The sequence below is a fragment of the Algibacter ulvanivorans genome, from assembly GCF_048381495.1.
Lineage (GTDB): Bacteria > Bacteroidota > Bacteroidia > Flavobacteriales > Flavobacteriaceae > Algibacter_B > Algibacter_B ulvanivorans.
The window spans coordinates 1-57,671 of sequence record NZ_JBLWGD010000004.1 but is presented as its reverse complement, the minus strand read 5'-3'; the positions used below and the strand labels follow the sequence as shown (position 1 = coordinate 57,671).

Genomic DNA, 57,671 nt, shown 5'->3' with positions numbered 1-57,671 from the left:
TGGTTTTGGCGATGTAAATGGATGATGCATGGCGTGGTAGCGCTCTGTATCTTCGTCCCATTCTAATAGCGGGAAATCCATAACCCAAAGAGGAGCAAACTCGTTTGGTTTACGTAAGCCTAAACGTTCTGCTAACTCCATACGTAATGCACTTAATTGTGCGCGTACTTTGTTTTTTGGTCCTGAAAGTACACAGACTAAATCGCCTGGTTTTGCGCCTGTAACTTCTGCCCATTTTGCTAAATCGTCTTGATTGTAAAATTTATCGACTGATGATTTATAGCTTCCGTCTTCATTACAACGCGAGTAAACCATGCCTAAAGCTCCAACTTGTGGTCGTTTTACCCAATCAATTAATTTGTCGATTTCTTTTCTGGTATAACTATTGCCTCCAGGAACAGCAATACCAACGACTAATTCGGCATTGTTAAATACATTAAAATCTTTGTGTTGAGCAACGTGGTTTAACTCGCCAAACTCCATACCAAACCTAATATCTGGTTTGTCGTTTCCGTATAAGCGCATAGCATCGTCGTATAATATTCTTGGAAATTTTTCAACCTCAACACCATTTACTTCTTTTAATAAGTGTCGTGTTAATCCTTCAAAAGCATTAAGTATATCTTCTTGCTCTATAAAAGCCATTTCGCAATCAATTTGAGTGAATTCTGGCTGCCTATCGGCACGTAAATCTTCATCTCTAAAACATTTTACAATCTGGAAATATTTATCCATGCCTCCTACCATAAGCAGTTGTTTAAAGGTTTGTGGCGATTGCGGAAGTGCGTAAAATTGTCCTTCATTCATTCGAGAAGGCACAACAAAATCTCGAGCACCTTCGGGCGTAGATTTTATTAAATAAGGTGTTTCTACTTCAATAAAACCTTCTTTAGATAGATAGTTTCTAACCTCTTGAGTTACTTTGTGTCTAAAAATTAGGCTTTCTTTTACAGGGTTGCGTCGTATATCTAAGTATCGATATTTCATTCGTAAATCTTCGCCGCCATCGGTTTTATCTTCTATTGTAAACGGTGGTAGTTTAGCTTCGTTTAAAATAATTAGCTCAGAAACTAATATCTCGATATCTCCTGTTGGGATATTTGGGTTTTTTGATGCACGCTCAATGACAGTTCCTTTGACTTGAATAACAAACTCGCGACCTAAATTTTGAGCTTTTTCAATAAGTTCTTTCGATGTGCGTTCTTCATCAAATACCAATTGAGTAATGCCGTAGCGATCACGTAAATCTACCCAAACAATAAAACCTTTATCTCTAGATTTTTGTACCCAACCAGCTAGGGTAACTTCTGTATTAATATTTGTAGCTGTTAATTCGCCACAATTATGACTTCTGTACATATTAAAATTTTGATGTGCAAATTTAATGAAATACGTTAGAGAATAACTTTTTATAGTTGTTTTTTTAGTTAAAAAAGGATTTTAATTAGTAATGGGTATGCCTTTTTTAGGTTTATATTGTACTTAAAATTAATTATTAAAAAGAGGCGATTGCTTATGTTGTATTTGTTGTTTGTTTTTGTGAAAAATATAAAATTTAACCTTGAATTTTAAGAATAATTTATGTTTTTGGTGTTTTTTATGTATATATTAGCAATAACTAACTTAAAATATTAATATTATGATTAAATTTTTGCAATTAAAACAATTGATGTTCATGTTGTTTATTGGCGTATCAGGATCGTTAGTAGCACAAGAGGTTTCTGGTACTGTTAAAGATGATTCTGGGCCATTGCCTGGCGTATCTGTAATAATTCAAGGTACAACAACAGGAACAACTACCGATTTTGACGGAAATTATTTAATTAATGCAAGTAACGGAGACATTTTGGTGTTTTCTTATGTTGGTTACGAGACACAACAAAAAACAGTTTCAGGTAGTACAATTAATGTTACTTTACATTCTGGTGTGGCATTAGATCAGGTTGTATTAATAGGCTCCAGAAACCCAAGTAGAACAGCTGTAGATACACCTGTGCCTGTTGATGTTATAGATGTTGCCGAATTGGCTTCTGCAGGTCCGCAAGTAAATTTAAACCAAATTTTAAATTTTGTTGCGCCTTCATTTACATCGAACACACAAACTATTTCAGATGGTACAGATCACATCGATCCAGCTTCTTTACGAGGTTTAGGCCCAGATCAAGTATTGGTTTTAATTAATGGAAAAAGACGTCATAATTCGTCTTTAGTAAATGTAAACGGAACCTTTGGTAGAGGTAGTGTAGGAACCGATTTAAATGCTATTCCATCTGGAGCTATTAAACGCTTAGAAGTCTTACGAGATGGTGCAGCAGCGCAATATGGGTCTGATGCTATTGCTGGTGTAATTAATATTGTTTTAAACGATAATGTTAATGAGCTAACATTAAATATGACCACGGGAGCACATTTTTCTAAAAATGCAAACGACCAAACAGGTGGTGTTGATGGTGAAACCGTAAATATTAGTGCTAATTACGGATTAAATTTAGGTGATAAAGGCGGATATATAAACTTTACTGGAGATTTTGATTTTAGAGAGCATTACAGCAGAATGAAAGAATGGGAAGGTAATGTATTTAATTTATATAATACCGTTGAAAGATTTGCAGATAATGATGGCTATAACTTAGCTAATTTGTTAGATGATGATGTTGATGATGTTATTATGTATGGTAATCAAGCAGGTTTAGGCTTAAGCCCTACAGCAACCAAAGCAGAATTGCAAGCTATTTTAAGTGATGATAATACAGCTGCCGAATTAGCCGCAAGAGGTTTAAATAGAAGCGATTTTAACATGCGTGTAGGTCAATCAGAAGTTAGAGGAGGACGCTTTTTTGCCAACATGTCTTTACCTTTAGATGATGAAGGTACAGAATTATACTCGTTTGCAGGAATGAGTTCTCGAAAAGGAAACTCGGCAGGATTTTACCGATTACCAAACCAAAGCAGAACCTATACACCAGCTTATATAAATGGGTTTTTACCAGAAATAAATTCTACAATTTCAGATAAATCTTTTGCTGTTGGTATTAAAGGTGTAGTAAACGGTTGGAATATTGATTTAAGTAATACTTGGGGTAAAAATGCATTTTTATATACTATTGGTAATACTTTTAACGCTTCGTTACAAAACGCATCGCCAACAACATTTGATGCTGGAGGGTTTAATTTTGCGCAAAACACAGTAAATCTAGATATTAATCAGTTTTATGATGATGTATTAAATGGGTTAAACATTGCTTTTGGTGCAGAATACCGTTTAGAGAATTATGAAATTGTTGCGGGCGAAGAAGCCTCTTACGGGCAGTATACTCAAGCTGGCGAGTTAATTACATTGCCAACTCAAAACCCAGCAGTAGACTTTTTTGGAAACGGTAGGCCAGGAGGATCTCAAGTATTTCCAGGATTTAGTCCTGCTAACGAGCTCTCTAGAGACAGAAGTAGCATTGCTGGTTATTTTGATTTAGAAGCCGATTTTTCTGAAACCTTTTTAGCAAGTTTTGCTACACGATTCGAAAATTATTCAGATTTTGGTTCTACCATTAACTTTAAACTAGCAGCTAGATTAAAAGCAAGCGATAATGTTAATATAAGAGCTGCTTTAAACACAGGCTTTAGAGCGCCTTCTTTACATCAATTAAACTTTAACTCTACATCAACCATTTTTCAAGATGGTATTCCTGTTGAGGTTGGAACATTCTCAAACGATAGCCGTGCTGCAAAACTATTAGGTATTCCGCAGTTAAAAGAGGAAACCTCTAGAAGTTTAAGTTTAGGCTTTACAGCTAAAATGCCAGACGCTAATTTAACCTTAACTGTCGATGGGTATTTTGTAGGTATAGATGATAGAGTGGTTTATACAGGTCAATTTGCAGGCCCAGGAACAGGCACAGAACTAGATAACTTATTGTCGCAAGCAAATGCTTCAGCAGCATCGTTTTTTGCTAATGCTATCGATACAGAATCAAAAGGTTTAGATATTGTTTTAACTCATAAAACAGACTTAGGAGCAAATTCTAGATTAAAATCAGATTTATCAGGAACGTTTTCTAAAACAAAACAAGTAGGAGATATTAATGCTTCTAGAGTTTTAGAAGATGCTGGATTAGTAGGAACATATTTCCCTGAAGATAGTAGAATTTATCTAGAAGAAGCTGTGCCAAGAACAAAAGTAAATTTATCTAATAGCTTTACAACAGGAAAATGGAATGTGTTTTTAAGAAATGTATGGTTTGGAAAAGTATCTGAGGCTACTACAAATGTTGATAACCAGCAAGTTTTTGATTCGAAACTTGTAACAGACCTAACCTTTGGGTATCAAGCATCCGAAAGCTTAACATTTACAGTTGGTGCTAATAACTTATTAGATGTTTACCCAGATAGAGCTATTGAGGCTAACAGAAGTGGTGGTCGTTTCGACTGGTCTAGACGGTCGCAGCAATTTGGTATAGGAGGACGTTTTCTTTTTGCTAGAGTAAGCTTTAAACTTAAATAATTAATTAAAATATAAAAGAATGCCCTGTAAGTATTTTATTTACAGGGCATTCTTGTTGGTTAAAGTATAGATAAGTAACGAATGAAAACTTTCAATTTTTTCACTCAATACAGTACGAATAATTAAATTTTAATATTAAAAATATGGTAATATGATAAATTATATCGATATTTAGGCAGACTAATTTCAAAACTAAATATTATGATTAAAGTATTGCATTTAAAAATGTACTTGCTTATGCTGTTGCTTTTTCCTGCAATTTCCTTTTCGCAAGGAGCTATTACAGGAACTGTTACAGATGGTGCAACCAATTTACCTTTAGGAGGTACAAATGTTATTATTAAAGGAACTAGTACTGGAACAACCGCAGATTTTGATGGTAATTTCAGTTTAAACGTAAACAATTTTCCTGTTACAATAGTATTTTCTTCCTTAGGGTTTGAAACTATTGAAAAACAAGTAAATTCTGCAGGTGTTGTTAATGTAACATTACAAGAGTCTGCTACGGCTTTAGATGAGGTTGTTATCTCAGGTTTAGCATCTAGTATTAAAAGAAAAAATGCTGCAAATTCTGTCGCGTCTATTTCTGCTGAAGATTTAGCAGGAGTTACACCACCGCAAACCTTAGATGGCGCGTTGGCTGGTAAGTTTACAGGTGCTTTGGTGTCGTCTAACTCGGGTGCACCAGGAGGTGGTTTATCGGTAAAACTAAGAGGTGTTACATCTATTAATGGTAACTCGCAACCATTATATATTATTGATGGTGTATATATTGATAATAGTAGTATTTCTTCAGGAGGTTTAAATGCTGTATCAGGAGCTGCAAGTGGAGGAAACCCTTCATCTCAAGATAATGCTACAAATAGAATAGCAGATATAAACCCAGACGATATTGCTAATATTGAAATATTAAAAGGAGCATCTGCTTCTGCAATATATGGTTCTCGAGGAGCAGCAGGTGTTATTATTATTACTACTAAAAAAGGTAAAGCAGGTAAAACTAATTTAAACTTTTCTCAATCTATAGGGTTTAACGAAGTTATTAATTTGCAAGGTCAAAGAAATTGGACTGAAGAGTTAGCAGAAAGTGTATATGGAGAAGGCGCACTTTATACAGCTGCTAAAAATGCTGGAACTTTAAGAGATTACGAAAAAGAAATTTTTGGAGAAAAAGGTTTTATATCTAATACTAATATAAGTATGTCTGGCGGATCAGATAAAACTACATTTTATGGTGGTATTACTAGAAACCAAGAAGATGGTATTGTTAAACGTACAGGTTACGATAAAACATCATTTAGGTTAAATGTAGATCATAGATTTACAGATAATATAAAGTTATCTTTAGTAAGTAATTATATTAACTCATCTGCAGATAGAGGTTTCTTTAATAACGATAATACGGGAACAACCATTGGTGTTGCATTAACATCTACACGCCCTTGGGATTATTTATTACCAGATGCAAATGGAAACTATCCCGATCATCCAAATAACTCATCAAATCCATTACAAACCAGAGATTTGATGACAAATAATGAAACCACAAAAAGATTTATTACAGGTGGTACTTTAGATATTAATTTATATAGAGGAGATCGATCAGACTTACAATTTGTAGCAAAAGCAGGTTCAGATCACTATACTTTAACATCTACAGTAATTTTCCCTAAAGAGTTACAATTTATGAGGCCAGACCAAGGTGGTGTTAATGGTGTATCTGCAGTATCTAATACAACAAATACAAATGCAAATTACTCGGCGTTTTTAGTGCATAATTATACTACAGATAGCGATATTAATTTTACAACACAAGCTGGTGTAACTAACGAGCAATTTTCGCAGAACGTAGTTAGAGTTATAGCATCCGATTTAATTGCTTCAGAAACTAATGTAGATCAGGCAGCAAATCAAACCGTAAATCAATTTAGATTAGAACAAGAAGATTTTGGATTTTTTGTTCAAGAGTCTGTTAACTACCAAGATAAGTTAATAGCAACATTAGGTATTCGTGGTGATAAATCTACAAATAACGGAGATAATAATGAGTTGTTTTATTATCCAAAAGCTTCTTTAGCAGCAAACTTACATAATTTTGATTTTTGGGGAGGTAACGAAACTATAAATAGATTTAAGCCAAGAATTGCTTATGGTGAAGCAGGAACTTTTGCAGCATTTGGGTCGTTATTTACCATTTACGGTAGTGCAGGAATAGATGGTAATGTAGGTATAGCAGTACCAACTATTAGAGGTAACGAAGATATTACCCCTGAAAGACAAAGCGAACTAGAACTAGGTTTTGATGCCGGATTTTTAAATAATAAAATTTCTTTAGAGTTTACTTACTATAAGAAAAAAGTTGAAGATTTATTATTAAATGCCAATATAGAACCATCGTCTGGTTTTGTTACAGAGTGGACAAATGCTGGTACACTTGAAAATAGAGGTGTTGAAATAGGTGTTAATATAAACGCTTTTGATACCGATGATTTTACATGGGATACAGGAATTACTTGGTATAAAAATACTTCTGAAATGACTAAACTAAATGTACCTACTTTTAATTTAGGTGGATTTGGTAATAGTTTAGGGCAATTTCAAATTGAAGAAGGTAAAAGTGTAACGCAAATTGTAGGTACAACAGGGCCAGGAACTCCAGTATCTGTTTTAGGTGATGCCGAACCAGATTTTCAAATGTCATTTACTAATAATTTTTCGTATAAAGACTTTACATTATCATTTTTATGGCACTGGAAAAAAGGTGGAGATAATATAAACCTAACAAAATTATTATCTGATTTTGGAGGAACTAGTGCTGATTATGACGATTTTACTGTTGATCCTGATGGACTAATCCCTAATGGAGAGTATAGAACTACAAACGGAATTTTTGCAGGAAATGCAACACCTTTTGTTGAAGATGCTTCTTATTTAAGACTTAGAGAAATAGGTTTATATTATACTGTACCTAAAGAAAATTTAGACAAATGGTTTAGCGGTGTGGTATCTAATGTAAAAATTGGATTATCTGGTAATAACCTAATTAATATTTTTGATTATAATAGTTATGACCCTGAAGTATCTAACTTTGGTGGTAATGGATTATCAACAGGAGTTGAGGTTACACCTTTTCCATCGTCTAAAAGATATATGTTCCATTTATCAGCACAATTTTAAAAATTAAAAATTCAGAAAAATGAAGATAACAATAAAAATATACACATTAATTTTTGCCATTAGTGTTATGACGTTTACGTCGTGTACACTTGAAGGTGGCGAGAGTTTAAACGGAGCAAGTACATCATCAATATCCGATGATTTGTCAAGAGGAGAATTGCCACAAGCTATAGCTGGTGTGCTTTCTGATATGAGATCAAGATTAAATACCCAAATAGATGTACAAAGTATTTTTGGAAGAGAGTATTATTATTTTACAAGTTCAGACCCGCGTTTTGAAGGCGATGTAGTAACAGGACTTTTAGATAATAATACGTTTTACACAACAACACCTTGGTCTTCAAGATACGCTGCTATAAAAGACATCAATTTAGCATTAACAGGACTTGAAAATACAACTTCAGATTTTTCTACTCAAGAAATTGCATCAATTAGAGGCGTATTAAATACGTTAAAAGCCCACGAGTTGCTTTCTGTTGCTAACAATCAATATACAAATGGTATAAGAATTGATGTTGTAGACCCAGATAATTTAGGCGATTTTGTTACCCATGCAGATGCTTTAACAGAAATTAATAACCTTTTATCTTCAGCAGCAACAGATTTGGCAGCTGGAGGATCAAGTTTTCCATTTAATTTAACTTCTGGTTATACTGGTTTTGATACGCCTGCAGGTTTTTTACAATTTAACAAAGCCTTAAATGCAAGAGTTGAAGCTTATAGAGGAAATTATACAAATGTGTTATCATTATTAGGAGATTCTTTTATGGATATGTCTGGAGATTTAAATGAGGGAGTTTATCATACTTTCTCGTTATCAGGTGCAGATCAGCCTAATCCGCTTTTTATTGCCTTAAATCAAGAAGCTAATGTAAGGGTAGCTCACTCAAGCTTTATAGATGATGCTTTAGCTATGGATAGCAGAGTTGATAAAGTTGTTTTACGAGACGATCCTAGAGAAGCTTCAGGTTTAGTAGGTACACATGATGTTTGGTTGTATCAATCAAATGTAGATGCTATTCCATTAATGCGAAACGAAGAATTAATTCTTTTATATGCTGAAGCAAATATGGTATCTAGCCCAGCCGATGCTGTGATGGCTATAGATGTGGTTAGAAATGCAGCAGGCGTTGGACCATATTTAGGAGCTCAAACTCCAGCAGCTTTAGAAGATGAAATCCTTTTTCAAAGAAGATACTCGTTATTTGGAGAAGGGCATAGATGGGTAGATATGAGAAGGTTTGATAGACTTAGCGAATTACCTAACGATAGAGCTGGAGACAATGTGCCTGAAGCGGTACCAGTTCCTGCTAATGAGAATAAATAGAAAAATCCTAAAATATTTATAATCAAAAAGCCCCAACAATTGTTGGGGCTTTTCTTCGCTATTAACTAATCCTTTTAGTCTAAGAACAAAAAGGATTTTTTTAAAACAAACCTTTTAAGGTTGTTTTAAATCCTAATTGTTATTTTTTTAAATAACAATTTTAATTAAAACCTTGTTTTAAACACAAGGTAATTATTTTTAAATTAATTTAAACGTATCTAAATTTAAAATTTATTAAGAAACTACTGTTTCTTGATTTGATACCCTATCTTTATATAACCACATTTTAAATTTGGTAACAAGATAAAATAAAATTGGGACAACTATTAAGGTTAAAAATGTTGCTACAAAAAGACCGTAAATAACAGTCCAGGCAAGGGGACCCCAGAAAATAACATTATCACCTCCCATGTAAATATTTGCATCAAACTCGCTAAATAAAGTAAAAAAGTTAATATTTAAACCTGTTGCTAACGGAATTAAACCTAGAATTGTTGTAATTGCAGTAAGTAAAACAGGACGTAAACGTGCTTTTCCGCCTTTTACAATAGCTTCAATTAGTTCGTTTTTATCTAAGTATTGGTTGTCTTCTAAATTGTTTTTAACTTTTCGTCTATCAATTAAAAGTTGCGTATAATCTAAAAGTACAACGCCGTTATTTACAACAATCCCTGCAAGAGATATAATACCCATCATAGTCATCATAATAACAAAAGAACTTCCAGTAGCTACAATACCTCCAAATACGCCTATTAAACTTAAAAATATAGCTAGCATTATAATGCCTGGTTTAGAAACCGAGTTAAATTGAAATATTAAGATAAAGAATATTAGACCTAAACCTGTAAAGAAAGCTCCCATTAAAAAGGCCATTTGCTTATTTTGTTCTTCAATTTGCCCTGTGTAATCAATTTTAACACCTTCAGGTTGTTCTGTAAAGCTTTGCATTTCGTGTTGAATTTTTGATACAATGGCACCAGCATCGGTATATCCAGATGCTAAGGCAGAGTATAAAGTAACAACACGTTTAACGTCTTTATGTTTTATGGCACTAAAGCCAGAACTATTAGATTGTTTGGCAACTGTAGAAATAGGAATTTCTTTTATTTGGCCAGATGCCATATCTCTAAATGTAATTCTTTGATTAAAAATAGCGCTTGTGTTATATCTGTTTTCTTCATTAAAGCGTACGTAAATATCATAATCTTCTCCATCTTCTTTGTATATACCTGCTTTAGCTCCAAAAATAGAGTTACGAAGTTGTTGTCCTACTTGACCAGAGGTAACACCCAATTCGCCAGCCTTTTTTCTATCTACAACAACTTGCATGGAAGGTTTAGATTTGTTTACGTCTATTTTTAACTCATCAATACCTTGAATGTTTTTAGAGTTAATAAAATCGCGCATTTTTTCGGCTGTTGCAATTAATTCTCCGTAGTCTTCACCTTCTAATTCTACGTTAATTGGATAACCGGCAGGAGGTCCAACAGCATCCTTTTCAACAGAGATAGCAACTCCAGGGTATACATCTTTTAAATCTTCTTGTACTTTTTTAAGAAGTTCTTGACTATCTGCGCCTTCTCTAAACTTATATTCGCGCATGGTTGCTGTTATTTTTCCTCGATGCGGCATTTCGGCAGCAGAACCTCCGTCTGTTTGCGGGTTTCCTGCACCTTCGCCAACTTGAGATACGGCACTTTCTGTTAAGAAATTAAAATGGCCATGCATATAGGCTTCGTTATTTATAATTTTATAAACACGTTGCTCAATATCTTTAGTAATCGCATTCGTTTTTTTAATATCTGTTCCTTCGGGATATTCAATATAAACTATAATTTGATTTGGTGTGTTATCTGGAAAAAACTCTACTTTAGTACGTTGACTTCCAACCGAGGCACCAAAGCCCATAAAAGCAATAAATAATAAAATAATGGTTACAACTGTAATGATACCTGGTTTTTTCCCGCTTAAAGCAAAGCGTAACGATTTTTCGTATACACGTTCCCAGCGTGGTAAAATTTTATTTTGAAATCCGTTAGCCCAACTTCTTAAAAATAAACGGTAAACCCATAGTAAAACAACAGTTATAACCATAAGGGTTCCTAGACCTCTGTAAGCTCCGCCAAAAAATAAAATAAGCAATCCAATACCTCCAACAATTATAGATAGTTTTATAATGCTTTTTAAAGGCATGTTTTTGTCTTCTATGGTCATGTATTGAGATACTAAAACCGAGTTAAAAAAGATGGCAACAAATAATGATGAGCCTAATACAACCGATAGTGTAATGGGGAAATAAATCATGAATTGTCCCATAACACCTGGCCATAAACCTAAAGGAATAAAGGCGGCTACTGTAGTTGCTGTTGAAATAATAATAGGAAAGGCAATTTCTCCAATACCTTTTTTAGCAGCTTCAATACGGCTCATACCTTCTTCAGACATTAAACGGTAAACGTTTTCTACAACAACAATACCGTTATCTACTAGCATACCAAGTCCCATAATTAATCCGAAAAGAATCATCGTATTCATGGTGTAGCCTAAATAGTTTAATATCATGAGCGACATAAACATAGACATAGGTATGGCAAACCCAACAAAAAGGGCGTTTTTAAATCCTAAAAAGAACATTAAAACGGTTACAACTAAAATAATACCAAATATGATGTTGTTTACTAAATCGTCTACTTGTCCGATGGTTTTTGAAGACTGGTCGTTAGCTATAGTAACAGTTAAATCTGGCGGAAATTTATTGTCTAGAGCATCTTTAACTAAAACCTGAATTTGCTCGGCAGCAGCGACCATGTTTTTCCCAGCTCGTTTTTTAACATCTAGCATTACAACGGGTGTTCCAAACTCTCTTGCATATGTTGTTTTATCTTCGTCTTTAAAGGTTACTTTAGCAACATCTTTTAAGTAAATAGATTTGTTGTGTTCGGCTTTTATTACAAAGTTTTCTAGTTCGTTAGGGTTTTCAATTTCGCCTAAAATCCTGATGGTTCTACGTTGCCCGCTAGTAATTAAATTACCTGCAGACATGGTCATGTTTTCTCTACTAATGGTATTAATAATATCGTCGAAACTAACTTGGGCTGCCATCATTTTATAAATATCTACAGCAACTTCAACTTCTTTTTCTTGAGCTCCACGAATATCAACTTGCTTAATTTCTTGGAGTCCTTCAATTTCGTCTTCTAAATATTCTCCAAATTCTTTAAGTTTATCTACGGGGTAATCGCCAGAAATATTTATGTTTAGAATTGGGATTTCTTCAGACATGCTTAAGTCGAATACATTTGGTTCGACTTTAGCGCCGTTAAATGTTGGCCAATCTTCGCCGGAGGTTTCAGAGTCTACCTCGTCTTTTACTTTTTGCTTTGCGGCTTCAACCGATATGTTTTCGTCAAACTCTACAATTACTATGGAGTAATCTTCTTGAGATGTAGATGTTATTTCTACAACATTACTTACTGTTTTTAGTTTGTCTTCAATAGGGTCTGTAATAAGTTTTTCAATATCTTCTGCTGTGTTTCCTGGGTAAACAGAGCTAATGTATATTTTAGTTTCTTTAATTTCTGGGAAACTTTCTCGAGGCATACTAAAATAAGCGCCTGCGCCTAAAAAAAGTATCAACGCAATTAACACATACATTGTGGTTTTGTTGTTGATGGCCCAAGAGGATAAACCAAACTCTTTATTTACTTTTTTCTTTTTTTTATCTTTAGTCATTGGTTTTGGTCTTTAGTATTAGTTTGCGTTTTCAATAACAAGAATTTTTACTTCTTGCCCGTCTTTAACACTACGCGCCCCTTCGTCAATAATTTCTTCGCCATTTTCTATACCAGAAAGCACTTCAATATGGTCGCCTTGAGTTTTGCCTGTTTCAATAAATTCACGCTTTACTTTGGCTTTGTTTTCTGCCTTATCTGTTATAGTGTATACATATTGTTGTCCTTCGGCATTTTCTGAAATAATGCTTTGCGGAATTAAAATAGCTTTGTTATTGGTATAGTCGTTTATTTTAAGTTTTGCTGTTAGGTTAGGCTTTATTGCTAAGTCTTTGCTAGGAATAGCAACTTCAACTTTAAACGTTCTATTTGCAGGATTAATAAAGTTACCGGCTTGACGTACTTTGGCGTTAATGTTTTTACCTAAAACGGGGAAGTTTACTTTAACTTCTTTGCCTTTAACAATGTTTGATACATAACGTTCTGGTACATCGGTTTCAATATACATATCATTTAGGTTTACAATTCTAAAAAGCATAGATTGTCCTGGGGCAACAACGCTACCTTGGTCTGTAATAACATCGTCTATAGAACCAGAAAAAGGTGCGCGAACAACAGTTTTGCCTACTTGTTGCTCTAGTTGTTTAGTAGCTTCTAGTTGCGATTCGTAAGAGGCTTTTGCTTGTAGGTATTGAATTTCACTACCTATTTTTTGGTTCCATAAGCGTTTTTGGCGCTCGAAAGTTGTTTTAGCTAATTCTGTTTGAATTTTTAATTGCGATAGTTGTTGGCTTAGTCCACCATCGTCAATTTTAGCTAAAATTTGTCCTTTGCTTACTTTTTGCCCTTCTTTAACATACACACGAGATAATACTCCAGAAAATTCTGGATATATTACTATATTTTGTTTTGTGTTTACATTACCTTGAAGCTCTACAAAATGATTAAAAATGGTTTCTTTTGCAGTAAAAGTGGTGATTAATGGTACTTTTTCTTGCGGGTCTAAATTTTTTATGGTTTTTTCTAATTGTTTTAATTGATTAGAAATTTCTTGAGATGAAGCGTCTAATTCGGCCTTTTTTTGCCTAATAAGCTCTAAATTGTTTGTTGCTATTATATCTTCAACAGATTTTTTCTTGTCGCCTCCGCAAGAGGTTAAAAGAAAGCTTACTAATACGAGTGCATATATATATTTCATTTTTGATTGATTTTTAATTGTTAATAGTATTTAGTACAGTTTCTAGTTCGGCTTTTTTTGTTATAACGTCTAGCATGGCTTGAAGAAAATCTTGTTGCGAACTATATAATTGTGTTTGTGCTTGCCTTAAATCGAAACTAGAAGCAATGCCTTCAAAAAACTTGGTTTGGTTTTTTTGTTCGATACGTTGGGCAAGGTTTAGGTTTTTCTTTTTGTTTTCGTAATCTTCAATAGCGTATTGGTAATCGCTTTTAGCAGAAGCAATTTCAAGTTTTAAACGTTGTTCGGTTTCGGTAAAATCTTCTCTAGATTTTTCAAGGTTTATTTTAGCTCGTTGTGTGGCTGCTTTTTGTCCAAAGAAATTAAAAACAGGAATTTTTAAACTTACGCCAAAGGCTGCTGTTGGTACCCAAACTTGATTTTTATTTAAAAACCTAAACTTTTCGTTAAAGCCTAAATAGTTTGCGTTTATAAAGGTGCTTAGTTTTGGTAAAAATTCGCTTTTTTCTAGTTTTACTAGAAGTTCTTTTGATTTTATATCGTTTTCGGCAATTTTATAATCTATATTTTGTGTAATGTCGTAGCTATTATTTAAAACATTTAACGATATGTTTTTTACGGTTAAAAACTCTAAGCTATCACTTAAAGTTAAACCATCGTTTAGATCGCGACCTAATGTTATATTTAGCATTTGGTACGATAAATCTTTAAGTCGGTTAACATTGCTTAAATTGCTTTTAATTTCAGATAATGTAATTTGTAATTGTTCTACACTTTCTTCTTCTTCTAATCCGTTTTCGTAAATTTTTGTAAGCTCGTTTAAGTTTTTTGTTAAAATGGTTACATTACGTTCTAGTATTTCTGCGCTAGATTCTGCTAATAATACATTGCCGTAAGCGTTTATTACTGCTTTTCTAACTTCTAAATCTGTTTTTTCTTTGGCGTTTTTAGAGATTTCTAAAAATACTTTTGCAGATTGTAAACCTACTAAATAAGAGCCATCAAAAAGTAGTTGCGTTGCAGAAGCCGATGCGGTAACAGTTTGTTTTGCTCCAAACTCTGGTACGCCATCATTATCAAAATCTACGGCACCAAATTGGCGTTCAATATTGTTTTGGTAATCTATACCAGCACTTATTTGCGGAAACCCAATGGTAGTTGTTTCCCATTTTTGTTTTATTGCAGACTGTATGTCTAAAGCTGCATTTTTTGCAGTTCTGTTATGTTCTAAAGCATAATTTATAGCCTCTTGTAAAGAGAAGCTTTGGTTGTTTTCTTGCGAAAACATGGCAATAGAACTTATTAAACTAAATAATACAATTAGTTTGTTCTTCATTTTATGATTGATTTGATGTTATAAATTGATTTAATATTTGTAACCCTTTTTCTGTTATAATGGCTCTTAAATGATACTCTAAATAGCTTTCCATTAAATATTCCATAGAATAAACGTCTTGAGGGAAAATAGAAATATCCTTAATACCTGTCATGCCATTAAAGTACATTCTAGAAATAAAATCTACATTAATGTTTGGCCTAAACAATCCTGTATCAATCCCTTTTTGTAAACTGTCTTTTACAGAATCGTGCATTTTACCAAATTGTTTAAGCTTTAATGCATCGTATATTTTTGGGTAGTATTTTTTAAGTTGAAATTGTGGTGAAGCTTTCTCGCTTTTTAAATGCTGCATTACGTACATTTTTATTGAGTATAACTCCTCAATAGGGTTGTTTGATGCGTTACAAATACCATCAATACCGTCGCATATAGTTTCAAATAATTCAAAAGTAACAGCTTCAACAAGTTTTGTTTTATTAGCAAAATGTACATAAATGGTTTTTTTAGATATGCCCATTTCATGCGCTATATCGTCCATGGTAACACTTTTAAAACCAAGTGTTAAAAACATTTCTGCTGCTTTATGTGTAATTTTATCTCTCATAATTTTGTGCAAATATAAGTGCGGAAACTTTCAAAACAAAAAAAGTTTCCTGAGTTTTAATGTTTTTTTAACATATCCGTTACATTCCTGTTTTGAATTGTTACGAATTACCCTATTTTTGTTTAATGCTTTCAATAGAAAAATATCAAGACGAATTTTTACAGTTTTTAGAAAATTATACTGTAGTTAAAGAACCTAAAAACCTTTATACACCTATTGATTATATTTTAGGTTTAGGAGGAAAACGTTTACGCCCAGTTTTAACTTTAATGGCTGCCGATATTTTTAACGGCAATTATAAAAAAGCATTGTTTGCAGCTTTAAGCATTGAAGTATTTCATAATTTCTCGTTAGTTCATGACGATATTATGGATGCTGCACCATTACGTAGAGGTAAGCAAACAGTACACGAAAAATGGGATGTAAATACAGGTATTCTATCTGGCGATGCTATGTTAATTATGGCATATCAACTTTTTGAAAAGTACGATGCAAGTACATTTCAAGCTTTAGCAAAATTGTTTAGTAAAACGGCTCTAGAGGTTTGTGAGGGCCAACAATACGACGTTGATTTTGAAACTAGAAGCGATGTAACCATACCCGAATATTTAAAAATGATTGAGTATAAAACGGCAGTTTTAGTAGGTGCGGCTATGCAAATGGGTGCTATTGTAGCACAGGCATTACCTGAGGATCAAAAAAATATTTACGAGTTTGGAAGATATTTAGGTATTGCTTTTCAGTTACAAGACGATTATTTGGATGCGTTTGGAGACCCTAAAACATTTGGGAAACAGGTTGGAGGCGATATTATTGAAAACAAAAAAACCTATTTGTATTTAAAAGCTATAGAGTTTTCTAATGAAGCTGATAAAGAAGAGCTTCAACAATTATTTACATTAAACCCTAAAGATGTTAATAGTAAAATAGAAAGAGCAAAACAGTTTTTTATATCTACAGGATCGGCAAATGCTACTAAACTAGCTATTAAAGATTATACCAATAAAGCGTTTGCGGTTTTAAATGCTTTAAATATTTCTGAAGATAAAAAATTACTATTAAAAGCATTTGGTAATAATTTAATGAATAGAACGGTTTAATGCAATTACCTACAACTTTTGAAAGTTTAGTTGAAGAAGCAAATCGGTTAGATTTGTATAAAAAATTAATTATTCAGCTTAATAAAGATTTTCATTTGGCTAATATAGATTTAGATTTTCATGAAGATGTTTTACCTTCAAGTTTAAAGCTCTTATTACATGAAACGGTTTATAAGCTTATTCAAGAAAAATTTACCGAATATTTAAACTTACTTTATATTATTGATGTTTCTGAAAATCAGGTAAAAGCCTTACAAGGTGATGATACGATAAAACTATCGGAAGATGTTGCGTTTTTAATATTAAAACGCGAGTGGCAAAAAGTGTGGTTTAAACATAAATACTCGTAAAACCACACCTTTTTTATATGATTTTAGGCAAAACTTTTTTCTAATAAAATAGCTTTGGGGTGTAAAATATTGTTTTCTAGATGTATGTGTTGGTGTAAATCTTCTTCAAACTCATTAAGTTTAGAGTACAAAGCCTTAAAGGTATTACAAGCATTTTTTGGAGCTACGTAATTATTTGTAAGTTGGGCTATGGTTTTAAAAATATTACCAGCCAATTCATGTTCCGATTCCATCATATTAATAGGGTTATTTACTGTACCAAAATTAGGTTTTGTAAAAGTTGTATTTTCTTCTTTATGCTTAAGTAGTTTTTTTATGTAAGGAAAAAGAATGAGTTCTTCTTTTTTTAAATGCGTAGCTAACTCGTTAGCAACTTCGGTAAAAAGGGTGTTAATTTTAATAACTTCTGGGTAATGGTGCCCATGAACTTTAGCTACTTTGTTTGAGTATTGTAGTATTAGAGGTATAGATGCTTCTACATAGCTATGGTGTATGTTAATAATATGGTCTATTAAAAAATCGAGCTTCCAAGCATTGTAGTTGTGTGTTTTTGCAGCCTGATTAACAGCCAATAATTCGTTTTTAATTTCTGTATAATTAATGTTTTTGTTTTCGCAGGCTTTTTTAATACTAATGTTACCACCGCAACAAAAATCTATACCATGTTTTTTAAATATGTGCGCTGTTTTAATATTTTCTGTAACAGCTTCGGCTACTGTTTTATGCTCTATTGTATTCATGTTTATATATGTTTTTATAATTAGAAATCTTTCTTTTTACATTTGCTTACCATTTTTAAAACAGGTAAAATAACCCAGATTAGTAATGTTAATGATGATGCTATAAGCCCAAAGTTAGTACCGAAAAACTGTTTAAAAACAGCACCGGTATAACCAAGTAATGCCGATATGTCTAGTTTTAAAAGAATAAGTGTTCTTGATAAATCGATAGGATTTATTAAGGTTCCTATTAAGGAGAGTCTGTCTAGTGGGTAATCTTCAAATAAAATAAGGCTCATTAAAAAAACGCCATCGTAAATAATGGCAAGAAAGAGCCAAAGTAATATGGCGTAACCAAAACCTTTTATTTTGTTTTCGTTTAGTAGTGCTATATTAAAGGCTAAAGCCGTAAATATTAGTGTTAAAAAAGTACCAGTAATAAGTAATAAAGAAAAGTCCCAAATGGCATGACTTTTAAATAGTCCATAAAATACAAAGGGGATGCCTAAACCTAATATTAGGCTCATAGATAGTGATAGGGCAACACCTAAGTATTGACCTAAAAAAATGGACGAACGCTTTAAGGGTTGTGCTAATAAAAGTTCTGTAAACTCTTTGGAATTATAGTAATACATAACACCAAAAATGGTTCCTATTAAGGGTACTAATACTATAATAACATTCATTAAAGTAATAACTGCTTTTGATAGGTTGTTGTTTAAAAATAACAATACAACGCCAAGTAGAGAATAGAAAGCGAAGTATACATAACTCCACCGGCTTCGTATTAAATCGTAAAAACTATATTTTAATATTTTAAGCATGGTTTTTTGTGAATATAGATGCTATTGCATGTTCGAAATCTTGTTGTTTTGTTTTTAATTTTAATTCTGAAATAGAACCTTTGAAATATATTTTACCTTCTAATAAAAACACAATTTCATCTGAAACCTCTTCAACAAAACTCATTATATGAGAGGTTATTAATATGGTTTTGCCTTTAGCCTTTTCGTTTTGAATTAATTTTTTTAGTCTAATAAGTGAAATTGGGTCTAGCCCAGTTGTAGGTTCGTCTAGAATAATTAATGGGCTATTAAACATAAAAGTTAAAACAATATTTACTTTTTGTTTTGTTCCGCCAGAAAGGTTTCCTAGTTTTTTGTTTAAAAAAGGTTCTAGTTTAAAAAGTTTAATTAAGCGTATATCTTCATTAGTTTTGCCTCGTAAATCTTTAATCATTTTTATAAGTTCTTTAACCTTTAAGTTGCTTGGAAAGTTGGCTATTTGAGGTAAATAATCAATTTTATTACGATATTTTGAGTGTTTTTTAATATCCTTGTCTAGAATAGTTATTGTGCCTTTGTTAGGTATAACCATACCTAATATAGATTTTATTAATGTGGTTTTTCCAGATCCATTAGGGCCTAGTATTGCAAATATGCCACCTTCATTTATTTTAAGGTTTACACCACTTAAAACCATATTTTTATTAAATTTTTTATGTAAATTTTCTATGTTTACCATGTTGTTTTTTTTATTAATGGGTTGTGGTCTAGTAAATTATCTGGTGTAAAAACAGGCGATACTTTTTCAGAAAAATCAATAATATCTATGAACATGCTTCGTAGTAGAATAATGGTTTCTGGTGTTCTGTTTACTATATATGAAAATAGTTTTACAGGTCTGTATGGTATATCTCCAACACCATTTTTATCTAAATCGTAGCCTGTGTAATTGCTCCAATAATTTCTATCAAAAACATTGTCGTTTACATTGCTGTTGTAAGAAATATCGAAAGCGTTATACAAGAAATTGTTTTCTGTAAAACTATTGGAGTAGCATGCGCCACGTACCTTAATTGCCCAACCATTATTTGTAAAGTTGTTGTTTTTATACGTAATTCGGTTAGAGCCTTCTATATTAATACCTATGGTGTTTTTGTTAAATGTATTTCCTGTAATTTCGGCATCGTTTATTTCTTTTAAAAGCATACCGTATGATGCTGTGCCCCAATTTTCTTTAAACGTGTTGTTTATCATTTTAATTTTTTTTGAAAACATAACAGCTACACCAGCGCCGTTATTTTCGAAAATATTGTCTTGATAAATGTCGCGGTTAGAAAACATAAAATGTAATCCGTAGCGTAAATTTTGAGCACTAACGTTATTTTTTATTAAGCAATCATCAGAAAATTCTAAATAAATACCGTCTCTAACATGCTCTATATAATTGTGTTCTACTTCTACATGGTGGCTATACCATAGTTGTATACCATTACCAGAATTATATTCTTGAACGGCATTGCCAATTATTTTGTTATGGTATACTTTTCCGTAACTAGATTTTTCAAGGTAAATGCCAAAAAAAAGCTTTTCTAAAACTAGATTTTTAATTAAGAAATTTTTACTTTTTCTAACTCTTATAGCTGCAAAATCTTCGGTATAACTAGTGCCAACATTTATAATAAACAAACCATCAACAGTTACGTTATTAGATGTAATGGTAATTATTTCGCCTTTTAGCTCGCCATCAATAATCGGGTAGTTTTCGCCAATAATAGTTAATGGCTTGTCAATTAAAATACCATGTGTTTTATATGTACCTTTTTTTACAATTATGGTATCAAAATCTTTAGCAAAACTAATGGCGTCTTTTAAAGTAGAAATGTTGCAAGTTTTACACACCTTAATAGGTTGAGTAAATACAGGATAATACATAAGTATTAAAAAAAATAGGATGCTATGTTGTAAAAGTGTTTTCATTTATAACACATTGTACTTTAACCCAAAGTTAATTGTTAGGTTCTCGTTCATTTGGGTACCATTGTAGTTTTCGTATATTGGTGCACCAGCCTCAATACCTAGTCTAAATTTTTTAAAGCTAGAGGTTTGGGCAAACGAAATATTTACACCAAAGAACGATTTAATTTTACTGCTTCCGTAGTTGTTTGTGTTGGCTGTAGTAACCATCATTGGGTTTAAATCTGGATCATTACCTTTTAGCTTGCTTTCGCAAACACCTAATAGCCTTGCAGATATACTTATGTTACTATTTATCGTGTAAGCACCCCAAGTATTAAGTTTATAAACGTTGCCAAAACGATAGTTTTCGCTGTTTTTTCCAGTTCTAATAGTGCTTAAAAATTGTGTTCCTAAAGAAGTATTAGTATAGTTTTTTTTAAATGTGGCGCCAACTATAACATCAAAGGTGCCGCTGCCTAATTGCATGGCGTAAGGTAGTTTAGCATTATTATTCATAGGTGTTTTGTCGTGTTTGTTAATAGCTCCTACAGGAATACTTAAGCTTCCGTTTAAATGAAACGCTGTTTTATGGTTGTTAAATACACCATACAAAGCACCAATACTTAAGTCGCCAAAGCCAGAAGAATTTGTAGAAAAGTTGTTAAGCATTGGCATACCATTCATCATCATATTTGCGGTTAAATTCATATTGTTTTTTTTAACATTTTGCATGAGCATAAGTGTAATTTTGTTGGAAGGTGCATACATAATTCCTAGCATATACATGTTCATTTTCATTTCTTGAGGCGCTACCATATAGTTATTATATATGGTTGTATTACTTGTATTATTTGTGCCAGATTTATTACCTTCCATAGTCATGTTCATGTACCTAAAAGATAGCATTAAGCCACCTTTACTGTGCAGATGATCGCCCATAACACCAATAGGCGCATGTGCATCTGGGCGGTAATGGTTGTGATGATTGTGGTTAGTTGAACCAAATTTTGATTTTTTGAATAACGCTTTAACGTCGTTCCAGTTGTAAATAGTGCCGCCTTTTTTTGTTTGTAAGGTTGTTGCCTCATTTTTGTTTTTAAATGCCGATAAGTTTGCTCCCATAGGGCTTGGTATGGCTTTACTTATTAAGTATACAGCTGTATTGGCATCAATAAGATTTCCTGTTTTATAATTAGAAACTTTTGGTGAAATAATTTCTGTTTTATTTGTGCTTTGTAAATAATTTATTAAACATTCTATAGCATCAAAATGAATTGTTTTGTTATTAATTACGGCTGAAGCTTTATGAAAATTATCTTTAATAATCATATTACAATGTGCGCATTGATTGTTGTTTTGAGCGCATATTTGGTTTAAAAATAAATGCACAAACAAGACTGAAAGTAAATAAATACGTTTCATAGATATAGATTTTAGTAATAGAATTAATTTCTATTTGTTGTTTAAATGGCTTAAAAGTTCGTACCAGTTGTAAAGTGTACCACCTTTACTTTTTTGGATGTTTATAGCGTCTTCTTTGTTTTTAAAAGCCGATAAAAAAGCACCCATTGGACTTGGAATGTTTTTGCTAATTAAAAACGTTGCTTTTGTGGCATCTATTAAGCTTTCGGGTGCTGTGTAATTATTTGATAGGTAGTGTTTTACTTCATTAGGGTTAAAATCGTTCAAGAAATTAACCATGCACTCTGTAGCATCAAATTTATATGCTTTGCCTTTTTTAGTTACAATTTGGGCGGCATGAACCTTGTCTACAATTGTCATTTTACAATAATGGCAACCATCGTTTCCGTAGTCTATAGGTTGCGGAGATGTATTGCAGCTAAAAAGTATGAGTATGAATACAAATAATGAATAATGTTTTAGTGTTTGCATAGTTTTTAGTGTTTTAAATGCGTTTATTTTATTTAAATAAGCTTTTAGGTTGTGTTTGTTTTTGTGTTTTTCTTTCCTATTAAGAAAGCTACAAGGCTAGATGTAATGCCTAACCCTAAAAATAAAGCTCCTAAACGTGGGTAGGAATGTGCTTTAAAATTTAAAATGTCTTTACTGCCAAATAAAGGAGGCTGAAATCCCATTTGTGTGCCATCTGGGTTTGTAAATTTCATGATAGCCTTAGGGTCTAAGTTGTGTCCGTAATCGTGCTCCCAAATATAAAAGTCGTACAGACCAGCGCTACTTAATACAATCATTAAAACAAACCAAGCTAAGTACCATTTATAATTGCCTTTAAATGCAATAATTAAACCTATAACGGTTGTTATTATAATTCCAGCAGGGAAAATTTTAAATTCTGGAATAGCTTCAGGTATATATTTCATGCCAACATAATGATTCATTAAATTGATGTTTTTAATGTCGTGTGGGTTGGCATCAGAAAAATCATTGATGTGTATAAACATGCCCAAAGGAGTTGGGTATTGTGGTGCTTCTAAGGTGATTTTCCATAGCGGAAATAAGAATAGTCCTAATGGAAGCAAAGCGGCAATAAACATGATGATTTTAGATCTTTTCATGGCGTAATTTTTAAGGTTTTATAGTGTTTAAATGAAAGGCGAGAGCGAAAAACAACTCTCGCCTTTATTAGGAAAATAAACACTAAAACAAAATTCTCCTAAGTGTTGTTACTCAATATCTTCGCCAAGCGACCATTTTAATGGTGTGTTAGCATTTGCAGCAGATACTCGAACATAGCCTTGCATTTCTTGGTGTAACGCAGAACAGAAATCGGTGCAGTAAAACGGCCATACACCTTCTTGTTTAGGTTCCCAAGCAAATGTTTCGGTTTGTCCTGGCATTATTAATAGTTCTGAAGTATTGGCTCCAATCATGCTTACACCGTGAGGCACATCGTAATCTTGTTCTAAATTGGTTACATGGAAATAAACTTTATCGCCAACCTTTATGCCTTCAATATTATCTGGGGCAAAGTGGCTACGAATCATGGTCATATATACATGAACTGTTTTTCCATCTCTAACTACTTTTGTGTCCATTTCGTTTTTAGTAGCAAAGGGGTGTTTATTATCTGCTAAATTGAAAATCTTTTTAGAGCGCGGTTTTATTAAATCGGCAGGGCAACCAGCTGCGTAATGGGGTTCTCCAATAGTTGGGAAATCTAATAGCAACTCCATTTTGTCGCCAGATATATCATATAGTTGAGCAGATTGAGTTACTTCTGGGCCTGTTGGTAAATAGCGATCTTTTGTTATTTTATTCATGGCTACTACATATTTACCAAATGGTTTTTGCGAGTTTCCGCCAGGAATCATTAAGTGACCAACAGAATAGTAGCAAGGTTGTCTGTCTACAACTTCCCAAGTGCCTAATTTCCATTTTACAACTTCTGATGAAATAAAGAAAGTTGTATAGGCATTTCCTTTACCATCAAACTCTGTGTGTAAAGGCCCTAAGCCAGGTTGTTCTACAGAGCCAGCTAAAACATCTTCAAAATTTAAGATAGGAATACCGTAAGCATCGCCAGCAAATTTTTTGTTTTCAATGGCATTAAGCATTTTTGTAAAGGAGTGTACGGTTAAATTAGCTGATAGTTTTCCATTACCAACAATGTATTCCCCGGAAGGGTCAACATCACAACCATGAGGTGATTTAGGTGTAGGTAATAAAAATACAGCTCCAGGAACATCCATAGGGTTTACCGTTAGTACTTCTTTTTTCATGGTAGAGGTTGCCATGTGTGTGCTTTCATCATAAACATTATGTGCATAATTTGCAGGCATCATTGTACCGCCACCATTATTTACATATTCTTCAATTTTTTTCCAGTTAACGGCTGCAATAAAATCTTTATCGTTTTGTGATGCATTAACCTCTAGAAGTGTGCTTGCTTCTTCAGAGTTATATGTTGTAAAGAAGAACCATCCGTGAGATTTTCCTCGGCCAGGATGCGATAAATCATAATCAAAGCCAGGCATAATTAATTGAAATTTAATATCCATATGCCCATGTTCTGGTTCTACAGATATAAAAGTTAAAGAGCCTTTAAAATTTCCTTTATAATCTTTAATGGGCATGTCTTTTTGAGGAATTGGCACAGAAAAGCGTGTTCCAGCAACAACATACTCGGTGTTTTCAGTTACAAATGAAGAACTGTGGTTACCAGCGCTATTAGGAACTTCTATAATTTCGGTAGTTTCGAATGTCGTTAAGTCAATTTTTGCAATTCTAGGGGTGTTGTTTCCGTTTATAAAAACCCAACGGCCATCTATTTCTCCGCTAGTTTGCGAAATATCTGGGTGGTGGGCATCATCCCAAGGCACAAAACCGTGCGATGTATTTAGCATAGGTTTGGTTTCTTCATTGTAGCCATAAGCTTTTTCGGCATCTTGAGAAAACACAGGTATAACTTTAAATAATCTTCCTGAAGGCAAGCCGTAAACAGATAATTGACCGCTAAATCCACCAGATATAAAAGCGTAAAATTCATCATGTTCGCCAGGAGCAACATAAACTTTTTCGGCAACGTTACTAGCAAGAGCTCCAGACTTTTTACTAGATTTATTAGTGTTATTACAGCTAGTAAATGCAACAAGTACACTTAATATTGCAATGGTTGATTTTAATATTTTTTTCATTGTTTTGTGTATTTAGTTAATGTTTTATTAATTGGTTGGAGGTATTAAAACTTTATCAATAACATGTACAATACCGTTTCCAGCTTTTACACTTCCTAATATTTTGGCGCCACCTATTAATGGTTCGCCATTAACAACTTCTACTGTTACATAGTCATTATTGGCTTGTCCTAATTTTTTAAATTTCTTTAAAAAGTCTTTAGAGTAATTTCCTGGTGTAACATGGTACTTTAAAATATTAGCTAATGCGTTTTTGTTTTCTGGTTTAAGTAAGTTTTCTACAGTTCCTTCAGGCAAAGCTGCAAAAGCATCGTTTGTTGGAGCAAAAACCATTAAAGGCCCTGTGTTTACTAAAGCATTTTCTAATTGAGCAGCTTGTACAGCAGCTACTAAAGTGGTATGGTTTTTAGAGCCAATGGCTATGCTTAAAACAGTTGGTTTGCCTTCGTCTTCTGTAACAAAAGCTTGTCCGGTTCGTTCTTGAGCAACGTTTTGAGTTGTTTTTGGAGTAGCTGTAGAAGTGTTTTTGGTATTGTTATTACAAGAATAAATAAATGTTAGGCATACTAAGGCTAAAAGAAATTGTTTTAAAGGTTTCATGATTAACTTATTTTAATGTTCTAAAATATTCTAATACTGCTCTAGCATCTTCTTTTGTTAAGTTTTGGTTAGCCATAGGAGAACCATTAAACTCTACTAATAAAGCTTTTGCTAAAGGGTCTTTTTGTACCATTTCGTCTGGGTTTAAAATCATATTCATAACCCATTCTGGAGATCTGCGTTCTAGAATTTTAATTGGTGCTGGTCCAATAAATTTTTTGTTAGGTCTGTGACATGCCGTACACATTTTTTTAAACACATCGGCACCATGCAATGCCATAGTTTGGTCTATTTCTGCCGGTAAATTAAGTGAGGTTATTGGTCCAACGCCTTTGTTGCTTAAATCTATTTGCTTTGAGGCTGGGACAGTAGTTTGTTTTTTTACAGTTTGTTCTGTTGAGGTTTTTTTCTCATACGAAAAACCTTCTTTCTTTTTTTCTTCTTTACCACCGCAAGCTATTAGTAATATTGAAAATAGAATTGCAGTTAATTTTAGTGTTGTCTTCATATTAGTTGATTTTATGAAGCAAAACTATGTAGTATTAAGAGGAAATAATATGACAAAAATCATATTTAAGATAAAAATATCTTTTTTATATTTGCTTAAGCTTTTAACATTAAATCATGCTTTCTAACTCTTCAAAATATGCTATTAAAGCGGTTTTGTATTTGGCATTACATGCTAACGAAAACCATAAAATTATGGTAAAGGATATAGCTAAACCTGTAAATGTACCGCAAGCGTATATTGCAAAATTGCTTCAAGAATTAGCAAAAGAAAATTATATTTCTTCTACGCGCGGGCCAAAAGGTGGTTTTTATTTAACACCTAAAAACAAAAACCAACCTGTAATAAATATTTTAAAAATTATTGATGGAGAAAAAAGGCTTACTAGTTGTATGCTAAGTTTAAAAGCATGCAATAAAAATAAACCTTGCCCATTGCATGCTACATTAAGTTCGTCAAGAGAAAAAATAATAAAAGTATTAAGCCAAAAAACCATTAACGAGTTGGCACTAGATGTGGAGCGTGGAAACTCTTATTTACCGTTGTAGATATTAAAAATAAAACCTAACAAAAGGCGCCCAAGGATCTGCATAAATACTTTTCTCATCATCGTATAACACATCATATCTTACACCAAAGGTTACGTTGCCGTTACGATAACCTACTCCTAAATATAAAGCTGGAATCCAATAGTTATCATCTGGAATGTTAATATTCGCGTCATATCGTCTGTTTACATTAAGTTGCTCGAATTCCGATGAAATTTGAATGGCTTGTACAGGGTTAAAAAGCCCAATTATACTGCCTCCTAATATGGTAGATTTGTAAGTGTTTTTTTGGTTGTTAAAAGTTGCATTAAGCCCTAAACCTAGAGCAAAGTTTTTGTCAAACTCATAAATACCACTAGGTGCAATGGTTGTGCTAAAAAAGCCATCACCAAAATTTAAACCTAGACCGCCACCAAAACGAACTTTACTCCAAAAATCATGCTTCGAATTTTGAGCTGTAACATTTTGAAAACAAAAAGATAAAATTATTAAAGTAAATACAGTTTTTTTGTTGATAAAAGGAATTAAATTCATGATAATTATAAATTTTTGAAAAATTAACAAATATTTTAACAAATTTGTTAAAAGAATAATATTTGCTATAAATATAGCTAAAGAATCATCTAATTTTAGTAAAAGTTGTATTTTTGACGAATATTTTACTAAATCGATATAGTATAAAAACAATAATGGATAAATTTTCATTTTTAAACGCAGCACACACAGCATTTTTTGCTGATTTATATGAGCAATATCTACAAAGTCCTGATTCTGTAGAACCAAGTTGGAGAGCTTTTTTTCAAGGTTATGATTTTGGTAGTGAAAACTATGGTTTAGATGGCGAAATAATTGAAGGCGTTTCAACTCAAATTCCAGAACATGTACAGAAAGAATTTCAAGTTGTAAAACTAATAGATGGGTATAGAATGCGAGGTCATTTGTTTACAAAAACAAACCCTGTTAGAGCAAGACGTGCTTATTCGCCAACTTTAGATATTGAAAACTTTGGGCTTAATGCTAGCGACTTAGATACCGTTTTTAATGCAGGAGACATTTTAGGAATTGGTGTGAAATCTTTGCGCGAAATTATTGTTCATTTAGAAAAAATATATTGCGATTCTATAGGTATAGAGTACATGTATTTAAGAAACCCCGAGGTTATTGCTTGGTGGCAAGAACAATTAAATAAAAATAATAATCAACCCAATTTCTCGGTTGATACTAAAAAGTATATTCTCTCGAAACTAAACCAAGCAGTTACTTTCGAGAACTTTTTACAAACCAAATATGTTGGTCAAAAACGCTTTTCTTTAGAAGGTGGAGAGTCTTTAATACCAGCAATTAGTAACGTGCTTTTTTATGCCGTTGAAAAACATGGTGTAAAAGAATGTGTATTAGGAATGGCACACCGTGGGCGTTTAAGCACGCTTGTAAATATTTTTAGAAAACCGTTAAACGAACTATTTAGCGAGTTTGATGGTAAAGATTTTGAAGACGAAAATATTGATGGAGATGTTAAATACCATTTAGGTTTAACTCTTGATAAAACTTACCAAAACGGTAAAAATATTAAGATGAATTTGGTACCAAACCCTTCGCATTTAGAAACCGTAGCTCCAGTAGCCGAAGGTATTACCCGAGCTAAAATAGATACCGATTATAAAGGCGACGACTCTAAAATATTACCCATAGTTGTTCATGGCGATGCTGCAATAGCAGGCCAAGGTATTGCTTACGAGGTAGCACAAATGAGCCAATTAGCAGGATATAAAACCGGAGGTACTGTGCATATTGTGGTTAATAACCAAATAGGGTTTACAACCAATTATTTAGATGCAAGATCAAGTACCTATTGTACCGATGTTGCAAAAGTAACCCTGTCGCCAGTAATGCATGTAAATGCAGATGATGCCGAGGCCGTTGTACATGCCGTTGAAATGGCATTAGAGTATAGAATGCGTTATAAAAAGGATGTGTATATAGATTTATTGGGTTATAGAAAATATGGACATAATGAAGGAGATGAACCTCGATTTACGCAACCAAAACTATATAAAGAAATAGCAAAGCATGCTAACCCGTTTAAAATATATGCCGATAAATTAATAGCAGAAAATACTATTGATCAAGCATATGTAGACAAAATAACATCAGATTTTAAGGATACATTAGAGCGAGAATACACAAAAGCAAAAGAAGCCGAGTCATCAAAGGTACGCGAGTTCATGCAAGAACGATGGATCGATTTTAAACGCCAAGGTGTAGACTCTATGTTAGTTTCAGAAAACACGTCTTACCCAAAAGAGAAATTAGAAGGTATTTCAAAAATAGTATCTACAGTTCCAGAAGGTGTAAAATTTTTACGAAAAGCAGAGCGTATTCTTGCTGGTCGAGAAAAAATGGTTTTTGAAACCGATACTTTAGATTGGGGAATGGCAGAAACATTAGCCTATGGTAGTTTAATGGAGGAAGGCTTTAATGTGCGCATATCTGGCCAAGATGTAGAACGCGGAACATTTAGCCACCGTCATGCTATTTTAAGAGACGAAATTTCCGAAGAGCGTATAAATCTTTTAAATACAAACCCAGAAAATAAAGGTAAAATGGATATTTATAATTCATTTTTATCAGAGTATGGTGTACTTGGTTTTGATTATGGTTATGCCATGGCAAACCCAAATACATTAACCATTTGGGAAGCTCAATTTGGAGATTTTAGTAACGGAGCGCAAATTATTTTCGATCAGTACCTATCTGCTGCCGAAGATAAATGGAAAGCTCAAAATGGTATTGTAGTTTTATTACCACACGGATATGAAGGGCAAGGATCAGAACATTCATCAGCAAGAATTGAACGTTATTTACAATTATGTGGCGATGATAATATGATTGTAGCAGATTGTACAACACCAGCAAATATGTTTCATTTGTTGCGTCGTCAAATGAAACGCGATTACAGAAAACCATTAATAGTTTTTACACCTAAAAGTTTATTACGTCATCCAAAAGCTGTTTCTTCTATAAAAGAACTAGCTTCTGGTAAATTTGAAGAGGTTATTGACGATACAATAAACCCAAAAAATGTAAAGAAATTAGTGTTTTGTACAGGTAAGTTTTATTACGATTTATTAGAAGAAAGGGAAAACCTTGGCAGAGAAGATATTGCTTTAGTTAGAATAGAACAATTATTCCCACTTCATTTAGATAAGATACAACAAGCAATTAATAGATATCCAAATGTAGAAAACTATGTGTGGGCACAAGAAGAACCTAAAAATATGGGAGCATGGAGTTACATGTTACAACGCTTAGACATTGTTAAGTTACAAGTTTGTTCTAGGCCATATAGTTCGGTACCAGCTCCAGGATCAAGTACAAGAGATAAAAGAAGACAAAAACGAGTTATAGATTCAGTTTTTGATAAAGAATAGTAAAATAGAAATAAGACATTAAAATTATAAACAATGATTTTAGAAATGAAAGTGCCTTCTCCAGGCGAATCTATTACAGAAGTAGAAATAGCAACTTGGTTAGTTGAAGATGGTGATTATGTTGAAAAAGACCAAGCTATTGCAGAAGTAGATAGTGATAAAGCAACATTAGAATTGCCAGCAGAGGCTAGCGGAACCATTACACTAAAAGCAGAAGAAGGCGATGCTGTAGAAGTTGGAGCTGTAGTTTGTTTAATAGATACAAGTGCAGAAAAACCAGCCGGTGGCGAAACACCTAAAACCGAGGCAAAGGCAGAAGCACCAAAAACTGAAGCACCAAAAGCACCAGCTACAGAAACTAAAACGTATGCTACAGGAAGTGCAAGCCCAGCTGCAAAAAAGATTTTAGCAGAAAAAGGTATGGATGCAGGATCTATTGCCGGAACAGGAAAAGATGGAAGAGTTACTAAAGATGATGCTATAAATGCAGTACCATCTATGGGAACTCCAACAGGAGGATCTAGAGGCACATCAAGAAGTAAAATGTCTATGCTTCGTCGTAAAGTAGCAGAACGTTTAGTTGAAGCTAAAAATACAACAGCAATGTTAACTACGTTTAACGAAGTAGATATGTCTCCAATATTTGCATTACGTTCTGAATATAAAGAAACATTTAAAAATAAGCATGGCGTTAGTTTAGGGTTTATGAGCTTTTTTACACTTGCTGTTGTAAGAGCATTAAAAATGTACCCAGCCGTTAATTCTATGATTGATGGTAAAGAAATGTTAAGCTATGATTTTTGCGATATAAGTATTGCTGTATCAGGACCAAAAGGTTTAATGGTGCCAGTAATTAGAAATGCAGAAAATTTAAGCTTTAGAGGCGTAGAATCTGAAGTTAAACGTTTAGCACTACGTGCTAGAGATGGGCAAATTACTGTTGATGAAATGACAGGAGGAACATTTACAATTACAAATGGAGGCGTATTTGGTAGTATGCTATCTACACCTATAATTAACCCACCGCAAAGCGGAATTTTAGGTATGCATAATATTGTTGAACGCCCTGTAGCGGTTAATGGTAATGTGGAGATAAGACCAATTATGTATGTAGCATTATCTTACGATCATAGAATTATTGATGGTAAAGAAAGTGTTGGTTTTTTAGTAGCAGTAAAAGAAGCTTTAGAAAACCCAGTAGAAATATTGATGAACAACGATGTTAAAAAGGCTTTAGAGTTATAACATTGTAATAAAAAAAATAAAAAAAGGGTGTTACATAATTATGTAACACCCTTTTTTAGTTATGGGATTATGGGGATATATAAACTAACTAAAACACATAACTATATTTATAGAAATAACGATTACAACTAACACAATTAATCCAATAATGAAATATTTGTTTAGGGTATTATTTTCTTCTTCCATTCTAGCTTTAAGCATTTTTTATTTAGATTTTTAATTTGTTTAACTTTTATAAAACTCTGCACTAATTAATAGTACAGAGTTTGTAAAAAATTCTCATTCAAAAAAGAATTAATTAATAGCAATGTAAAATTACATTGCATTAAACAGATATGAAATACGCACTTCTACGTATTTTTTATATTAAAGCTTAAGTGTAAAAAAAGCGAAAGCTCTAAATCATTACAATTTAGAGCTTTCTATAATTCTCCCTAAGAACTAATTAATAGCACTGTAAAGATATGGTACTTTAGCGATATAAAAAATACGCACTTCTACGTATTTTTATTCAAATTAAGAAATCTTTGTTTATTGTGGCCCATATTGAAAGCGATGTAGGCTTGTTGTCTAAACCTAGTTTGTGTACAATATTACTCCTGTGTTTATCAACAGTTCTTACCGAAATAGATAATTTGTTAGCAATATCTTGACTGGTATTGTTTTCAGAAATAAGTTTTACAATTTTTAATTCGGACTTGGTTAGCGACTCTATATATTCTGGCTTTTTATCTATAGTGCTTGCTTCTAAATATGAAGCTATTTCTTCGCTAAAATAAGGCTTGCCATTAACAACTTTAGCAATACAGTTTTCAATTTCTTCAATAGCAAATTCTTTTAAGATATAGCCATATACACCAAATTCTACAGCTTTATCATAAAGTTCTTCTTCTTTATCAAAAGTTATAAGAACCACTTTGGTTAACAAATTGTTTTTTTTGCAGGCTTCTGCAATTTCTAACCCCGTTTTGTATGGCATCCTAATGTCAAGAATTGCTATTTCTGGTTTCAATTTTACTATAAGGTTGTATGCTGTATTGCCATCTTCAGCACTACCTATAATATTATAACCTTTAGAGGTTAAAAAATCTGTTAAACCACGCAGCATTAATGGGTGGTCATCAGCTATGACTATAGATGTATTCATTTAATCTTAGGAGGAAGTCTAGGTTAGCTATTAATTTATAACTTTAAATATAAATATTTCTTTTCATAATCTATTACAGCTTTTCCTTTTTTTAAAATATCTGCGCCAATAATTCCATCAACAGGCTTAGAGTTATGATTAATAAGCGCTGTATTTACATGAGTTAAGTTAAATAAAACCAACACCACCTTATTATTAATCCATTTTCCTATTTTAATTTTGTTTTTTATGGATGTTTTGGTGTCCATATCAATAGCTCCAGCCCCAGCAGCTTTTATTAAAGAGTCTTTTGCTTTTAGTTTAAAAGTATCAATAGCTTCAAAACCAACGCACGAGCTAGATGCTCCTGTGTCTAAAATAAATAAGCCTTTTTTTCCATTTAAAGTTGCTTTAATTTCAAAATGATTTGTTTTGGTAAGGTGTAATTTTGCCTTAGTATATCCTTTTTGCTCTAGAAATTGTTGCAACGTTTCCATAGTTATTAATTTAAAACAAATATAATCATGTAAAAACGATTATTTTTACACAAATTGTATAACTTAATTTTTTTATCATTTGATTATTACAGATACACATACACATTTATATAGTGAAGCTTTTAATGAAGATAGAGATGAAATGATTAATAGAGCTGTAAAACAAGGAGTGTCTAGGTTTTTTATTCCAGCAATAGATTCTACTTATACAGCAGCCATGCTTCAGTTAGAAAAAAATTATCCAGAAAATGTTTTTTTAATGATGGGTTTGCACCCTACACATGTTAAAGATAATTATATAGAAGAAATTAAACATGTAGAAAAAATGCTAGCGCAAAGGCATTTTTATGCCGTTGGAGAAATAGGGATAGATTTATATTGGGATAAATCAACCTTAGAGGTTCAAAAAAGAGCATTTAAGCATCAAATTAAATTAGCAAAACAGTACAATTTACCCATAGTAATTCATTGTAGAGAGGCTTTCGATGAAATTTTTGAGGTTTTAGAAACAGAAAAAGACAATAATTTATATGGTATTTTTCATTGTTTTACAGGAACCTTACAGCAAGCTCATCAAGCTATATCTTATAATATGAAATTAGGTATTGGTGGTGTTGCAACTTTTAAAAATGGTAAAATAGACCAGTTTTTAAATAATATAGATTTAAGTAATATTGTTTTAGAAACAGATGCACCGTATTTGGCGCCAGTTCCTTATAGAGGTAAACGAAATGAAAGTGTATATATATTAAAGGTTTTAGAAAAACTATCTAACATATATAATATGCCTCAAGAACATATAGCTAAAATAACTACGCAAAACTCTAAAGCTATTTTTAAAATTTAAATGAATGTCTAAATCTAAAATTAAAATTCTTCTTATTTATACCGGTGGCACCATAGGTATGGTTAAAGATTTTAAAACAGGAGCTTTAAAAGCGTTTAATTTTAAAAATCTGTTAGATAGAATACCAGAATTGCAATTGCTAGATTGTAATATAGAAACGGTATCCTTTAAAACACCAATAGATTCTAGCAATATGCACCCTAAATATTGGGTGCAAATAGCCGAGTTTATAGAAGATAATTACAATAGCTTTGATGGGTTTGTGGTGCTTCATGGAAGCGATACCATGAGTTATTCGGCATCGGCTTTAAGCTTTATGTTAGAAAATTTAGCAAAACCTGTAATTTTTACAGGCTCACAATTACCAATAGGCGATTTGCGAACCGATGCAAAAGAAAATTTAATAACATCTATTCAAGTAGCTTCAATGCAAAATAAAGATAAAGCCATAATAAAAGAGGTGTGCCTGTATTTTGAGTATAAGTTATACAGAGGAAATAGGACAACCAAACTTAATGCAGAGCATTTTCAAGCTTTTGCCTCGTTAAATTATCCAGATTTAGCAGAGTCTGGTGTACATTTAAAAATTAATGAGGAATTTTTGTTTAAACCCAATCTTAAAAAACAATTAAAAATTAATAAGAAGTTTAATGATAATGTAGCCATAATTAAAGTGTTTCCTGGAATAACAAAAACGGTGGTAGAAAGTATATTAAACGCGCCAAATATAAAGGCGGTTATAATAGAAACATATGGTGCAGGAAATTGCACCACAGAAATATGGTTTGTAAATTTATTAAAACAAGCCATATTAAAAGGTATACATATAATAAATGTAACACAATGTATAGGAGGAAGCGTTATTATGGGGCACTATGAAACTAGTAGTGATTTAAAAAAAATAGGCGTTATTTCAGGAAAAGATTTAACAACCGAAGCCGCTGTTACAAAATTAATGTATTTATTGGGTCAAGATATTTCTGCTAAAACATTCAAAACCAAATACGAAGCTTCTTTAAGAGGAGAAATGAATTAAAATTAACTCTAAAAATTTTAGTCTTCAAAGTTTTTTTTGTTATTTGAGCCCCGTAATTAATGAAAATATGTAAAGAGAGGTGGCCGAGTGGTCGAAGGCGCACGCCTGGAAAGTGTGTATACCTCAAAAGGGTATCGAGGGTTCGAATCCCTTCCTCTCTGCAGATATTTTTTATTTTAATTGCTTTTTTTTTATATCTTTAACACTTTAACTAATAAAATTAAGATCGAGAACATGAAAAGATTATTTTCTATCCTTGCCATAACTTTAATGGTGGCATTCGGAACTGTTAATGCAACTACAATTGCAAACACTAGTACAGCTGTAACCACAGTTACAACAATGACACAAGATGATGCGCCTGCTGAAGAGCTTACATTTCATCAAGAATTGAAAAAACGTTTTATAGAAGGAGGCCCTGGGTTTATGGGTATTGTATTGTTATGTTTAATTTTAGGTTTAGCAATTGCTATAGAAAGAATTATCTTTTTAAACTTATCTACAACAAACACTAAAAAATTAACTCAAAGCGTTGAAGATGCTTTAGCATCTGGAGGCGTTGAAGCTGCAAAAGAAGTTTGTAGAAATACAAAAGGACCTATTGCTTCTATTTTTTACCAAGGTTTAGATAGAACAGACGAAGGTATTGAAGCTGCAGAAAAAGCTGTTGTAGCTTACGGAGGAGTTCAAATGGGACAATTAGAGAAAAATGTATCTTGGATATCATTATTTATCGCATTAGCACCAATGCTTGGTTTCATGGGTACGGTAATTGGTATGATTCAAGCCTTCGATAAAATTGAAGCAGCTGGAGATATGCAACCATCGCTTGTAGCAGGTGGTATTAAAGTAGCACTTTTAACAACCGTATTTGGTTTAGTAGTAGCTATTATACTTCAAATTTTTTACAATTATATTATTGCTAAAATTGATAGCATTGTTAACAGTATGGAAGATGCTTCTATCACGTTAATGGATCTATTAATTAGACACAAAAAGTAATAATATAAAAATTTAAAATTATGAATTCACAAAAAATATTAACTATCATAATGGGGATAGTCGGAGTACTTTCGGCAGTATTTCTATTCATGATAATAAGTGCTGGAGATGAAGCCATTAAGGCTGGAGAGTCTGATGGTGCAGTAACAACATTTATGTACATTGCTTATGTGGTTTTATTTGTAACATTAGCAGCTGTTTTGTTATTTGTATTAAAAGGTCTTTTTTCTGGCGACATTAAAAAAACTTTAATGACAGTTGGAGCATTTGTAGCTATTATTGCAATATCTTATGCTTTATCATCTGGTACAGATTTAGATTTAAAACCTTTTACAGATAAAGGTTTAGATGTTACTGAAGCAAAATCAAAAAATGTTGGAGCTGGTTTATATGCCTTTTATATACTTGCCGCTTTAGCTATTGGGTCTATGCTTTATGGAGGAGCTAAAAAAATATTTAATAAATAATTATGTCAAAAAGAGCAGCACCAGAAGTTAATGCAGGCTCAATGGCCGACATTGCTTTCTTATTATTAATTTTCTTCTTAGTAACAACAACTATTGAAACAGATTCTGGAATTAACAGAAAGCTTCCTCCAATGGAAGAATCTGAAGAAGATGTTATCATCAAGCAGAAAAATATTTTTACTGTTTTATTAAACGGTAAAGATCAATTACTTGTTGAAGATGAAATTATGGAACTTAAGGATTTGCGAGCAGCAGCCAGAGAGTTTTTAGATAATGGTGGCGATAACTCATGTGATTACTGTAAAGGGAAAAAAGACCCAGCATCATCAGATAATCCAGATAAAGCCATTATTTCGCTAAAAAATGAAAGAGAAACATCATATAAAACCTATATAGCTGTACAAAACGAATTAGTAGCAGCTTATAATGAGTTAAGAGATGTTAGAGCCCAATCTTTATACGGTAAAAGTTTTGCCGAAATGGAGGCTAACTACAAAGATGTAAATTGGCCAGGGAATAAAGAAAAGCTAAAAGAGAAAATAGACCAAATTAAAGTCGATTACCCTCAAAAGCTTTCAGAAGTACAACAATAATTTAAAATTTAACATTAATAAATATGTCTAAATTTAAAAAGAAAAAAGACGGAGGAATTCCTGCGGTAAATACAGCAGCTTTACCTGATATTGTTTTTATGTTATTATTTTTCTTTATGGTAGCCACAGTAATGAGGCAAAATACTTTAATGATTGAAAATAATTTACCATTTGCAGATCAAGTAGAGAAGTTAGATAAAAAAGATTTGGTAATGTATATATATGCAGGTAAGCCAAGTTCTAACTATAAGCAATATGGTACAGAAGCAAAAATTCAATTAAATGATAAATTTGCCGATGTTAACGAAATTGCTGCTTTTATAGCTGCAGAGCGTGCTTCAAAACGTGAAGAATTAGTACCATTTTTAACTACTGCTTTAAAAGTAGATAGCGATGCTAATATGGGGCTAATTGGCGATATTAAGCAAGAACTACGTAAGGTTAATGCACTAAAAATTAATTACACTACTAAAAAAGGTAGTGTATTTGGAAGAGATTAACTTACATTCTTAATTTTATAGAAAAGGCGTTTTGATTTTATCAAAACGCCTTTTAATTTTTAATACTTTTACTAGCTTAAAAGCATATTTTTATGAGGTATACTTTATTTACTTTAATTTATTTGTTTGGTTTTACAATATGTAAAGCTCAAGAAAGTAATATTAAGACCGTAGATTCTCTTTACAAAGAAGACCATTTTTATGCTAGTGTAACCTATAATCTGTTAGGTAAAATACCAAGCAATTTAAATCAAAGTGGGTTTTCATTAGGGTTTCACTTAGGGTTTATTAAAGATATTCCTATTAATAAAAATAGAAATGTAGCTATAGGTATGGGTTTAGGTTATTCTGCAAACTCATTTAATCAAGACCTTCTTATAAATAAAGATGCTTCTGGAGCGTTTCAATATTCTATTATTGAAGATAGTGGTACATTTTCAAAAAACAAATTCACTAACCATTTAATAGAGTTACCTATAGAGTTTAGGTGGCGAACTTCTACACCAACAGATTACAATTTTTGGCGCATTTACACAGGGTTTAAGTTTGGTTATGTATTAACAAACTCTGCAAAATATAAAGGGGATTTAGGCGACTTTAAAATAACTAATATTGATGATTTTAACGATTTTCAGTATGGCTTAACTTTAAGTGTTGGGTATAATACCTGGAATTTCTTTTTGTATTATGCACTTAATCCATTGTTTTCAAACAACGCTAAGCTAAACAACGAGAATTTAGATATAAATGCTATTAAAATAGGACTTATATTCTATATCTTATAACCAATATGTTACCAAAATTAATTGAGGCATAAAACCAATAAATATGCCAGTTGCTAACTCTATAAAAGAATGCGCTTTTAAGTGCAATCTTGATGTGGCTACAGCACCAATAATAATAGCCATTAAAGCTAATGTCGTATTTATATTAATACTAAAATGAATGCTAAGGGCAATAAAAAACATAAATACGCCAGAAACAGCAATCATATGGATACTAACTTTAAATTTAACTAAAGCAAGTAGTAAGCATGCCATGGTAGATATAAGTATACCAACAAAGAAAAAATATAGTTCTACTGTTTGCGATGGTGTTAATATGCGTTGCAATATTATTAATGTAACAAGCCCATTAAGTATTAAAGGGTAAATACGTTCTTTTGGGGTTTCTAGATTAATGGAATTTACTAAGCCTAGGGTTTTTAATAAATAATAAAGTAAAATGGGAAGTATTATAGTTAATATAAAAAGAGAAATAATTTTTGCTTGAATTATTTCAAAGGGGATATAACGCGGCGATTTATAAAAATAAAAAATAACACCTAGTAATGGCATTATTATAGGATGAAAAATATATGAGATACTTTTTAATAACTTATCCATTATATTTTTTTACGTAACCGTGCCACAGGAATATCTAATTGTTCTCTATATTTTGCAACAGTACGCCTTGCTATTGGATATCCTTTTTCTTTTAGAATAGTGGCTAAGTTTTCGTCTGTTAAGGGTTTTTTCTTGTTTTCTTCTTCAATAACTGTTTCTAGTATTTTTTTTATTTCTCTTGTTGAAACATCTTCACCTTGGTCGTTTTTCATGGATTCAGAAAAGAATTCTTTTATTAATTTAGTGCCATAAGGTGTATCAACATATTTACTATTGGCAACTCTAGAAACTGTTGAAACATCCATGTTTATTTCGTCTGCAATGTCTTTAAGAATCATGGGTTTTAAGTTACGCTCGTCGCCTGTAAGAAAGTAGTCTTTTTGGTAGTGCATAATGGCGCTCATGGTAACAAAAAGTGTTTGTTGGCGTTGTTTAATGGCTTCTATAAACCACTTGGCCGCGTCTAGTTTTTGTTTAATAAAGATAACCGCATCTTTTTGAGATTTAGATTTGTCTTTAGAGTTTTTGTAACCTTTAAGCATATTGTTGTACTCACGAGATACATGAAGTTCTGGAGCGTTTCTGCCATTAAGTGTCAATTCTAATTCGCCATCAACAATTTTTATAGCAAAATCTGGTACAACATGCTCTACAATTCTGTTATTGCCGGCATAAGAACCTCCTGGTTTAGGGTTTAAGTGTTCTATTTCTGTTATAGCGTCTTTAAGTTGTATTTCGGTTATATCAAATTTACTAAGTAGTTTTTTGTAATGTTTTTTTGTAAATTGATCAAACGCATTATCGATAATATTAATAGCTAGCTCTGTATCTGCATTTTTTTCTTTTCGGTGTAATTGAATACTTAAACATTCTTGAAGATCTCTAGCGCCTACACCAGCTGGATCTAACTGATGAACAATTTTTAAAACTTTTGCTATTTGGTCTTCGGTTGTGTAAACACTTTGTGTGAACGCTAAATCGTCCATAATGTCGCTTAAATCGCGTCTTATATAACCACTTTCGTCTACACTTCCTACTAGAAATTCGGCAATATCACGTTCGTCATCATTGAGCCTATAGGTGTTTAATTGGTTTATTAAATGTTGAGTAAATGATGTTCCTGCAGCATAGGGCATTGATTTTTCATCGTCATCGCTACTATAGTTATTAGCATGGGTTCTATAATCTGGAATTTCATCATCGCTTAAATACTCATCAACATTAATATCTTCTGCATTTATAGATTCGTTGTCATTAAAATCATCTGTAGTATTGTCAAAATCTGCATCTAAGTCGTCTTTACTGTTTTCTTTTCCTCCTTCTAAAGCTGGGTTTTCTTCTAACTCTTGCTTTAAACGTTGCTCGAAAGCTTGTGTTGGCAACTGTATCAATTTCATTAATTGAATTTGCTGCGGCGACAGTTTTTGCGATAATTTAAATTGTAGATATTGTTTAAGCATGTGGTTTATTCAGGTTGTTACTCAAAGATATAAAAAGGTATTAGTATACCAAAGTCGTACCAAATTTCACTTTTTTTTTGAATTTTTTAAAATTCTGCATTTTGTGGTGTACGAGGAAAAGGAATAACATCTCTAATATTACTCATACCAGTTGCAAACATAACTAAACGCTCGAAACCTAGGCCGAAACCAGAGTGTACTGCAGTACCAAATTTACGTAAATCTAGATACCACCATAAATCTTCTTCTGGAATATTTATAGCAGCCATTCGTTCTTTTAAAATATCTAAACGTTCTTCGCGTTGTGCGCCTCCAACAATTTCTCCAATACCAGGAAATAGTATGTCCATAGCACGTACTGTTTTGCCATCGTCATTTAAGCGCATGTAAAATGCTTTAATATTTGCAGGATAATCAAATAATATTACGGGGCATTTAAAATGTTTTTCTACTAAATAGCGTTCGTGTTCACTTTGTAAATCTGTACCCCATTCGTTTATAGGGTATTTAAATTTCTTTTTCTTATTTGGTTTTGAGTTTCTTAATATATCTATGGCTTCGGTATAGCTAACACGTTTAAAATTGTTGTCTGTAACAAAGTTTAATTTTTCAATTAAAGACATGTCGCTTCGTTCTGCTTGAGGTTTTCTTTTTTCTTCATCTTGAAGGCGTTTGTCTAAAAACTCTAAGTCTTCTCGGTTATTGTCAAGTATGTGTTTTATAACCGATTTCATAAAATCTTCGGCCAAATCCATATTTCCTGCAAGATCCATAAATGCAACTTCTGGCTCTATCATCCAGAATTCTGCAAGATGACGTGATGTGTTTGAGTTTTCGGCTCTAAAGGTTGGCCCAAAGGTATATACTTTCCCTAGAGACATGGCATAGGTTTCGGCTTCTAACTGCCCAGAAACGGTTAGGTTGGTTTCTTTGCCAAAAAAATCTTTTGTATAATCAATTTTGCCATCCTCATGTAAAGGCGGGTTTTTAGCATCTAGGTTAGTGACCTTAAACATCTCTCCAGCACCTTCGGCATCGCTTCCGGTAATAATTGGGGTGTGTGTGTAGTAGAATCCGTTTTCGTTAAAATATTTGTGTATAGCAAATGATAACGAAGAACGTAATCGCATTACGGCACTAAAGGTACTGGTTCTGGTGCGTAAATGGGCATTTTCTCTTAAGAACTCAAAGGAATGTTTTTTGGGTTGTATAGGGTAGGTTTCTGGGTCTGAATCTCCTAAAATAGTTATTTCACTTACTTTTATTTCTACTTTTTGGCCTTTACCTTGGCTTTCAACTAGCTCGCCTTTTATATGAATGGCAGCTCCTGTAGTTATTCTTTTTAAAAGTGTTTCGTCTAAGTTTTCAAAATCGACTACACATTGTATGTTGTTTAGTGTTGAGCCATCATTTAAAGCTATAAAGCGATTTGCTCTAAATGTTCTTACCCAACCTTTAATATCTACTTCTGGTATAGTGATATCTTCTGATAATAATTCTGAAACAGTTTTTGATTGCATTTCTTTAAAATTTATAATGTAAATATAAAATTTTCAAATAGTAATCCCATTAGCAAATAGGACTAAATTATAAAAAAAGTGATGTTAAAATTTATACTTCAGGCTCGTCCTCTTCAGGAATAATATTTATTGATGGTTTTCTAAGAACCTGCTTATTTGCTATACTTCGCTCTAATGAAAGTAATAATGAAGGAAGTAAAAGCAGGTTTGATAACATGGCAAATAATAAGGTGGCAGATACTAAAGCGCCTAGTGCAACTGTACCACCAAAGCTTGAAATGGTAAATACCGAGAAACCGAAAAACAAAACTATAGAGGTATAGAACATACTTACGCCGGTTTCGCGTAATGCACCATAAACCGATACTTTAATTTTCCAGTTATTGGCTTGTAATTCTTGCCTGTATTTTGCTAAAAAGTGAATGGTATCATCAACCGAAATACCAAAAGCAATACTAAACACTAATATTGTTGATGGTTTTATTGGCACACCTAAATAGCCCATTAAGCCAGCTGTTACCAATAATGGTAATAAATTAGGGATGAGCGAAACAATAATCATTCGTCCAGAACGGAACATATATGCCATAAATAGGGCAATTAAAAGAATGGCTAGACTTAATGATATTACTAAGTTTTTAACCAAATATTTAGTGCCTTTTTGAAATAGCAATGCTTTTCCTGTTATAATTACATTATAGCGATCTTTTGGAAAAACTTTATCTATTTTTGTTTTAATATTTTCTTCAATACGTTCCATCTTGTCTGTGCCAACGTCTTTCATAAAGGTTGTAATACGAGCGTATTGTCCTGTACTATCTACAAAGTTATTTAATAAATTGACGTTTGACGACGAGTTTTTGGCGTACGATAAAATAAAACTATTTTCTTGCGATGTTGGTAGTTGGTAGTATTTAGATTTGCCATTGTAGTAGGCTTGTTTTGAATATTTAACTAACCCAACTACCGAAACTGGTTTTGATAGTTCTGGGGTTTCTATTATTAAATCTTCAAGCTCGTCCATGCGTTTAAGGGTAGACAATTTCATGACACCTTTTTTACGCTTAGTATCAATCATAATTTCTAATGGCATTATACCATTAAATTCGTTTTCAAAAAACCTAATATCGTTTACAAAACTAGATTCTTGGGGCATGTCTTCAATTAAACTTCCAGATATTTTTATTTGATAAATACCAATAATACTTACTACTAATAAAATTATAGAAGTGATATAAATAGCTATTCGTTGTTGCTTTACCATGCGTTCCATCCAGTTAACAAAACCACCTATCCATCTTTTATTTAGATGCTCTAAGTGGCGATCTTTTGGAAACGGCATAAAACTGTATATAATTGGAATGATAAGTAAACAAAGTATAAAAATGGCAAGAATACTTAATGAGGCCACTACACCAAACTCTTTTAAAAGCTTACTCTCGGTTAAAATAAAGGTTGCAAAACCCGAGGCTGTTGTAACGTTAGTCATTAATGTTGCATTACCAATTTTGGTAATAACACGTTGTAATGATTTTACTTTATTGCCATGTAGTTTAACCTCATGCTGGTATTTGTTTATTAAAAAAATACAATTAGGGATGCCTATAACAATAATTAAAGGCGGAATTAGTGCTGTTAAAACAGTAATTTCATAGTTTAATATGCCTATAATGCCTAGGGTCCACATAACACCTATACATACAACAACTAACGAAATAAAAGTAGCTCTAAACGATCTAAAAAAGAAAAAGAATATTAGCGAGGTTACTAAAAGTGCTGCAATAACAAATTTATTAATCTCGCCAATAATGTTTTCGGAGTTTTTTGTTCGAATGTAAGGCATGCCAGAAACCCTAACATCTAAATTGTAGTTGGTTTCAAATGCTTTTATTTTTGGTTCGAGAATATTTAAAACAAATTCTTTTCTAGCCGATGTATTTACTAACGATTTTTTAAAATATAACGCTGTACGAATCGTTTTTGTTTGGCTATTAAATAAGAAATTATCGTAAAATGGGTATTGATTAAAAAGTTCTTTTTGAAGCGTTTTTATTTGAGAAATGCTTGTAATGGAATCTTTAATAAAAGGTTCTAAATTAAACTTTTCTTCATCCGTGTTTTTTACAAGTTTTTGAAGATCTTTAATAGAAATTACAGATTCTATTTCGTCGTATTCATTAAACGCATTGCAAAACGTATTCCATGCATTTAATTTTTTTACTTCAAATAAAGTACTGTCTTTAACGCCAATAATAATTAAATTACCTTCTTCTCCAAAGGTTTTTAAAAAGTTATTATATATGATATTTTCTTGATGGTCGTCTGGAAGTAAATTAGCTTCACTATTACTAAACCTCATGTTATCCCATTGCGTACTAAACAGGTAAGTAGCAATTATAATACTAACTAGAATAGCTATTTTATTACGCAAAATTAATCTTGCAGTAACATCCCAAAAGTTCTTTGTAAAAAGTTTAAACATGTGTTATTTAAAAGATGCGCAAAGGTAGAAAAAACAAGCATAATACCTTATAATGAGACGTTAAATGTAAACTTTAACGCAATATTATCGCTAAATTCTGGTAAATGGTATACACCATATCGATATGTAAAACTCAAACCAAAGCCAAATAGTAGTTTGTTAAACTCAAACCCAGATTCTGTATATCCTTTTTTTAATGATCCGAATGATATGTTTTGATGCTTTTCTGGGTGCTTCATATCTCCAATTGCATAACGAGTAATTAAAACTATTTGAGGTTTATAACGTTTAGTAACCTTAAAGGGTTTTAAAAAATATTTCATTTGAAATGTAGCAAATTTATCGGAAAAAAACTCATTAAAAAACATGGTTTCAAAGCTATTTAAACCCGCTACAGAAAATCGTTGTAATATGGTTTCTTTGGTTATATTATTAGGGTAAGCGTGGTATAGGTGTGTTAAAGGTGTATTGCCGTTTGTTATACCAGAAACTAATGTAATTTCAGAATGAGAGTCTTTTTCATTTCCTATTTTGTATAATGTTCTAAAATCGAATTTGGAAAAACCAAAATTACTGCCAAATACATTTTTAAAGCTTTTAGTGTATTGGAATGTAAATTTAGGAAAGCCTTCTTTAATTTTGTTTCCTTCTTTTTGTGTAGATTCCATGCGGCTAAAAGGACTCCATTGAAAGCCTAATTTTGCTGTTGTTAAATGAAAGCTATTTATAGGTGTGGCATTTAAAATATAATTGTAATTATAGGTAGGGCTAATATTGCTAATAGCTAGTTCTGTTTCCGATAGAAGGTTTGGGGTAATTTGATGCTCTATATTTAAGGCTTTTGTAATGTGTTTATGAAATAAATTGATATTTAGTAATCGGGGTTCAAAAAACTGAAAAAAGCGTTTGTCTGTTAAAAATTTTGTGCTTCCAGTTTCTTGTAAATCGTCAGTATAAGAAAAATTAATCCAAGTATTTGTTTTTTCTGCCAGCCTAAAACCGCCCCCAATACTATATTTAAACCGATGGTCTCTAAAGCCATAAACAACATAAGAGTTAAGCCTGTATTTTTTAGAAAAAGCTTTGTTTGTTTCGCCTCCAAGCCCAGTTCTAACACCTTCGTATTGGTTGTATTTTATTAAGTATCTTAAATCTGCATTAAAGTATTTTGAGGGTAAATAACCATTGCCAAGGCTTTTTAATAGCGCTTTTTTTTTAATGGAGTCTTGTTTAGGCTTAAAATTTTTTTCAGGGAATGGTTGGGCTTGCACTAAGGTGGCGCATATTATAAAAATGAAAATAGTATAATGCTTTAACATTTATAAAAACCCTAGAACTAATAATATGATAAAAAAAGCGACTTACATGGTCGCTTTTTTTACTTAAACGGTCATGATTTCTTTTTGTTTAACATCAAAAAGCTCATCAATTTTTTTAACGTGATTATCTGTAATTTGTTGCACATCAATCTCGGCATTGTTTTTTATGTCTTCTGATGCATCATCATTTTTTTTAATATCATTCATCGCTTCTTTACGCGCAGTTCTAATACTCACTTTTGCATCTTCAGCTTCAGCTTTTGCTTGTTTCGATAAATCTTTACGACGCTCTTCTGTTAATGGCGGTACATTAATAATTATTGTTTCGCCATTATTCATAGGGTTAAAACCAAGGTTAGCATAAGCAATACCGCGTTCTATTTCTTGCAGCATGTTTTTTTCCCATGGTTGTACGGTTATTGTTCTACCATCCGGTGTATTTACATTTGCAACTTGGCTAAGTGGTGTTTGAGAACCATAATAATCAACCATAACGCTACCTAACATGGCTGGGCTTGCTTTACCAGCTCTAATATTTAAAAATTGCTTTTTAAGGTGGGCAATTGCATTACCCATAGACTCCTTAGTGCTGTCTAATATAAATTGTATGTCTTCGTTCATTGTTTTAAACTTTTTTTCAAATTATATAAAATGGTTCAAAAATTACGCCAAAATTAAACGTTTACAACAGTTCCTATATTTTCTCCAGATACGACTTTAAGTAAGTTTCCTTTTTTATTCATATCGAAAACAATTATAGGTAGTTTGTTTTCTTGACTTAATGTAAAGGCTGTTGTATCCATAACTTTTAAGCCTTTTCTTAAAACATCATCAAAAGAAATTGAATTAAATTTTATAGCCGTATTGTCCTTTTCAGGATCGGCATTATAAATACCATCAACTCTAGTGCCTTTTAAAATCACATCGGCTTCAATTTCTATGGCGCGTAATACTGCAGCCGAATCTGTTGTAAAATAAGGATTTCCTGTGCCACCACCAAAAATAACAACGCGCCCTTTTTCTAGGTGACGCATAGCTTTACGTCTAATAAAAGGTTCTGCGACTTCGTTAATTTTTATAGCTGTTTGCAATCTTGTTGGAATGTTAGCGTCTTCTAAAGCGCCTTGTAAGGCTAAACCATTAATTACGGTTGCTAACATGCCCATGTGGTCGCCTTGTACACGATCCATACCTTTACTAGCACCTGCTACACCTCTAAAAATATTTCCACCACCAATAACTATGGCAACTTCAATACCTTTATCTGTAATGGTTTTAATGTCTTGAGCATATTCGGCTAAACGTTGTGGGTCTATACCGTATTGACGATTTCCCATTAAGGCCTCGCCAGATAATTTTAATAGTATTCTTTTGTATTGCACAGTCTAATGTTTGATATAATTTTCGTTTTGGCGAAAATAAGAGTTTGGCAAATATAATCAATATAGCCGATTGTTAAAAAAAGAATTGAAACATATAAGACTTAGTTTATATGTAGAATTTAGATAAATAATAATGGTTGTAAAATTATAAAGGATAAAATTGTCCTTTATTAAAATTATCTATAACTTTGCATTATTAATATTATAATATATGTTTTCTAAATCTTGCGAATACGGTCTCAGAGCAGTTATATATATAGCACAGCAATCTAAACTTAATAACAAAGTAAGTTTAAACAAGATATCTGAAGAAATCAATTCGCCACAAGCTTTTACTGCTAAGATTTTACAGCAACTTACTAGAAATAATATTATTAAGTCTATAAAAGGACCCTATGGTGGTTTTATTGTAGAGAAAGATAAAATGACAACAAAATTAAGTGAAGTTGTTAGTGTTTTAGACGGAGATTCTATATATACTGGTTGTGGGTTAGGGCTTAAAGAGTGTGATGCTAAAGCACCATGTCCATTACACTTTAAATTTGCCGATATAAGAGAGCGCTTAAAAGTTATGTTGGAAAGTACAACATTAGTATCTATAACAGACAAATTGGATATAGAGTCAACTATATTAAAACCATAAAAAAAAATTTATAATTAAAAAAGATAAAAAGGTCTTTTAATCTCTTATGAAAATAACAAGAATATATAATTATCGAATTGCAATAGTATTTGTATGGGTAGGGTTTGTATGCGCCATAAGTTTTATGGAGGCATGGTTAAAGTTTCAAGCACCAGGAATTACAACAAAATTAGGGTTAGGCATTGGGCAGTTAGTTTTTGGAATGCTAAATAAAGTAGAACTAACTAGTGCCGCATTAATAGTATTATCGCTCATCCTTTATAAACCTAAAAAAATACTAAAAGAATCCTATTACCTTTTTATAGCATTAGCTCTCTTAATAGTTGAGAGTGTATGGTTATTGCCAGCCTTAGATGCTAGAGCAACATTAATAATAAAAGGCGAAATACTTACAGAAAGTATATTACATCTATACTATGTTTTATTCGAAATTATAAAAACAGTCTGCTTAGTAATGTATGGGATGAAACTTTTAAAACGAATGCAAATAAATAGCAATTAAATAAATGAAAACAGCATCAATTACCAAAGATTTGGTTTATAACGACAATAAACCAAATATAACAGTTTTATTAAAAACAAAACAATCCAAAGAAATAAGAATAACAATGAAAAAAGGGCAGCTTATGAAAGAGCACAAAGCACCGTTCCCAATAGTTATTGAAGTTTTTGAAGGCGCCATAGATTTCGGTGTAAATGGAGAGCGTTACAAACTAGTAAAAGGAGATTTAATAGCACTAGATGAAAATGTTCCGCATGATTTAATTGGGATTCAAGATAGTATTGTTCGTTTATCACTCTCACAAATGGATACGGTAGAACGTGTAGAAAACATAGCTTAAACAAATAAAATAATTAAGACATAAAAAAATGAAGAAAATTTGGATTGGATTTTCAAGCGTAGTTATACTATCTTTTATTGCATTAATATGGGTAGGTACAGAAATTTACCAAACACAACCACCTATACCAGTTAAAGTTGTTGTAAAGGAAACGCAAGAGGTTGTTTTTACTAAAGAAGATATACAAGTTGGACAAAATGTTTGGGAGTCTATTGGAGGTATGGAAGTTGGGTCTATATGGGGACATGGAAGTTATGTTGCACCAGATTGGACAGCCGATTGGATCCATAAAGAAGCCATTTTTATGCTAGATAGCTGGGCAAAGCAAGATTTTAATGCAGCATACAACACTTTAAATACAGAACAACAAGCTGCTTTAAAAGCAAGATTAATTAACCATGTAAAAGTAAATACATTTAATGAAGAGAATAGGGTTATAACAATATCTTTAGCGAGATACAACGCTATAAAAAATAACTCTAAATATTATGCAAATATTTTTTCTGAAGGGCATGAACAATATGCCATTCAAAAAGGGGCTTTAGTAAATAAAGAAAAACTAGAACAGTTAAACGCATTCTTGTTTTGGACATCTTGGGCTGCTAGTACAAATAGACCAAACCAAGAGTATACTTATACTTCAAACTGGCCACATGAACCCTTAATAGACAATACCATTACTCCAGATTCTCAAATTTGGTCTGGATTTTCTATTATACTGTTATTATTATTTATTGGGATATTAGCCTATTATTATATAAGAAACCATGAAAAAGGTGAGGCTGTTGTACACCCAGAAAAGGATCCTATAAGTAATCTTACGCTTACACGATCTCAAAAAGCGGTACTAAAATATTTTGTAGTTATTTCATTATTAATAGGTTTGCAAATTATACTCGGTATTTTAACTGTGCATTATACCGTTGAAGGGCAAGCCTTTTTTGGGTTCGACCTAGCTAATATATTGCCTTATTCTATTACACGAACTTGGCATACACAATTAGCTGTATTTTGGATTGCTGCAACTTGGTTAGCAACAGGTTTATTTTTAGCACCTATGATTAGTGGAAAAGAAATGAAATTTCAGGTTTTTGGAATTAATTTTCTATTTATAGCCTTACTTATTATAGTATTAGGCTCTTTGTTAGGGGAGTGGTTAGGCGTACACCAGTTTTTAGATTTAACAACTAACTTCTTTTTTGGGCACCAAGGTTATGAGTACATGGATCTTGGACGATTCTGGCAAATATTCCTTGGTATAGGGTTAGTTTTATGGGTTGTTATGGTTGGTAGACACATTCTTCACGGTATTAGAAAAAAGGATGATTCTAAGCATCTATTAATCATTCTTTTAATTTCTGTTATTGCTATTGGAATGTTCTTTTTCTCTGGATTAATGTATGGCGAAAATAGTAGTTTGCCAGTTATTAATTATTGGAGATGGTGGTTAGTACACCTTTGGGTTGAAGGCTTTTTTGAAGTGTTTGCTACTGTAATTATTGCATTTATATTTTTAAGAATGAAAATAATATCTGCTAAAACAGCTGGTAAAGCTTCTATAGCATCTGCCACTATATTTTTGGCGGGTGGAATTATTGGAACACTTCACCATTTATATTATTCTGGTACACCCGTACAAGCTATTGCGCTTGGTGCTACATTTAGTGCTTTAGAGGTTGTGCCATTAACTTTAATGGGATTTGAAATTAGAGAAAACTGGAACTTGTTAAAGTCTAATGAATGGGTGCAAAAGTATAAATGGCCCATCTTTTTCTTTATAGCTGTAGCCTTTTGGAATATGGTAGGAGCTGGTGTATTTGGTTTCTTAATTAATCCGCCAATTGCATTGTACTATATACAAGGTTTAAATACTACAGCTGTGCATGCGCATACCGCTTTATTTGGTGTCTATGGAATGTTAGGTATGGGATTCATTATTATATGCCTGCGTTTTTATTCGGACAGAGTATGGCATTCTAAAAAACTAAAGCGTGCATTTTGGTTATTAAATATAGGTTTGGTAGCTATGGTAGTTTTAAGTTTATTACCAGTTGGTATTATACAAGCATACACTTCTATTACTAAAGGATACTCTTTTGCTAGAGATGCTGAGTTGTTATACTCTCCAACAGTACAAACCTTAAAATGGTTAAGAATGATTGGAGATATTATATTCTCTGTAGGTATATTTTACTTCTGTTGGTTTACTATACAGGAAACAGTGTATTGTATTAAAAAGAAAAACTAAAGACTAAATTTAAATATATTAGGAAAACAAAAAACCACTACTGTTTCTAAAGAGTAGTGGTTTTTTATGTTTTCATTGCAATTGCTTCAGCAGCATTTTTTAACCTACAGAAGCACGTTTAAAACCAGAGATTTCAACTTCACCGTAAGATGAAACATATTCTGCTACAGTTTTCTTTTCGTCTTTAATAAACTTTTGGTCAAGTAAACATTGTTCTTGATCTAAAGTCGTATTGTCTGAAATAAAACGCTCCATTTTTCCTGGTAAAATTCTATCCCAGATTTGTTCTGGTTTACCTTCAGCTTTTAATTCTGCTTTAGCATCTTCTTCAGCTTGCGCTAAAACTTCAGGGGTTAATTGCGCCATAGAGATGTATTGAGGTACATTTTTTAATGTTTTACCTAAACGCCCTAATTCAATATTATCTTTTTCAATAACAGCAATTCTTGCTTCAGTTTCAGATGCTACATAAGCAGGATCGAAATCTTTGTAAGATAACGAAGTTGCCCCCATAGATGCTACTTGCATTGCTACGTCTTTTACTAAAACATCAGCATTATCAACTTTAGTAGATAAACCAACTAAAGCAGCAATTTTGTTAATATGAACATAAGAACCTACATAAGCAGCTTCTAATTTTTCAAAAGAAGTGATGTCTAGTTTTTCACCAATTACACCTGTTTGTTCAACTAATTTATCGGCAACAGTCATACCATCAAAATCGGCAGCTAAAAATTCTTCTTTAGAATTTGTGTTAAGTGCAATTTCGGCTAATTGGTTAGCTAGTGCTAAAAAGTTTTCGTTTTTACCAACAAAATCAGTTTCACATCCTAATACGATGGCAACACCTTGAGTTTGGTCTGCATTAATTTTAGAAACAGCAGCACCTTCAGAAGAGTCTCTATCGGCTCTTTTTTCAGCTACTTTTTGTCCTTTTTTACGAAGCACTTCGATAGCTTTATCAAAATCACCTTCAGCTTCTACTAAAGCTTTCTTGCAGTCCATCATACCTGCACCCGTTGCTTGTCTTAATTTGTTAACCTCTTGGGCTGTAACTTTTACTGTAGTACTCATAGTTGTTATAATTTAAAAAAGTCGTTCAATATAATTTTCAATAAAGAAAAGAATTAAACGACTTAATTATGTTTTATTAATGTTATTTATTCTTCTTCTTCAGCTACTGCTTTTTTAGCTGGAGCAGCTTTAGCTTTAGGAGTTTCTTTAGCAGAGGCTTCTTTTTCTGCTTTACGTTCAGCTAACCCACCAGATATTGCAGATGCTACATACGTTAATATTTTATCAATTGATTTAGAAGCATCGTCATTTGCAGGGATAACATAGTCAACTTGACGAGGGTCAGAGTTTGTATCAACCATTGCAAAGATTGGAATGTTTAATTTTTGAGCTTCTTTAATCGCGATATGTTCACGTTTAATATCTACAACAAATAAAGCACCTGGTAAACGCGTCATGTCGCTAATTGAACCTAAGTTTTTTTCTAACTTAGCTCTTAAACGATCTACTTGTAAACGTTCTTTTTTAGATAAAGTATTGAAAGTTCCGTCTTTCTTCATTCTATCAATAGAAGCCATTTTTTTTACGGCTTTTCTAATAGTAACAAAGTTTGTTAACATACCACCAGGCCATCTTTCTGTAATGTAAGGCATGTTAATTTCTCCAGCTTTTTCAGCAACGATATCTTTTGCTTGTTTTTTTGTTGCAACGAATAAAATTTTACGACCAGATGCTGCAATTTTAGCAAGTGCTGCTCCAGCTTCGTCTATTTTAGCCGCTGTTTTATATAGGTTTATTATATGGATACCGTTACGCTCCATATATACGTAAGGCGCCATATTTGGATCCCACTTACGTGTAAGGTGTCCAAAATGTACACCTGCTTCAAGTAATTCTTTTACTTCTACTGCCATTTTTGTAATAGTTTACGTTCTGTTGAATTAGCAATGTTCCATTTGGCATTTAGCCGTTGGCTTCATTTAGATGCTAAACTAATCCTGTTTTTTAAAACTCGGACAACAATAACTGTTATTAATTTATTATTATTTTTTGAAAATGATAAAGGAATCTGAAACACAGATCCTGAACCATGTCCAGGATATTAACGTTTCGAGAATTGAAATTTCTTACGAGCTTTCTTCTGACCGAATTTTTTACGTTCAACCATTCTTGGGTCTCTAGTTAATAAACCTTCTGGTTTAAGCGTTAATCTGTTTTCTGCATCAACTTCGCACATTGCACGAGAAATTGCTAAACGAACAGCTTCTGCTTGCCCAGTTATACCACCTCCATATACATTAACTGTAATATCAAAGTTGGCGTCATTGTTAGTCAAAACTAATGGTTGCTTTACTTTGTACTGTAAAGTAGCTGTAGTAAAGTAATTAGCTAAGTCTTTTTTATTAATTGTAATGTTACCTTTTCCTGGGGCAACATAGGCGCGCGCAACAGCCGTTTTTCTACGGCCAATTTTGTGAATTACTTCCATGTTATTTAAATTCTTCTAGATTTATTGTTTTTGGCTTTTGTGCAGCATGAGCGTGCTCTGTACCAACAACAACGGTTAAGTTACGGAATAAATTTGCTCCTAATTTGTTTTTAGGTAACATTCCTTTAACTGATTTTTCTACTACTCTTGCAGGATCTTTTCCGTACAATTCTGTAGCAGTTAAACTTCTTTGACCTCCTGGGTATCCGGTGTGACGAATGTATGACTTGTCAGTCCATTTGTTACCAGATAATGTGATTTTTTCTGCGTTGATAATAATAACATTGTCTCCGCAATCAACATGAGGTGTGAAATTAGGCTTGTGTTTACCTCTTAATAGTTTTGCAACTTTAGAAGCTAAACGACCAAGCGCTTGACCTTCGGCATCAACTAAAACCCACTCTTTATTTACAGTAGCTTTGTTTGCCGAAATCGTTTTGTAGCTTAATGTGTCCACACTTTGATTTTTTAATTATTAAACATTCCTCTCTCAAAAAGAGTTTGCAAATTTACGATTAAATATTTGATTACCAAATAGTGAAGCGATATTATTTTGCACATATTTTTTGTTCAATTTTTTGTGATTTTTATTTGAGGTTGCTGCAGGTTAATTGGTTGATTTGTAGTTTTTTTGTTTTAATAAGACATGCTGTTTAAAGTTAATAATGGTATTTCATTTTTAAGTTATGTATGTAATTTGATTCTTATCGTTTTTTTTTGTCAAATAGTCGAATAGTGCTTTGATACGCAGTTAATTAGTTGTGTTTTTTTTAGTTTCGTAGAAGCTATTAATTAAAACAACTCCAATTATGAAAAAAATATACTTATATTTTTTACCGTTAGTTCTTTGTACGTTTAATTTGCGGGCTCAAAATCCATCTGAAATTGGTAAATGGAGTGATCCAATTATTTTTGATATAGTTCCTGTTGCGGCTGCAAACCTTCCTAACGGTAAGTTAATTGTGTGGTCTTCTAAATATAAAGATACTTACGGTGGTGCAGATGGTTCTACTTATACTCAGATATTTGATCCTTTTCAAGGAATAGATGGGGTAGCCGAACAAAGTACTGAGTCTAATACAAATCACGATATGTTTTGTCCTGGAATTAATAATTTGCCAGATGGAAAGATTTTAGCAGCCGGTGGCAGTTCGAGTGAAAAAACAAGTCTTTATGATTATGAAACTGGTTTATGGAGTGTTGCTGATAATATGAATGTTCCTAGAGGGTATCAAGGTAATGTTACGTTATCTGATGGTTCAGTTTTTACTATTGGTGGATCATGGGCAGGAGAACTAGGGGGGAAATATGCTGAAGTTTGGACACCTAATACAGGTTGGATAGGTATACCATCATTACAAGGAGAAATGCTAACAGATGGAAATAATCCTAATTTAGATGATCCCGATCCTTCTCAACAAATATATAGAACAGATAATCATGCATGGTTAATACCTGCTCCAAATGGTAAAATATTTCATGCAGGACCTGGGACAAATATGCATTGGATAGATATAAATGACATAAACAACCCTCAAGTTCAAGATTTAGGTAGTAGACTGGATGATGTATACTCTATGAATGGTAATGCAGCAATGTTTGATATAGGTAAGGTTTTAAAAACTGGCGGGTCAAGGACTTATAGTATGGGGGCGCCGGCTTCAGATCTTTCTTATGTAATTGATATAAATTCTGAAACTCCTATAGTAACTAAAGTACCTGGTTTGAATGAGGCCAGAGCTATGCATAATACTACAGTATTACCAGATGGAACTGTTTTAATTACTGGTGGTTTAGATACAGGATCAGTATTTACAGATGAAGGAGCAAGCTATGCTGGAGAACTTTTTGATCCAGTTACAAATACTTGGTCCGATACTGCTGTTATGCAAGAGGCAAGAACCTATCATAGCGTAGCTATATTAATGCAAGATGCACGTGTTTTTGTTGGAGGAGGAGGCTTATGTGCTGGGCCTGTTCCAGATTGTGTAAATCATTTTAGTGCAGAAATATATAGTCCTGCATACTTGTTTAATAATGATGGTTCTTTAGCTACAAGACCTACAATTAGTGCACCAGAAACTGCAAGCTATAATACAAATATTCAAGTGTCTGGTTCAGCAAATATTACAGAATTTAGTTTAGTTAGGTTTTCTTCTGCAACACATAGTACTAATAATGAGCAAAGAAGAATACCTGTAGACTTTAGTTTTAATGGAGGAGATTATACAGTTGTTATCCCTGACAGAGAGCTTTTGCCACCAGGGATTTATATGTTATTTGGTATTGATAATAATGGGGTGCCTTCAATTGCAGAAAGTATTAAAATAGGTTCGGTAATACCTTTAGAGAATAATCCAACTTTAGTGTTAGATTTAAAATTTGAAGAAGGAACCGGAGGTACAGTAAAAGATTTCTCTATTTATAATAACGATGCGACTATTGTTGAACGTGATAATAACTCAAATCCAGTAAATTTAACACAAAATTATTGGAGCAATAATGGTTTTAATGGTAACTCTTTAGAGATGGATGGTAGTGAACATAATAGTAATTCTTTAGTAGAAATACCTTATTCAAGTTCTTTAGGGTCTGTTTCTAAAGAAATAACTGTTATGGCTTGGGTATATAGGGACGAAATTGAATTTAATGGAAGCATTTTTGCTAATGATTATCCAGATTTGTTTTTTGGATTTCATAATAGCTTATATAAATGGGCATTTCCAACAACAGATGGTCGTCATGTAAGGTTGTTTTCTGGGTATACTCCACCAGAAACATGGCTACATATGGCAGCTACTTATGATGGTAATATAGCTAGACTTTATGCTAATGGTGTTGAAATTAATTCTGGTTATATATCTGGAGAAATAACACTTGAAACTGTTGAACAATATTTTTCTTCTTTTACTACCTCAGGTTTCTATGACAGAAGAATTATTGGTAATGAAAGTGGTATTACCGATGAGGTTGATGGAAAAATTGATGAATTAAAGGTGTTTAATAAAGCTCATAGACCAGAAGTTATACAATATTATTATAAATTAGGTTTAGAGCAGAATAGTGGATTGTATGATTGTACAGCTGAAAATATAATTACACAATATAAAATAGGAGATGATGGCGATTGGCTAAATGGTGATTATGTAGAGGCAGCTGAAGGTGTTGAGGTATATATTAGAGCGATAGTTCCAGGTAATAAAGAATATATGGTTACTTTACCAGTTGTTGATGGACCTACTTTAAGTTCTGTTAGTGATTTTCCTAATTTCGAAGACACTACAGCTTATAAAATAGACTCTTATTCTGGAGATGGTTTAGTAGAAGTGGAAAATAATGGTATTTATGCGTTTACTTCAATTGATGGATGTGCGAAAACAATTAGATTTAAGGCTATTGTTGAGCAAACTTGTGATGATCATGTTCAAGAATATAAAATAAATGGCGAATGGCAAAGTGGCGAAGAAGTTATTAATGTTAATCAAGGAGACGAAGTTATTATTAGTGCTTTGCCTAACATTGATGGACTTACAATAACTTTACCTGACGGAACAAGAGTAGGTGATGATTTCGACCTAGGAAATGTAGATTATAGTGATGCTGGTTTTTATACTCTTACCTCTATATATGGTTGTGAAGTAACTTTGCAAATAATAGTTAATGGGATGCCTCCATTACCTTGTGAAGGAAACGCAAACTTTTTGCCAGAATATATTATTAATGGTGTTTCTGGAAGTGGAGAGGGTGAGATTACTGTGATTGAAGGAAGTGAGTTATTATTAAGTATAAATCAAGAAGGTGTTGGTTTTGCTATTACTTTACCAGATAGTACCGTTATTAATGGAGATTACAATTTAGGTAATGTTACTCAATCTCAATCAGGTTTATATACTTTTGAATCTGAATCTGGATGTGTTAAAACATTAGATGTAAATATAGTTGATGATTCTATTTGCGCAATACACCCATTAACCCAAGAATATAAAATAAATGGCGAATGGCAAAGCGGCGAAGAAGTTATAAATGTTAATCAAGGCGATGAAGTTATATTAAGTGCATTGCCAAATGAAGTAGATGTAACAATTACTTT

Annotated in this window: 49 protein-coding genes and 1 tRNA gene (1 of these 50 running past the window's edge); 21 read left to right on the top strand and 29 right to left on the bottom strand. The window is 32.6% G+C overall.

Annotated elements, in window-relative coordinates:
- Nucleotides 1–1,359 carry the 5' portion of an aspartate--tRNA ligase gene (gene aspS, locus ACNG5D_RS10735; RefSeq protein ID WP_418183523.1) on the bottom strand. The gene continues 396 nt to the left of window position 1, outside the view, so the window shows 1,359 of its 1,755 coding nt (coding positions 1–1,359); its start codon is at nt 1,357–1,359; its stop codon lies beyond the left edge, outside the window.
- A 280-nt stretch (nt 1,360–1,639) separates the two neighbouring features.
- On the opposite strand from aspS, the gene ACNG5D_RS10730 reads away from it, so the two are divergent.
- From ACNG5D_RS10730 to ACNG5D_RS10720, 3 genes are all read left to right on the top strand, one after another.
- Nucleotides 1,640–4,498: a TonB-dependent receptor gene (locus ACNG5D_RS10730; RefSeq protein ID WP_418183522.1), complete on the top strand. Its 2,859-nt coding sequence runs from the start codon at nt 1,640–1,642 to the stop codon at nt 4,496–4,498.
- A 201-nt stretch (nt 4,499–4,699) separates the two neighbouring features.
- The gene (locus ACNG5D_RS10725) at nt 4,700–7,675 is read left to right on the top strand and encodes a SusC/RagA family TonB-linked outer membrane protein (protein ID WP_418183521.1); all 2,976 of its coding nucleotides are present in this window, start codon (nt 4,700–4,702) and stop codon (nt 7,673–7,675) included.
- A gap of 19 nt (nt 7,676–7,694) precedes the next feature.
- Nucleotides 7,695–9,002 (top strand): RagB/SusD family nutrient uptake outer membrane protein, encoded by a 1,308-nt coding sequence (locus tag ACNG5D_RS10720; protein WP_418183520.1) that lies wholly within the window; start codon nt 7,695–7,697, stop codon nt 9,000–9,002.
- A gap of 234 nt (nt 9,003–9,236) precedes the next feature.
- Here the strand turns inward: ACNG5D_RS10720 and ACNG5D_RS10715 are convergent, their stop codons facing one another.
- Genes ACNG5D_RS10715 through ACNG5D_RS10700 form a run of 4 tightly spaced genes read right to left on the bottom strand, consistent with a single transcriptional unit; the run spans nt 9,237 to nt 15,874 of the window.
- Nucleotides 9,237–12,734, bottom strand: coding sequence for an efflux RND transporter permease subunit (locus ACNG5D_RS10715; protein WP_418183519.1), 3,498 nt, complete (start codon nt 12,732–12,734; stop codon nt 9,237–9,239).
- Nucleotides 12,735–12,752: 18 nt separating this feature from the next.
- The gene (locus ACNG5D_RS10710) at nt 12,753–13,931 is read right to left on the bottom strand and encodes an efflux RND transporter periplasmic adaptor subunit (protein WP_418183518.1); all 1,179 of its coding nucleotides are present in this window, start codon (nt 13,929–13,931) and stop codon (nt 12,753–12,755) included.
- A 13-nt stretch (nt 13,932–13,944) separates the two neighbouring features.
- Entirely contained in the window at nt 13,945–15,267 is a 1,323-nt protein-coding gene (locus tag ACNG5D_RS10705) for a TolC family protein (RefSeq protein WP_418183517.1), read from the bottom strand.
- 1 nt (nt 15,268) lies between these two features.
- The gene (locus ACNG5D_RS10700; RefSeq protein ID WP_418183516.1) at nt 15,269–15,874 is read right to left on the bottom strand and encodes a TetR/AcrR family transcriptional regulator; all 606 of its coding nucleotides are present in this window, start codon (nt 15,872–15,874) and stop codon (nt 15,269–15,271) included.
- A 125-nt stretch (nt 15,875–15,999) separates the two neighbouring features.
- Here ACNG5D_RS10700 and ACNG5D_RS10695 point away from each other — a divergent pair, with 125 nt between their 5' ends.
- Together ACNG5D_RS10695 and ACNG5D_RS10690 are read left to right on the top strand one after the other, a co-directional pair.
- Nucleotides 16,000–16,974 (top strand): polyprenyl synthetase family protein, encoded by a 975-nt coding sequence (locus tag ACNG5D_RS10695; protein ID WP_418183515.1) that lies wholly within the window; start codon nt 16,000–16,002, stop codon nt 16,972–16,974.
- Nucleotides 16,974–17,324 (top strand): hypothetical protein, encoded by a 351-nt coding sequence (locus ACNG5D_RS10690; RefSeq protein WP_418183514.1) that lies wholly within the window; start codon nt 16,974–16,976, stop codon nt 17,322–17,324. Before ACNG5D_RS10695 ends, ACNG5D_RS10690 begins: the two co-directional genes overlap by 1 nt.
- Before the next feature lie 23 nt (nt 17,325–17,347).
- Here the strand turns inward: ACNG5D_RS10690 and ric are convergent, their stop codons facing one another.
- The 10 genes from ric to ACNG5D_RS10640 form a co-directional block, all read right to left on the bottom strand.
- On the bottom strand, nt 17,348–18,064 hold the full coding sequence (ric, locus tag ACNG5D_RS10685; protein ID WP_418183513.1) for an iron-sulfur cluster repair di-iron protein: 717 nt from the start codon (nt 18,062–18,064) through the stop codon (nt 17,348–17,350).
- A 20-nt stretch (nt 18,065–18,084) separates the two neighbouring features.
- On the bottom strand, nt 18,085–18,867 hold the full coding sequence (locus tag ACNG5D_RS10680; protein ID WP_418183512.1) for an ABC transporter permease: 783 nt from the start codon (nt 18,865–18,867) through the stop codon (nt 18,085–18,087).
- Nucleotides 18,860–19,567 carry an ABC transporter ATP-binding protein gene (locus tag ACNG5D_RS10675; RefSeq protein ID WP_418183511.1) on the bottom strand — a complete coding sequence of 236 codons (708 nt, stop codon included), beginning with the start codon at nt 19,565–19,567 and terminating at the stop codon, nt 18,860–18,862. Before ACNG5D_RS10675 ends, ACNG5D_RS10680 begins: the two co-directional genes overlap by 8 nt.
- Nucleotides 19,561–20,805 carry a nitrous oxide reductase family maturation protein NosD gene (locus tag ACNG5D_RS10670; RefSeq protein ID WP_418183510.1) on the bottom strand — a complete coding sequence of 415 codons (1,245 nt, stop codon included), beginning with the start codon at nt 20,803–20,805 and terminating at the stop codon, nt 19,561–19,563. The genes ACNG5D_RS10675 and ACNG5D_RS10670 overlap by 7 nt, the downstream gene beginning before the upstream one ends.
- Nucleotides 20,806–22,206 carry a nitrous oxide reductase accessory protein NosL gene (locus ACNG5D_RS10665; RefSeq protein WP_418183509.1) on the bottom strand — a complete coding sequence of 467 codons (1,401 nt, stop codon included), beginning with the start codon at nt 22,204–22,206 and terminating at the stop codon, nt 20,806–20,808.
- Nucleotides 22,207–22,236: 30 nt separating this feature from the next.
- Complete coding sequence (locus ACNG5D_RS10660; RefSeq protein ID WP_418183508.1) at nt 22,237–22,677, bottom strand: nitrous oxide reductase accessory protein NosL; 441 nt, start codon at nt 22,675–22,677, stop codon at nt 22,237–22,239.
- 44 nt (nt 22,678–22,721) lie between these two features.
- Nucleotides 22,722–23,318, bottom strand: coding sequence for a hypothetical protein (locus tag ACNG5D_RS10655; protein ID WP_418183507.1), 597 nt, complete (start codon nt 23,316–23,318; stop codon nt 22,722–22,724).
- A 108-nt stretch (nt 23,319–23,426) separates the two neighbouring features.
- Nucleotides 23,427–25,397, bottom strand: a complete 1,971-nt coding sequence (gene nosZ / locus ACNG5D_RS10650; RefSeq protein ID WP_418183506.1) for a Sec-dependent nitrous-oxide reductase — start codon at nt 25,395–25,397, stop codon at nt 23,427–23,429.
- Nucleotides 25,398–25,424: 27 nt separating this feature from the next.
- Entirely contained in the window at nt 25,425–25,997 is a 573-nt protein-coding gene (locus ACNG5D_RS10645) for a fasciclin domain-containing protein (protein WP_418183505.1), read from the bottom strand.
- A 7-nt stretch (nt 25,998–26,004) separates the two neighbouring features.
- Nucleotides 26,005–26,505, bottom strand: a complete 501-nt coding sequence (locus ACNG5D_RS10640; protein WP_418183504.1) for a c-type cytochrome — start codon at nt 26,503–26,505, stop codon at nt 26,005–26,007.
- A 116-nt stretch (nt 26,506–26,621) separates the two neighbouring features.
- Between ACNG5D_RS10640 and ACNG5D_RS10635 the strand changes: the two genes are divergently transcribed.
- A complete protein-coding gene (locus ACNG5D_RS10635) occupies nt 26,622–27,053 on the top strand; it encodes an RrF2 family transcriptional regulator (protein ID WP_418183503.1) in 432 nt (143 codons plus the stop codon).
- Nucleotides 27,054–27,056: 3 nt separating this feature from the next.
- Here the strand turns inward: ACNG5D_RS10635 and ACNG5D_RS10630 are convergent, their stop codons facing one another.
- Nucleotides 27,057–27,758 (bottom strand): alpha-ketoglutarate decarboxylase, encoded by a 702-nt coding sequence (locus tag ACNG5D_RS10630; RefSeq protein ID WP_418183502.1) that lies wholly within the window; start codon nt 27,756–27,758, stop codon nt 27,057–27,059.
- On the opposite strand from ACNG5D_RS10630, the gene ACNG5D_RS10625 reads away from it, so the two are divergent.
- Both ACNG5D_RS10625 and odhB read left to right on the top strand, forming a co-directional pair.
- Complete coding sequence (locus ACNG5D_RS10625; protein WP_418183501.1) at nt 27,743–30,484, top strand: 2-oxoglutarate dehydrogenase E1 component; 2,742 nt, start codon at nt 27,743–27,745, stop codon at nt 30,482–30,484. The genes ACNG5D_RS10630 and ACNG5D_RS10625 overlap by 16 nt on opposite strands.
- Before the next feature lie 33 nt (nt 30,485–30,517).
- Nucleotides 30,518–31,729, top strand: a complete 1,212-nt coding sequence (odhB, locus tag ACNG5D_RS10620; RefSeq protein ID WP_418183500.1) for a 2-oxoglutarate dehydrogenase complex dihydrolipoyllysine-residue succinyltransferase — start codon at nt 30,518–30,520, stop codon at nt 31,727–31,729.
- A 511-nt stretch (nt 31,730–32,240) separates the two neighbouring features.
- Here the strand turns inward: odhB and ACNG5D_RS10615 are convergent.
- Both ACNG5D_RS10615 and ACNG5D_RS10610 read right to left on the bottom strand, forming a co-directional pair.
- On the bottom strand, nt 32,241–32,876 hold the full coding sequence (locus tag ACNG5D_RS10615; RefSeq protein ID WP_418183499.1) for a response regulator: 636 nt from the start codon (nt 32,874–32,876) through the stop codon (nt 32,241–32,243).
- 35 nt (nt 32,877–32,911) lie between these two features.
- Complete coding sequence (locus tag ACNG5D_RS10610; protein ID WP_418183498.1) at nt 32,912–33,352, bottom strand: retropepsin-like aspartic protease; 441 nt, start codon at nt 33,350–33,352, stop codon at nt 32,912–32,914.
- 79 nt (nt 33,353–33,431) lie between these two features.
- On the opposite strand from ACNG5D_RS10610, the gene ACNG5D_RS10605 reads away from it, so the two are divergent.
- The 8 genes from ACNG5D_RS10605 to ACNG5D_RS10570 all read left to right on the top strand — a co-directional run bounded on the left by ACNG5D_RS10605 (nt 33,432) and on the right by ACNG5D_RS10570 (nt 38,582).
- Entirely contained in the window at nt 33,432–34,199 is a 768-nt protein-coding gene (locus tag ACNG5D_RS10605) for a TatD family hydrolase (protein ID WP_418183497.1), read from the top strand.
- A 4-nt stretch (nt 34,200–34,203) separates the two neighbouring features.
- A complete protein-coding gene (locus ACNG5D_RS10600) occupies nt 34,204–35,235 on the top strand; it encodes an asparaginase (RefSeq protein ID WP_418183496.1) in 1,032 nt (343 codons plus the stop codon).
- Between the two features lie 73 nt (nt 35,236–35,308).
- A tRNA-Ser gene (locus tag ACNG5D_RS10595) sits at nt 35,309–35,396 on the top strand.
- A gap of 73 nt (nt 35,397–35,469) precedes the next feature.
- The gene (locus tag ACNG5D_RS10590) at nt 35,470–36,237 is read left to right on the top strand and encodes a MotA/TolQ/ExbB proton channel family protein (RefSeq protein ID WP_418183495.1); all 768 of its coding nucleotides are present in this window, start codon (nt 35,470–35,472) and stop codon (nt 36,235–36,237) included.
- Between the two features lie 20 nt (nt 36,238–36,257).
- Entirely contained in the window at nt 36,258–36,704 is a 447-nt protein-coding gene (locus ACNG5D_RS10585; RefSeq protein WP_418183494.1) for a hypothetical protein, read from the top strand.
- Between the two features lie 2 nt (nt 36,705–36,706).
- Entirely contained in the window at nt 36,707–37,297 is a 591-nt protein-coding gene (locus ACNG5D_RS10580) for an ExbD/TolR family protein (RefSeq protein ID WP_418183493.1), read from the top strand.
- Nucleotides 37,298–37,320: 23 nt separating this feature from the next.
- Entirely contained in the window at nt 37,321–37,797 is a 477-nt protein-coding gene (locus ACNG5D_RS10575) for an ExbD/TolR family protein (RefSeq protein ID WP_418183492.1), read from the top strand.
- Between the two features lie 92 nt (nt 37,798–37,889).
- The gene (locus ACNG5D_RS10570) at nt 37,890–38,582 is read left to right on the top strand and encodes a porin family protein (RefSeq protein WP_418183491.1); all 693 of its coding nucleotides are present in this window, start codon (nt 37,890–37,892) and stop codon (nt 38,580–38,582) included.
- On the opposite strand, the gene ACNG5D_RS10565 is transcribed toward ACNG5D_RS10570, so the two are convergent.
- The 7 genes from ACNG5D_RS10565 to pyrH form a co-directional block, all read right to left on the bottom strand.
- The gene (locus tag ACNG5D_RS10565; RefSeq protein WP_418183490.1) at nt 38,577–39,182 is read right to left on the bottom strand and encodes a hypothetical protein; all 606 of its coding nucleotides are present in this window, start codon (nt 39,180–39,182) and stop codon (nt 38,577–38,579) included. The genes ACNG5D_RS10570 and ACNG5D_RS10565 overlap by 6 nt on opposite strands.
- Complete coding sequence (gene rpoN, locus ACNG5D_RS10560; RefSeq protein ID WP_418183489.1) at nt 39,182–40,642, bottom strand: RNA polymerase factor sigma-54; 1,461 nt, start codon at nt 40,640–40,642, stop codon at nt 39,182–39,184. Before rpoN ends, ACNG5D_RS10565 begins: the two co-directional genes overlap by 1 nt.
- Before the next feature lie 86 nt (nt 40,643–40,728).
- On the bottom strand, nt 40,729–42,162 hold the full coding sequence (asnS, locus tag ACNG5D_RS10555) for an asparagine--tRNA ligase (protein WP_418183488.1): 1,434 nt from the start codon (nt 42,160–42,162) through the stop codon (nt 40,729–40,731).
- 91 nt (nt 42,163–42,253) lie between these two features.
- Nucleotides 42,254–44,644 carry an efflux RND transporter permease subunit gene (locus ACNG5D_RS10550; protein ID WP_418183487.1) on the bottom strand — a complete coding sequence of 797 codons (2,391 nt, stop codon included), beginning with the start codon at nt 44,642–44,644 and terminating at the stop codon, nt 42,254–42,256.
- Nucleotides 44,645–44,691: 47 nt separating this feature from the next.
- A complete protein-coding gene (locus ACNG5D_RS10545; protein WP_418183486.1) occupies nt 44,692–45,963 on the bottom strand; it encodes a hypothetical protein in 1,272 nt (423 codons plus the stop codon).
- Between the two features lie 63 nt (nt 45,964–46,026).
- Nucleotides 46,027–46,584, bottom strand: coding sequence for a ribosome recycling factor (gene frr, locus ACNG5D_RS10540; protein WP_418183485.1), 558 nt, complete (start codon nt 46,582–46,584; stop codon nt 46,027–46,029).
- A 53-nt stretch (nt 46,585–46,637) separates the two neighbouring features.
- Entirely contained in the window at nt 46,638–47,345 is a 708-nt protein-coding gene (gene pyrH / locus ACNG5D_RS10535) for a UMP kinase (protein WP_418183484.1), read from the bottom strand.
- 211 nt (nt 47,346–47,556) lie between these two features.
- Between pyrH and ACNG5D_RS10530 the strand changes: the two genes are divergently transcribed.
- The 4 genes from ACNG5D_RS10530 to ACNG5D_RS10515 are packed head-to-tail and all read left to right on the top strand — an operon-like array spanning nt 47,557 to nt 51,078.
- Nucleotides 47,557–47,988 carry an RrF2 family transcriptional regulator gene (locus tag ACNG5D_RS10530; RefSeq protein WP_418183483.1) on the top strand — a complete coding sequence of 144 codons (432 nt, stop codon included), beginning with the start codon at nt 47,557–47,559 and terminating at the stop codon, nt 47,986–47,988.
- 46 nt (nt 47,989–48,034) lie between these two features.
- Nucleotides 48,035–48,490, top strand: coding sequence for a hypothetical protein (locus tag ACNG5D_RS10525; RefSeq protein WP_418183482.1), 456 nt, complete (start codon nt 48,035–48,037; stop codon nt 48,488–48,490).
- Nucleotides 48,491–48,494: 4 nt separating this feature from the next.
- Nucleotides 48,495–48,830, top strand: coding sequence for a cupin domain-containing protein (locus ACNG5D_RS10520; RefSeq protein ID WP_418183481.1), 336 nt, complete (start codon nt 48,495–48,497; stop codon nt 48,828–48,830).
- Between the two features lie 28 nt (nt 48,831–48,858).
- The gene (locus tag ACNG5D_RS10515) at nt 48,859–51,078 is read left to right on the top strand and encodes a nitric-oxide reductase large subunit (RefSeq protein ID WP_418183480.1); all 2,220 of its coding nucleotides are present in this window, start codon (nt 48,859–48,861) and stop codon (nt 51,076–51,078) included.
- Between the two features lie 99 nt (nt 51,079–51,177).
- Here ACNG5D_RS10515 and tsf read toward each other — a convergent pair whose 3' ends face one another.
- From tsf to rplM, 4 genes are all read right to left on the bottom strand, one after another.
- Entirely contained in the window at nt 51,178–52,152 is a 975-nt protein-coding gene (gene tsf / locus ACNG5D_RS10510) for a translation elongation factor Ts (RefSeq protein ID WP_418183479.1), read from the bottom strand.
- Between the two features lie 86 nt (nt 52,153–52,238).
- On the bottom strand, nt 52,239–53,006 hold the full coding sequence (gene rpsB, locus ACNG5D_RS10505) for a 30S ribosomal protein S2 (protein WP_418183478.1): 768 nt from the start codon (nt 53,004–53,006) through the stop codon (nt 52,239–52,241).
- A 188-nt stretch (nt 53,007–53,194) separates the two neighbouring features.
- Complete coding sequence (rpsI, locus tag ACNG5D_RS10500; RefSeq protein ID WP_282122869.1) at nt 53,195–53,581, bottom strand: 30S ribosomal protein S9; 387 nt, start codon at nt 53,579–53,581, stop codon at nt 53,195–53,197.
- A 1-nt stretch (nt 53,582) separates the two neighbouring features.
- A complete protein-coding gene (rplM, locus tag ACNG5D_RS10495) occupies nt 53,583–54,038 on the bottom strand; it encodes a 50S ribosomal protein L13 (protein WP_418183477.1) in 456 nt (151 codons plus the stop codon).
- A gap of 352 nt (nt 54,039–54,390) precedes the next feature.
- On the opposite strand from rplM, the gene ACNG5D_RS10490 reads away from it, so the two are divergent.
- A partial coding sequence (locus ACNG5D_RS10490; protein WP_418183476.1) for a galactose oxidase-like domain-containing protein occupies nt 54,391–57,671 on the top strand: 3,281 nt, incomplete at its 3' end.

Excerpts from the sequence above, each read along its gene's own strand:
- ACNG5D_RS10730 (WP_418183522.1), top strand. The coding sequence starts at position 1,640 with ATGATTAAATTTTTGCAATTAAAACAATTGATGTTCATGTTGTTTATT.
- ACNG5D_RS10725 (WP_418183521.1), top strand. The coding sequence starts at position 4,700 with ATGATTAAAGTATTGCATTTAAAAATGTACTTGCTTATGCTGTTGCTT.
- ACNG5D_RS10720 (WP_418183520.1), top strand. The coding sequence starts at position 7,695 with ATGAAGATAACAATAAAAATATACACATTAATTTTTGCCATTAGTGTT.
- ACNG5D_RS10715 (WP_418183519.1), bottom strand. The coding sequence starts at position 12,734 with ATGACTAAAGATAAAAAAAAGAAAAAAGTAAATAAAGAGTTTGGTTTA.
- ACNG5D_RS10710 (WP_418183518.1), bottom strand. The coding sequence starts at position 13,931 with ATGAAATATATATATGCACTCGTATTAGTAAGCTTTCTTTTAACCTCT.
- ACNG5D_RS10705 (WP_418183517.1), bottom strand. The coding sequence starts at position 15,267 with ATGAAGAACAAACTAATTGTATTATTTAGTTTAATAAGTTCTATTGCC.
- ACNG5D_RS10700 (WP_418183516.1), bottom strand. The coding sequence starts at position 15,874 with ATGAGAGATAAAATTACACATAAAGCAGCAGAAATGTTTTTAACACTT.
- ACNG5D_RS10695 (WP_418183515.1), top strand. The coding sequence starts at position 16,000 with ATGCTTTCAATAGAAAAATATCAAGACGAATTTTTACAGTTTTTAGAA.
- ACNG5D_RS10690 (WP_418183514.1), top strand. The coding sequence starts at position 16,974 with ATGCAATTACCTACAACTTTTGAAAGTTTAGTTGAAGAAGCAAATCGG.
- ric (WP_418183513.1), bottom strand. The coding sequence starts at position 18,064 with ATGAATACAATAGAGCATAAAACAGTAGCCGAAGCTGTTACAGAAAAT.
- ACNG5D_RS10680 (WP_418183512.1), bottom strand. The coding sequence starts at position 18,867 with ATGCTTAAAATATTAAAATATAGTTTTTACGATTTAATACGAAGCCGG.
- ACNG5D_RS10675 (WP_418183511.1), bottom strand. The coding sequence starts at position 19,567 with ATGGTAAACATAGAAAATTTACATAAAAAATTTAATAAAAATATGGTT.
- ACNG5D_RS10670 (WP_418183510.1), bottom strand. The coding sequence starts at position 20,805 with ATGAAAACACTTTTACAACATAGCATCCTATTTTTTTTAATACTTATG.
- ACNG5D_RS10665 (WP_418183509.1), bottom strand. The coding sequence starts at position 22,206 with ATGAAACGTATTTATTTACTTTCAGTCTTGTTTGTGCATTTATTTTTA.
- ACNG5D_RS10660 (WP_418183508.1), bottom strand. The coding sequence starts at position 22,677 with ATGCAAACACTAAAACATTATTCATTATTTGTATTCATACTCATACTT.
- ACNG5D_RS10655 (WP_418183507.1), bottom strand. The coding sequence starts at position 23,318 with ATGAAAAGATCTAAAATCATCATGTTTATTGCCGCTTTGCTTCCATTA.
- nosZ (WP_418183506.1), bottom strand. The coding sequence starts at position 25,397 with ATGAAAAAAATATTAAAATCAACCATTGCAATATTAAGTGTACTTGTT.
- ACNG5D_RS10645 (WP_418183505.1), bottom strand. The coding sequence starts at position 25,997 with ATGAAACCTTTAAAACAATTTCTTTTAGCCTTAGTATGCCTAACATTT.
- ACNG5D_RS10640 (WP_418183504.1), bottom strand. The coding sequence starts at position 26,505 with ATGAAGACAACACTAAAATTAACTGCAATTCTATTTTCAATATTACTA.
- ACNG5D_RS10635 (WP_418183503.1), top strand. The coding sequence starts at position 26,622 with ATGCTTTCTAACTCTTCAAAATATGCTATTAAAGCGGTTTTGTATTTG.
- ACNG5D_RS10625 (WP_418183501.1), top strand. The coding sequence starts at position 27,743 with ATGGATAAATTTTCATTTTTAAACGCAGCACACACAGCATTTTTTGCT.
- ACNG5D_RS10630 (WP_418183502.1), bottom strand. The coding sequence starts at position 27,758 with ATGAAAATTTATCCATTATTGTTTTTATACTATATCGATTTAGTAAAA.
- odhB (WP_418183500.1), top strand. The coding sequence starts at position 30,518 with ATGATTTTAGAAATGAAAGTGCCTTCTCCAGGCGAATCTATTACAGAA.
- ACNG5D_RS10615 (WP_418183499.1), bottom strand. The coding sequence starts at position 32,876 with ATGAATACATCTATAGTCATAGCTGATGACCACCCATTAATGCTGCGT.
- ACNG5D_RS10610 (WP_418183498.1), bottom strand. The coding sequence starts at position 33,352 with ATGGAAACGTTGCAACAATTTCTAGAGCAAAAAGGATATACTAAGGCA.
- ACNG5D_RS10600 (WP_418183496.1), top strand. The coding sequence starts at position 34,204 with ATGTCTAAATCTAAAATTAAAATTCTTCTTATTTATACCGGTGGCACC.
- ACNG5D_RS10590 (WP_418183495.1), top strand. The coding sequence starts at position 35,470 with ATGAAAAGATTATTTTCTATCCTTGCCATAACTTTAATGGTGGCATTC.
- ACNG5D_RS10585 (WP_418183494.1), top strand. The coding sequence starts at position 36,258 with ATGAATTCACAAAAAATATTAACTATCATAATGGGGATAGTCGGAGTA.
- ACNG5D_RS10580 (WP_418183493.1), top strand. The coding sequence starts at position 36,707 with ATGTCAAAAAGAGCAGCACCAGAAGTTAATGCAGGCTCAATGGCCGAC.
- ACNG5D_RS10575 (WP_418183492.1), top strand. The coding sequence starts at position 37,321 with ATGTCTAAATTTAAAAAGAAAAAAGACGGAGGAATTCCTGCGGTAAAT.
- ACNG5D_RS10570 (WP_418183491.1), top strand. The coding sequence starts at position 37,890 with ATGAGGTATACTTTATTTACTTTAATTTATTTGTTTGGTTTTACAATA.
- ACNG5D_RS10565 (WP_418183490.1), bottom strand. The coding sequence starts at position 39,182 with ATGGATAAGTTATTAAAAAGTATCTCATATATTTTTCATCCTATAATA.
- rpoN (WP_418183489.1), bottom strand. The coding sequence starts at position 40,642 with ATGCTTAAACAATATCTACAATTTAAATTATCGCAAAAACTGTCGCCG.
- asnS (WP_418183488.1), bottom strand. The coding sequence starts at position 42,162 with ATGCAATCAAAAACTGTTTCAGAATTATTATCAGAAGATATCACTATA.
- ACNG5D_RS10550 (WP_418183487.1), bottom strand. The coding sequence starts at position 44,644 with ATGTTTAAACTTTTTACAAAGAACTTTTGGGATGTTACTGCAAGATTA.
- ACNG5D_RS10545 (WP_418183486.1), bottom strand. The coding sequence starts at position 45,963 with ATGTTAAAGCATTATACTATTTTCATTTTTATAATATGCGCCACCTTA.
- frr (WP_418183485.1), bottom strand. The coding sequence starts at position 46,584 with ATGAACGAAGACATACAATTTATATTAGACAGCACTAAGGAGTCTATG.
- ACNG5D_RS10530 (WP_418183483.1), top strand. The coding sequence starts at position 47,557 with ATGTTTTCTAAATCTTGCGAATACGGTCTCAGAGCAGTTATATATATA.
- ACNG5D_RS10525 (WP_418183482.1), top strand. The coding sequence starts at position 48,035 with ATGAAAATAACAAGAATATATAATTATCGAATTGCAATAGTATTTGTA.
- ACNG5D_RS10520 (WP_418183481.1), top strand. The coding sequence starts at position 48,495 with ATGAAAACAGCATCAATTACCAAAGATTTGGTTTATAACGACAATAAA.
- ACNG5D_RS10515 (WP_418183480.1), top strand. The coding sequence starts at position 48,859 with ATGAAGAAAATTTGGATTGGATTTTCAAGCGTAGTTATACTATCTTTT.
- tsf (WP_418183479.1), bottom strand. The coding sequence starts at position 52,152 with ATGAGTACTACAGTAAAAGTTACAGCCCAAGAGGTTAACAAATTAAGA.
- rpsB (WP_418183478.1), bottom strand. The coding sequence starts at position 53,006 with ATGGCAGTAGAAGTAAAAGAATTACTTGAAGCAGGTGTACATTTTGGA.
- rpsI (WP_282122869.1), bottom strand. The coding sequence starts at position 53,581 with ATGGAAGTAATTCACAAAATTGGCCGTAGAAAAACGGCTGTTGCGCGC.